Annotated in this window: 56 protein-coding genes (2 of these 56 running past the window's edge); 29 read left to right on the forward strand and 27 right to left on the reverse strand. The window is 63.7% G+C overall.

Going from position 1 to position 54927, the window contains the following annotated elements; all coding sequences use genetic code 11:
* From AC1DSF_RS22395 to AC1DSF_RS22435, 9 genes are all read right to left on the reverse strand, one after another.
* Positions 1-189, reverse strand: the 5' end (the start) of a protein-coding gene (locus AC1DSF_RS22395; RefSeq protein WP_478127815.1) for a nucleobase:cation symporter-2 family protein. It extends 1209 nt beyond the left edge of the window; the window shows 189 of its 1398 coding nt (coding positions 1-189); it begins with the start codon at positions 187-189; its stop codon lies off the left edge, out of view.
* 101 nt (positions 190-290) lie between these two features.
* On the reverse strand, positions 291-1718 hold the full coding sequence (locus AC1DSF_RS22400) for a UbiD family decarboxylase (RefSeq protein WP_478183465.1): 1428 nt from the start codon (positions 1716-1718) through the stop codon (positions 291-293).
* Positions 1715-2632 carry an amidohydrolase family protein gene (locus AC1DSF_RS22405; RefSeq protein ID WP_478127813.1) on the reverse strand — a complete coding sequence of 306 codons (918 nt, stop codon included), beginning with the start codon at positions 2630-2632 and terminating at the stop codon, positions 1715-1717. Before AC1DSF_RS22405 ends, AC1DSF_RS22400 begins: the two co-directional genes overlap by 4 nt.
* Positions 2633-2657: 25 nt before the next feature.
* The gene (locus AC1DSF_RS22410) at positions 2658-3593 is read right to left on the reverse strand and encodes an amidohydrolase family protein (protein WP_478127812.1); all 936 of its coding nucleotides are present in this window, start codon (positions 3591-3593) and stop codon (positions 2658-2660) included.
* A gap of 47 nt (positions 3594-3640) precedes the next feature.
* The gene (locus AC1DSF_RS22415) at positions 3641-4762 is read right to left on the reverse strand and encodes a CobW family GTP-binding protein (RefSeq protein ID WP_478127811.1); all 1122 of its coding nucleotides are present in this window, start codon (positions 4760-4762) and stop codon (positions 3641-3643) included.
* Positions 4759-7077, reverse strand: coding sequence for a xanthine dehydrogenase family protein molybdopterin-binding subunit (locus AC1DSF_RS22420; RefSeq protein ID WP_478183466.1), 2319 nt, complete (start codon positions 7075-7077; stop codon positions 4759-4761). The genes AC1DSF_RS22415 and AC1DSF_RS22420 overlap by 4 nt, the downstream gene beginning before the upstream one ends.
* A complete protein-coding gene (locus AC1DSF_RS22425; protein WP_478127809.1) occupies positions 7074-7547 on the reverse strand; it encodes a (2Fe-2S)-binding protein in 474 nt (157 codons plus the stop codon). The genes AC1DSF_RS22420 and AC1DSF_RS22425 overlap by 4 nt, the downstream gene beginning before the upstream one ends.
* On the reverse strand, positions 7544-8407 hold the full coding sequence (locus AC1DSF_RS22430) for an FAD binding domain-containing protein (protein WP_478127904.1): 864 nt from the start codon (positions 8405-8407) through the stop codon (positions 7544-7546). The genes AC1DSF_RS22425 and AC1DSF_RS22430 overlap by 4 nt, the downstream gene beginning before the upstream one ends.
* Positions 8408-8409: 2 nt before the next feature.
* On the reverse strand, positions 8410-9021 hold the full coding sequence (locus tag AC1DSF_RS22435) for a UbiX family flavin prenyltransferase (RefSeq protein WP_478127808.1): 612 nt from the start codon (positions 9019-9021) through the stop codon (positions 8410-8412).
* A gap of 52 nt (positions 9022-9073) precedes the next feature.
* Between AC1DSF_RS22435 and AC1DSF_RS22440 the strand changes: the two genes are divergently transcribed.
* The 8 genes from AC1DSF_RS22440 to AC1DSF_RS22475 all read left to right on the forward strand — a co-directional run bounded on the left by AC1DSF_RS22440 (position 9074) and on the right by AC1DSF_RS22475 (position 17407).
* Positions 9074-9433: a TIGR02444 family protein gene (locus AC1DSF_RS22440; protein ID WP_478127807.1), complete on the forward strand. Its 360-nt coding sequence runs from the start codon at positions 9074-9076 to the stop codon at positions 9431-9433.
* Between the two features lie 157 nt (positions 9434-9590).
* A complete protein-coding gene (locus tag AC1DSF_RS22445) occupies positions 9591-10493 on the forward strand; it encodes a LysR family transcriptional regulator (protein ID WP_478127806.1) in 903 nt (300 codons plus the stop codon).
* Between the two features lie 593 nt (positions 10494-11086).
* Positions 11087-12325 (forward strand): phophatidylserine decarboxylase associated domain-containing protein, encoded by a 1239-nt coding sequence (locus AC1DSF_RS22450; RefSeq protein WP_478127804.1) that lies wholly within the window; start codon positions 11087-11089, stop codon positions 12323-12325.
* Between the two features lie 44 nt (positions 12326-12369).
* Positions 12370-13104: a HalD/BesD family halogenase gene (locus AC1DSF_RS22455; protein ID WP_478127803.1), complete on the forward strand. Its 735-nt coding sequence runs from the start codon at positions 12370-12372 to the stop codon at positions 13102-13104.
* Entirely contained in the window at positions 13097-14035 is a 939-nt protein-coding gene (locus AC1DSF_RS22460; protein ID WP_478127802.1) for an EamA family transporter, read from the forward strand. The genes AC1DSF_RS22455 and AC1DSF_RS22460 overlap by 8 nt, the downstream gene beginning before the upstream one ends.
* Entirely contained in the window at positions 14032-15294 is a 1263-nt protein-coding gene (locus tag AC1DSF_RS22465) for an ATP-grasp domain-containing protein (protein ID WP_478127801.1), read from the forward strand. Before AC1DSF_RS22460 ends, AC1DSF_RS22465 begins: the two co-directional genes overlap by 4 nt.
* Positions 15295-15323: 29 nt before the next feature.
* On the forward strand, positions 15324-16310 hold the full coding sequence (locus AC1DSF_RS22470; protein ID WP_478127800.1) for a PLP-dependent cysteine synthase family protein: 987 nt from the start codon (positions 15324-15326) through the stop codon (positions 16308-16310).
* 191 nt (positions 16311-16501) lie between these two features.
* On the forward strand, positions 16502-17407 hold the full coding sequence (locus AC1DSF_RS22475) for an SDR family oxidoreductase (RefSeq protein ID WP_478127799.1): 906 nt from the start codon (positions 16502-16504) through the stop codon (positions 17405-17407).
* Positions 17408-17436: 29 nt separating this feature from the next.
* Here AC1DSF_RS22475 and AC1DSF_RS22480 read toward each other — a convergent pair whose 3' ends face one another.
* Positions 17437-19383, reverse strand: a complete 1947-nt coding sequence (locus tag AC1DSF_RS22480) for a sensor histidine kinase (protein ID WP_478127798.1) — start codon at positions 19381-19383, stop codon at positions 17437-17439.
* Positions 19384-19394: 11 nt separating this feature from the next.
* On the reverse strand, positions 19395-20063 hold the full coding sequence (locus AC1DSF_RS22485) for a response regulator (RefSeq protein ID WP_478127797.1): 669 nt from the start codon (positions 20061-20063) through the stop codon (positions 19395-19397).
* A gap of 174 nt (positions 20064-20237) precedes the next feature.
* On the opposite strand from AC1DSF_RS22485, the gene AC1DSF_RS22490 reads away from it, so the two are divergent.
* From AC1DSF_RS22490 to AC1DSF_RS22515, 6 genes are all read left to right on the forward strand, one after another.
* Complete coding sequence (locus AC1DSF_RS22490; protein ID WP_478127796.1) at positions 20238-22160, forward strand: hypothetical protein; 1923 nt, start codon at positions 20238-20240, stop codon at positions 22158-22160.
* A gap of 105 nt (positions 22161-22265) precedes the next feature.
* Positions 22266-24695 (forward strand): membrane-bound PQQ-dependent dehydrogenase, glucose/quinate/shikimate family, encoded by a 2430-nt coding sequence (locus AC1DSF_RS22495; RefSeq protein ID WP_478183467.1) that lies wholly within the window; start codon positions 22266-22268, stop codon positions 24693-24695.
* A 123-nt stretch (positions 24696-24818) separates the two neighbouring features.
* Positions 24819-25112, forward strand: a complete 294-nt coding sequence (locus AC1DSF_RS22500) for a hypothetical protein (protein WP_478127794.1) — start codon at positions 24819-24821, stop codon at positions 25110-25112.
* 15 nt (positions 25113-25127) lie between these two features.
* Positions 25128-25664, forward strand: coding sequence for a (2Fe-2S)-binding protein (locus tag AC1DSF_RS22505; RefSeq protein WP_478127793.1), 537 nt, complete (start codon positions 25128-25130; stop codon positions 25662-25664).
* Positions 25661-26677, forward strand: coding sequence for an FAD binding domain-containing protein (locus AC1DSF_RS22510; RefSeq protein WP_478127792.1), 1017 nt, complete (start codon positions 25661-25663; stop codon positions 26675-26677). The genes AC1DSF_RS22505 and AC1DSF_RS22510 overlap by 4 nt, the downstream gene beginning before the upstream one ends.
* Position 26678: 1 nt before the next feature.
* Complete coding sequence (locus AC1DSF_RS22515) at positions 26679-28925, forward strand: xanthine dehydrogenase family protein molybdopterin-binding subunit (protein WP_478183468.1); 2247 nt, start codon at positions 26679-26681, stop codon at positions 28923-28925.
* A 6-nt stretch (positions 28926-28931) separates the two neighbouring features.
* On the opposite strand, the gene AC1DSF_RS22520 is transcribed toward AC1DSF_RS22515, so the two are convergent.
* The 4 genes from AC1DSF_RS22520 to AC1DSF_RS22535 all read right to left on the reverse strand — a co-directional run bounded on the left by AC1DSF_RS22520 (position 28932) and on the right by AC1DSF_RS22535 (position 31394).
* On the reverse strand, positions 28932-29228 hold the full coding sequence (locus AC1DSF_RS22520) for a hypothetical protein (RefSeq protein WP_478183469.1): 297 nt from the start codon (positions 29226-29228) through the stop codon (positions 28932-28934).
* A 15-nt stretch (positions 29229-29243) separates the two neighbouring features.
* Complete coding sequence (gene ku / locus AC1DSF_RS22525; protein ID WP_478127789.1) at positions 29244-30149, reverse strand: non-homologous end joining protein Ku; 906 nt, start codon at positions 30147-30149, stop codon at positions 29244-29246.
* A gap of 205 nt (positions 30150-30354) precedes the next feature.
* Positions 30355-30975: an acyl-homoserine-lactone synthase gene (locus tag AC1DSF_RS22530; protein WP_478127788.1), complete on the reverse strand. Its 621-nt coding sequence runs from the start codon at positions 30973-30975 to the stop codon at positions 30355-30357.
* A gap of 32 nt (positions 30976-31007) precedes the next feature.
* Entirely contained in the window at positions 31008-31394 is a 387-nt protein-coding gene (locus AC1DSF_RS22535; protein WP_478127787.1) for a DUF4902 domain-containing protein, read from the reverse strand.
* Positions 31395-31608: 214 nt separating this feature from the next.
* On the opposite strand from AC1DSF_RS22535, the gene AC1DSF_RS22540 reads away from it, so the two are divergent.
* Complete coding sequence (locus tag AC1DSF_RS22540; protein ID WP_478127786.1) at positions 31609-32322, forward strand: autoinducer binding domain-containing protein; 714 nt, start codon at positions 31609-31611, stop codon at positions 32320-32322.
* Positions 32323-32564: 242 nt separating this feature from the next.
* A complete protein-coding gene (locus AC1DSF_RS22545) occupies positions 32565-33332 on the forward strand; it encodes a hypothetical protein (protein WP_478127785.1) in 768 nt (255 codons plus the stop codon).
* A gap of 15 nt (positions 33333-33347) precedes the next feature.
* Here AC1DSF_RS22545 and AC1DSF_RS22550 read toward each other — a convergent pair whose 3' ends face one another.
* Positions 33348-33911: a GAF domain-containing protein gene (locus AC1DSF_RS22550; RefSeq protein WP_478127784.1), complete on the reverse strand. Its 564-nt coding sequence runs from the start codon at positions 33909-33911 to the stop codon at positions 33348-33350.
* A 291-nt stretch (positions 33912-34202) separates the two neighbouring features.
* Between AC1DSF_RS22550 and AC1DSF_RS22555 the strand changes: the two genes are divergently transcribed.
* The gene (locus AC1DSF_RS22555) at positions 34203-34745 is read left to right on the forward strand and encodes a hypothetical protein (protein ID WP_478127783.1); all 543 of its coding nucleotides are present in this window, start codon (positions 34203-34205) and stop codon (positions 34743-34745) included.
* Between the two features lie 2 nt (positions 34746-34747).
* Here the strand turns inward: AC1DSF_RS22555 and AC1DSF_RS22560 are convergent, their stop codons facing one another.
* Entirely contained in the window at positions 34748-35908 is a 1161-nt protein-coding gene (locus AC1DSF_RS22560; RefSeq protein WP_478127782.1) for a hypothetical protein, read from the reverse strand.
* A gap of 172 nt (positions 35909-36080) precedes the next feature.
* Between AC1DSF_RS22560 and AC1DSF_RS22565 the strand changes: the two genes are divergently transcribed.
* The 4 genes from AC1DSF_RS22565 (at position 36081) to AC1DSF_RS22580 (ending at position 39572) form a co-directional block, all read left to right on the forward strand.
* A complete protein-coding gene (locus AC1DSF_RS22565) occupies positions 36081-37517 on the forward strand; it encodes a cytochrome ubiquinol oxidase subunit I (protein ID WP_478127781.1) in 1437 nt (478 codons plus the stop codon).
* Positions 37517-38524, forward strand: a complete 1008-nt coding sequence (gene cydB, locus AC1DSF_RS22570) for a cytochrome d ubiquinol oxidase subunit II (protein WP_478127780.1) — start codon at positions 37517-37519, stop codon at positions 38522-38524. The genes AC1DSF_RS22565 and cydB overlap by 1 nt, the downstream gene beginning before the upstream one ends.
* The gene (locus tag AC1DSF_RS22575; protein WP_478127779.1) at positions 38511-38660 is read left to right on the forward strand and encodes a DUF2474 family protein; all 150 of its coding nucleotides are present in this window, start codon (positions 38511-38513) and stop codon (positions 38658-38660) included. Before cydB ends, AC1DSF_RS22575 begins: the two co-directional genes overlap by 14 nt.
* Positions 38661-38804: 144 nt before the next feature.
* Entirely contained in the window at positions 38805-39572 is a 768-nt protein-coding gene (locus AC1DSF_RS22580; protein WP_478127778.1) for a hypothetical protein, read from the forward strand.
* Here AC1DSF_RS22580 and AC1DSF_RS22585 read toward each other — a convergent pair.
* Positions 39532-41097: a methyl-accepting chemotaxis protein gene (locus AC1DSF_RS22585; protein ID WP_478183470.1), complete on the reverse strand. Its 1566-nt coding sequence runs from the start codon at positions 41095-41097 to the stop codon at positions 39532-39534. The genes AC1DSF_RS22580 and AC1DSF_RS22585 overlap by 41 nt on opposite strands.
* 224 nt (positions 41098-41321) lie before the next feature.
* On the opposite strand from AC1DSF_RS22585, the gene AC1DSF_RS22590 reads away from it, so the two are divergent.
* Positions 41322-42347, forward strand: a complete 1026-nt coding sequence (locus tag AC1DSF_RS22590) for a tyrosine-type recombinase/integrase (protein WP_478146368.1) — start codon at positions 41322-41324, stop codon at positions 42345-42347.
* 45 nt (positions 42348-42392) lie between these two features.
* On the opposite strand, the gene AC1DSF_RS22595 is transcribed toward AC1DSF_RS22590, so the two are convergent.
* Positions 42393-43031, reverse strand: a complete 639-nt coding sequence (locus AC1DSF_RS22595) for a class I SAM-dependent methyltransferase (protein WP_478128803.1) — start codon at positions 43029-43031, stop codon at positions 42393-42395.
* 268 nt (positions 43032-43299) lie between these two features.
* Between AC1DSF_RS22595 and AC1DSF_RS22600 the strand changes: the two genes are divergently transcribed.
* Positions 43300-43701, forward strand: a complete 402-nt coding sequence (locus tag AC1DSF_RS22600; RefSeq protein WP_478128802.1) for a hypothetical protein — start codon at positions 43300-43302, stop codon at positions 43699-43701.
* Between the two features lie 12 nt (positions 43702-43713).
* Here the strand turns inward: AC1DSF_RS22600 and AC1DSF_RS22605 are convergent, their stop codons facing one another.
* Positions 43714-43917: a hypothetical protein gene (locus tag AC1DSF_RS22605; protein WP_478128801.1), complete on the reverse strand. Its 204-nt coding sequence runs from the start codon at positions 43915-43917 to the stop codon at positions 43714-43716.
* A 180-nt stretch (positions 43918-44097) separates the two neighbouring features.
* Between AC1DSF_RS22605 and AC1DSF_RS22610 the strand changes: the two genes are divergently transcribed.
* The gene (locus AC1DSF_RS22610; RefSeq protein WP_478128800.1) at positions 44098-45027 is read left to right on the forward strand and encodes a cation diffusion facilitator family transporter; all 930 of its coding nucleotides are present in this window, start codon (positions 44098-44100) and stop codon (positions 45025-45027) included.
* Here the strand turns inward: AC1DSF_RS22610 and AC1DSF_RS22615 are convergent.
* The 7 genes from AC1DSF_RS22615 to AC1DSF_RS22645 form a co-directional block, all read right to left on the reverse strand.
* Positions 45024-46043 carry an ABC transporter permease gene (locus AC1DSF_RS22615; RefSeq protein ID WP_478128799.1) on the reverse strand — a complete coding sequence of 340 codons (1020 nt, stop codon included), beginning with the start codon at positions 46041-46043 and terminating at the stop codon, positions 45024-45026. The two genes, AC1DSF_RS22610 and AC1DSF_RS22615, sit on opposite strands and share 4 nt — an antisense overlap.
* Positions 46043-47038, reverse strand: a complete 996-nt coding sequence (locus tag AC1DSF_RS22620; RefSeq protein WP_478146364.1) for an ABC transporter permease — start codon at positions 47036-47038, stop codon at positions 46043-46045. Before AC1DSF_RS22620 ends, AC1DSF_RS22615 begins: the two co-directional genes overlap by 1 nt.
* Positions 47031-48515 (reverse strand): sugar ABC transporter ATP-binding protein, encoded by a 1485-nt coding sequence (locus AC1DSF_RS22625; protein ID WP_478183471.1) that lies wholly within the window; start codon positions 48513-48515, stop codon positions 47031-47033. The genes AC1DSF_RS22620 and AC1DSF_RS22625 overlap by 8 nt, the downstream gene beginning before the upstream one ends.
* A gap of 3 nt (positions 48516-48518) precedes the next feature.
* Entirely contained in the window at positions 48519-49520 is a 1002-nt protein-coding gene (locus AC1DSF_RS22630; RefSeq protein ID WP_478128796.1) for a substrate-binding domain-containing protein, read from the reverse strand.
* Positions 49521-49659: 139 nt separating this feature from the next.
* Positions 49660-50691, reverse strand: coding sequence for an aldo/keto reductase (locus tag AC1DSF_RS22635; RefSeq protein WP_478128795.1), 1032 nt, complete (start codon positions 50689-50691; stop codon positions 49660-49662).
* A gap of 98 nt (positions 50692-50789) precedes the next feature.
* Entirely contained in the window at positions 50790-51155 is a 366-nt protein-coding gene (locus AC1DSF_RS22640; protein WP_478128794.1) for a hypothetical protein, read from the reverse strand.
* A 200-nt stretch (positions 51156-51355) separates the two neighbouring features.
* A complete protein-coding gene (locus AC1DSF_RS22645; RefSeq protein WP_478128793.1) occupies positions 51356-51520 on the reverse strand; it encodes a hypothetical protein in 165 nt (54 codons plus the stop codon).
* A gap of 221 nt (positions 51521-51741) precedes the next feature.
* Here AC1DSF_RS22645 and AC1DSF_RS22650 point away from each other — a divergent pair, with 221 nt between their 5' ends.
* From AC1DSF_RS22650 to AC1DSF_RS22670, 5 genes are all read left to right on the forward strand, one after another.
* Positions 51742-52104, forward strand: a complete 363-nt coding sequence (locus AC1DSF_RS22650; RefSeq protein WP_478128792.1) for an ArsR/SmtB family transcription factor — start codon at positions 51742-51744, stop codon at positions 52102-52104.
* On the forward strand, positions 52076-52570 hold the full coding sequence (locus AC1DSF_RS22655; RefSeq protein WP_478128791.1) for an SRPBCC family protein: 495 nt from the start codon (positions 52076-52078) through the stop codon (positions 52568-52570). The genes AC1DSF_RS22650 and AC1DSF_RS22655 overlap by 29 nt, the downstream gene beginning before the upstream one ends.
* The gene (locus AC1DSF_RS22660) at positions 52567-53172 is read left to right on the forward strand and encodes a glutathione S-transferase family protein (protein WP_478183472.1); all 606 of its coding nucleotides are present in this window, start codon (positions 52567-52569) and stop codon (positions 53170-53172) included. Before AC1DSF_RS22655 ends, AC1DSF_RS22660 begins: the two co-directional genes overlap by 4 nt.
* 132 nt (positions 53173-53304) lie before the next feature.
* Entirely contained in the window at positions 53305-54261 is a 957-nt protein-coding gene (locus AC1DSF_RS22665) for a TauD/TfdA dioxygenase family protein (protein WP_478128789.1), read from the forward strand.
* 29 nt (positions 54262-54290) lie between these two features.
* On the forward strand, positions 54291-54927 hold the beginning of the coding sequence (locus AC1DSF_RS22670; protein ID WP_478128788.1) for an ABC transporter substrate-binding protein. 707 nt of this gene lie beyond the right edge of the window; the window shows 637 of its 1344 coding nt (coding positions 1-637); the start codon lies at positions 54291-54293; the stop codon falls past the right edge of the window.

Below are 54927 nucleotides of genomic sequence, written 5' to 3' on the forward strand. Positions count from 1 at the left end.
TGCGATGAGAAAGGCAATGTCGTCCTTGGGCAGCTTGAGCGCGCCGCCGATGATCAGCGGCACCGCGATTGCGCCGGCATACATCACCAGCACATGCTGCAGGCCCAGCGCGGCCATCTTGTGCAGCGGGAGGATTTCGTCGACGGGATGCACCTGCGGCGCATCGATCGTATTCGTGGCGTTCGTCATGTCTTGTCTCCGTGTCTCTTTCGGTGCAATCCATCCGTGGCCGGTACGCGGGCGTCTGGCGCACCCGTCGAGCCTCACGGCCGAGCCGTTGTGCAGGCCGCTCAGGCGGCCCACGCTCCTGCGCTGTGCGCCAGCAGCGATTCGGCGCGCGCCATGGCGGCCTCGTCGATGCGGGCGCGCACGCCGTCGAAGTCGGGGCCGCGCGTCGCGTCCAGCCCCATGCGCGATGTGGTGCCGACGCCCGAGGCGGAGGGGTCCAGCGCGCTGCCGGGCAGCCCGTCGACCACCACCACGTCGAGATGCGGCTGGAGGTGGGTGGCGATGGCCCACAGCACCTCTTCGTCGCGCGTGATGTCCACGTCCTCGTCCACTGCAACCACCGTCTTCAGATACGGGTCCCAACCCAGCAGGCCCAGCATCACCTGCCGCGCCTCGCCCGGCCGGCTCTGGCGCAGCGCCACGTACGCGTGGAAGTGCGTGCCCGAGCTGGGGTAGTGCACCGCCGTCACGCCGGGAAAGCGCTCCTTGAGCTTTTCCACCATTTCCGATTCGCGCGGGATGCGCCCGAGGTTGAGGTGCTCGGCCGAGTTGCCGCCCACCACATCCAGCAGCCATGCGTTCTTGCGGCGCATGAGCGTCTGCACGCGCAGCAGGTTGTTGGTGGAGCGGTCCGACGAATAGCCCGTGAATTCGCCGAAGGGCCCCTCTTCGGCGTGCGCCTGCGGATCGATCTCGCCTTCCAGGACGAACTCCGCATGCGCAGGCACCGCGATGCCGTGGCGCGGCGTGCGTACGACTTCCAGCGGCGCGCCGAACAGGCCGCCCGCCACTTCCCGCTCGTCGACGCCGTAAGGCAGCCGCGCGGCGGCGGCGAGCATGAACAGCGGATGCGCGCCGATCACCATCGCGACCGGCAGCGGCTTGCCGCGCTCGGCGCTGGCCTGCAGCATGCGCCAGAGGTGACCGCGCGAATGCAGGCTGGTGGCGATCTCCTGCGGCGAGTGCACCATCGAGCGGTGGTAGCTCACATTGCCGATGCCGGCTTCGCGGTCTTCGGCAATCACCACCGCGTTGGTGATGTAGGGGCCCCGGTCCGTCGCGAAGTGCCGGATCGCCGGCACGCTCGCCAGGTCGAAGCCCCCGGTGTGCACCACTTCCGTCGCTGCGCCGGATTGCACCTCGCGCGGGGCCACCCTGCGGCGGCTGCGCGCCTGGTACTCGGCGTGGATGCCGGCGGCGGGCACGCCGCCCAGCATGCGGCCTACCCGCTCGCGAGACGCGAAAAGGTTCGTCACGAGCGGCCCCTGAAAGCCTCGCAGGCCCTCCACCCGCTCGAACACCAGCGCCGGATGACGACCCCGCGCGGCCAGCGCCCAGACCGCAGCGGTAACGTCCTGATCGGCGCTTGCCGGCTCCTTCACCGTGAGCACGTCCTCCGCATACAACGCGCGATAGGTATCGACGAAGCGATGCAGGTCCTGGCCGCTGCCGGCCAGATCCGCAGCGCGCGGATCGGGGCGGTGGTTCATTTCGCGGGCCGGCCGTAAGTGTCGAGCAGACGCAGCTTGGCCTCGTTGAGGCTGCGCGGCGGCGAGGTGGTCTCGATGCCCACCAGGCGTGCGATGTTGTTGCCGAGATAGTCCTCCAGCGTGTCCTCGTCGATGCCGATGCCGTGCGGCGCGGGCCTGCAGAGCATCTCGAGTTCGCGCAACCACATGCCAGGCTCGTTGGGCGGGCTGTCGGTGCCGAACACCAGCTTATGGCGCGGCAACTCCTTGGCGAACTCGGCGATGCGCGCCTGGAAGCACCAGCCCGATTCGACGTACACGTTGGGCGTGTCCATCGCCATCCAGAAGGTCTCGAACGAGTAATTGCCGCCGGTCTGGATGCCGAAGTGCGCGATGACGAAGTTCACCATCGGGAACTCGCGGATGATCGGATAGAACATCGTCGGGATGGTGAAGGGGCCGTCACCCGTGTGGATCAGCACCACGATGTTGTACTTGGCGCACACCTTCATGGCCGGGCGAAGCCACTCCAGGGCGCGATCGGGCCGGTAGCCATGCATGTTGGCGTGCAGCTTGATCATCTTGAAGCCGTATTCCTTGTGATGGAACTCGATCTCCGCCGCGCCGTTCTCGGGACCCCAGCGCGGGTTGTAAGTGAAGTTTCCGATGAAGCGGTCCGGGTACTTCTGCGTGAGCTCGGCGATGTACGCCATGTAGTCGCGGATGCCTTCGCGCCCACGCCGGTTGCCATCGCGGTAGCCGGTGTTGCCCGGCGGCGGCTGGATGAATCCCATGTCGATGCGGCGCGGCTTGCCGTTGATCATGTAGGGGCCGTCCATGAGCTTGAGCATGCGCTCGCCGTTGAAGGGCGTTCCCGTGTGGCGCCAGGCCTCGTCGACGAGGTTGGTGGGGTGCAGGTGGGTGTCGATGATCATGTTGTCGTCTCCGGCTTCTCTTCTTTCAGTACAGGGCGATCACGGGCTGCGGATCGATCTTCCGGCCCAGGTGCTTGCAGGCCTCCTCGAAGCTGCGAGGCGCGGGTGTGGCCTCGAGGCCGACCATGCGGGCGATGTTGTTGCCCAGGTAATCCTCGAGCGTTTCCTCGTCCAGGTTCAGGCCCTGCGGCGGGTTGGTGCAAAGCACTTCCAGCAGCCGCAGCCACATCCCGGGCTCGTTGGGCGGCGTGTCGGTGCCGAAGATGATCTTGTTCTTCGGCAGCACCTTGGCGAATTCGACGATGCGCGATTGAAGGCACCAGCCCGATTCGCAGAACACGTTGGGCAGCTCCATCGCCCACTGGAAGGGCTCGAAGCAGTACACGCCGCCGGTTTGCACGCCGAAGTGCGCCATGATGAAGTTCACGGTCGGGAACTCCTTGATCATCGGCACCCATTCGGTGGGGATGCTGTAGGGGCCGTCGCCCGTGTGCAGCTTCACGGGCACGCCCAGTTCCGCGCACTTTTCGAAGGCGGGCCGCACCCAGTCGAGCGCGCGGTCGGGCCGATAGGCGTGCATGTTGGCCTGCATCTGCACCATCTTGAAACCGTGCTCCTTGACGTAGCGCTCGATCGCCTCCACGCCATTCTTCACGCCACAGCGCGGGTTGTAGACGAAGCAGCCGATGAAGCGATCGGGGTGCTCCTGCACGCACTTGAGCGTGTAGGCCATGTAGTCGTCGATCGACTGTCGGCCCGATTTGTCGCCGTCAGTCCAGGTGTAGATGGTGTTGCCCTGCGGCGGCTGGATGAAAGCCTTGTCGATGCGCCGCGGCTTGCCGTTGACCCAGTAGGGGCCGTCCATCGTCGCCAGCAGGCGATCGGCGGTGTAGGCCTCGCCGTCGTGCCACCAGGCCAGGTCGACCTGGTCGGTGGGGTAGCAGCTGATGTCGATGATCATGGGTGATGTCTCCTTGTCGAACGTTGCGAAGTTGCAGTTGAAGCGCTTCAGGCGGCTTCCAGCGCCTCTTGGAATCGGGATGCGGGTGGGGCGTCGTCAGTGCTCAGGCAGGCCTCCAGGCGTGCGCGCAGCTTCTGGTCCTGCAGATGCCGGCCGATGAAGACCAGCTTGCTGGCGGGCGTCTCGTCCCACCACGGCAGCGAAGGCTTGAGTTCCAGCAGACGGTGCACGCCCTGCAGCACGTGGCGACGCTCGTCGCCTTGCACATGCAGGATCCCCTTCACGCGAAAGATGTCGTCGCCGCGGATGGCGAGCAATTCGTGCAGCGAGCGTTGCAGGCGTTCGGCGTCGAAGGGGCGATCGAAGGTGAAGGAGACGGAGCTGACCGATGGGTCGTGCGTGTGAGTGGGTGAATGCGGGAGATGATCGTGCTCGCATTGCGCGTCGCAGACATGTTCATGGTGATGTCCATGGTCGTGCCCGTGCGCCTCTTCCATGAAGTGCGGATCGGTCATCGACAGCGCGTCCGACTCGAAGGACTGCAGACCGAGGATCAGCGACAGGTCCACGTTGGCGTGGGCCGTGCGCAGGATCGGCGCGCTGCCGTTCAGAGTGCGAATGCGTGCTTCGAGGGCATCCAGCTGTGCCGCGTCGACGAGGTCGGTCTTGTTGAGCAGGATCCGGTCAGCCACCACCAACTGCGTCACGGCCTGGTTGTCGTGGTTGGCAAGCGCCGGGTCGTCCAGGTGCGGCTGCACGTGGAGCGCGTCGACGAGCGCCACCACGCCGTCGAGCACCACCTTCTTCGCGACTTCGTTGTCCATGAAGAAGGTCGCGGCCACCGGCGTCGGATCGGCGAGGCCGCTGGTCTCGACCAGGATGTGGTCGAACTGATCCTTGCGTTCCAGCAGCTTCTGAAGGATCTTGACGAGGTCGTTGCGCACGTCGACGACGCAGCAGATGCAACCGTTGGCTACCTGGAAGATCTCTTCTTCCGAAGCCAGCACGAGGTCGGAGTCCACGTCGACTTCGCCGAACTCGTTCTCGATCACCGCGATGCGATGGCCGTGGCGCTCGGTCAGGATGTGGTTGAGCAGCGTGGTCTTGCCGGCTCCCAGAAAGCCCGTGAGGATGGTGACGGGCACCGGGCGTTGGACGGGGGTGGTCATGCGGACACTCCTTCTTCGGTTTGGATCTGCTGCTTCTCGCGCAGCGCCTGCAGCACCTGTTCGGGCTTGATGGGGTAATGGCGAAAGCGCACGCCAATGGCGTCGTAGATGGCGTTCGCGATGGCTGGCCCGATGGCGACGATCGGGTCTTCGCCCACGCCCTTGGCGCCGAACGGGCCGCCCGGGTCGGGCGCGGTTTCGAGCAGCACGGTCTCGATCGGCGGCATGTCCATCGACAGCGGCATCTTGTAGTCGACGAAGTTGGCGTTCAGCGAGCGGCCTGTCTTCATGTCGATCTGGTAGTCCTCGTACAGCGCATGGCCGATGCCCTGCTGGATTCCGCCCTCGATCTGCCCGGCCGCGCCCACAGGGTGGATGACCTTGCCGATCTCGTGCACGGGCACCACGCGGCGCACGCCGATGCGTCCGGTCTCGGTGTCGACTTCGACCTCCACGAAATGCGCGGCGAAGGAATAGGACTTGGTCGGGTGGTAGGTGGCGCTGCCGACGAACTGCGCTGCAGGGATTCCCTTGCGAGGGCCCACCACGTCCTTGATGCTCATGCGACGGTCCGGGTGACTGCGCACGAACACGTGGTCGTCACGCACCTCCAGTTCGTCGGCTGCCGATTCCGCCACTTGCATCAGCGTGGCGGCACGCTCCAGAAGTTCGGTCTTCACCTTCGCAGCGGCCATCTGCGCGGCGCGTCCGCCCATGTAGGTCGTGTGGCTCGCGAAGGCGCCGATGTCCCAGGGCACGACGTCGGTGTCCCCATGCACACAACTCACACGGTCGAAGGACACGCCCAGCTCTTCTGCGACGATCTGCGACAGAGCCGTGTGCGCGCCGGTCCCCAGACCTGCCGTGCCCGTCAGCAGCACCACCGTGCCGTCCTCGTTCATCTTGACGATCGCGTTGCCCTGCTCCTTGATGCCGGGATAGGCACTGCTGCCGTGCATTTCGCAGCCGATGCCCCAGCCCGTCTTGAGCACGCCCTTGTCGCGGGCATGGCGGCGCACTGCGGGCCAGCCGACGCGCTCGCGTCCGTGTCGGATGCAGTCCTCCAGCCCGTGGCCGATCAGCGCGTGGTTGGACGGAGCGATGTCGCCCTCCCCGACTGCGTTCTTCAGCTTCAGCTCGGCCGGGTCCATGTCCAGGGCTTCGGCTGCTTCATCCATCTGGATGTCCAGCGCGTAGTAGGCCTGTACCACGCCGTAGCCGCGAAACGCGCCGGCGATCGGGCTGTTGGTGTAGACGCAGCGTCCTTCGAGATGCACATTGGCGCAGCGATACAGCGACACCAGCGATGACGTGCCGACGATGGTGACACCGGGCCCATGCGAGCCATAGGCGCCGGAGTTGTAGACCAGGCGGGCCTGGCGTGCGGTGATCGTGCCGTCCTTGCGAAAGCCCTGCTTCAGCCAGATGCGCATCGGGTGGCGCGAACGACCGCCCAGGAAGGTCTCTTCGCGCGTGAACTCCATGCGCACCGGTCGGCGCGTCGCTTTCGCGAGCAGCGCGCAGAGAAACTCGTGCTGAAACAAGTCCTGCTTGGCGCCGAAGCCGCCGCCCATGTGATCCACCAGCACGCGCACCTTGGACAGCGGCAGGCCCAGCACCTCGGCCATGATGCCGCGCACCATGAAGGCGGTCTGTGTGGAGATCCACACGGTGAGATTGCCGTTGCCGTCCCATTGGCAGGCGCAGACGTTGGGCTCCATGTAGGCTGGCGTTGGGCGGCCTCCTTCGTATTCGCCTTCGATCACGAAGTCGGCTTCGGCAAAACCTTGCGCCACGTCTCCGCGCTCGAACACCTGCGGAGCTAGCACCAGGTTGTGCCCGAAGCCGCGGTCGTGAATGGCGGGCGATTCGGGGCGCTGCGCCTCCTGCACATCGAACACCGCCGGCAAGTCCTCGTACTCCACCTCGATCAGATCGAGCGCGGCCTCGGCGATCTCCTCGGTGGTCGCAGCCACTGCCGCCACGCCCTCTCCCCAGTAGCGAACGCGATCGTCCAGGATGTACTGGTCGCAGGTGACCGAAGCCGAACGCGGGTGGGGCGAGCCCGCATGCAGCACGCGCGGCACGTTCTCATGCGTGAGCACCGCCTTCACGCCCGGCAGCGCCAGCGCACGGCTCGTGTCGATGCGCACGATGCGCGCATGCGCCACGTTGGAGCGCTTGATGCGCCCGTAAAGCATGCCGGGCCAGGAGAAGTCGCCCGCATATTTGGCCTCGCCGGTCACCTTGCCCAGCAGATCGGTGCGCTTGACGCTGCGACCGACGACGCCATGCTCGACAGTGGGCTTGTTCATGACCGCACCCCCTGCGCCGTCTCGGCAATGGCCTGGATGATCTTGGTGTAGCCGGTGCAGCGGCAGATGTTGCCGGCGATCGCGAATCGGATCTCGTCGGTGGTGGGCGCCGGGTTCTCGTCCAGCAGCGCCTTGGCCGCCATGATGATTCCCGGCGTGCAGAAGCCGCATTGCGCCGCCCCGCAGCGCATGAAGTTCTCCTGCAGCGGATGCAGTGTGTCGGCCGAGCACTGCACGCCTTCAATGGTGGTGAGCGTGGCGCCCTGCGCCTCCAGTGCCAGCACCAGGCAGGAGTTGACCGGCTTGCCGTTCATCACGACGGTGCAGGAGCCGCACTCGCCGACGTCGCAGCCCTTCTTGGTGCCGGTCAAACCCGTCTCGCAACGCAGCGCGTCCAGCAGGCTGCGGTTCGGCTCGACCGCAATCTCGCGCTCCTCGCCATTGACGGTGAATGTCACGATGCTTTTCATGCGAGCTCCTCGACGGCTTGTTCGATCGCACGGCGGCTGAGCACGCGCACCATCTCGCGCCGGTAATCGGCACTGCCGCGCACGTCCCCGATGGGGCGTGCCTCCTCGCTGGCTGCATGCGCGGCGGCGGCGATCCGTTCGGTGGTCAGCGGCTGGCCGCGCAGCAGCGCCTCGGCCCGAACCGCTCGCAGCGGCGTGGGCGCCACAGCGGCCAATACGATGGCGATGCCAGTGCAGGTGGCGTCCTGCAGGGTCAGGGTGACAGCGACACCCACGGTGGCCAGCTCCATCTGCGCGCGCCGGCCGTGCTTGATGTAGACCTTGCCGGTGCCCGGCGGTGGAGCGGGAATGAGGATGTGCGTCACGATCTCGCCTGCTCCGAGCGCGGTACGGCCGGGGCCGATGCAGAAGTCCTCGACGCGGCATTCGCGCCTGCCTGCAGGACCTTCGATGCGCAGCACGGCGCCGTCGGCAATCAGCGGCGGCAGCGTGTCGGCCGAGGGCGAGGCGCGGCACACATTGCCTACCACCGTGGCGCGGTTGCGCACCTGGATGGATGCAAAGTCGGTGCTGGCCTTTGCGAGGCTGGCGTAGTGCTGCAGCGTGACGGGCGCGGTCTCGACCTGGCGCACCGTGACCAGCGCGCCCAGCGTCAATCCCGACTTCGGATCGAATCCGAAGTCGTCCATGCCCGGGATCTTCTTGATGTTGATGACGCGCGCTGGCGAGCGCACGTGCTCCTTCATCTGCACCATCAGGTCGGTGCCACCCGCCATCAGGCTCGCCTGGCCGCCGGCAGCATGCAACAGGCCCACGGCCTCATGCAGCGTGGCGGGCTCCGCATAGTCGAAGTACTTCATGGTCAAGAGGAGGTTGAATTTGCTTCGTCGAAGGAACGCCCCGAAGCGGGCCCCGTCCAGCGCCTGACTGCGCCGACGTCGATGTCGAACAGGTCGAGCACGCGGCCCAGCGTGTGGTCCACCATCTGCTCGAGGTCGCGCGGTTGCGCGTAGAAGGCCGGCACCGGCGGCGCGACGATGGCGCCCATCTCGGTGACCGTCGTCATGTTTCGCAGGTGCACCAGCGTGAGCGGCGTCTCGCGCGCCAGCAGCACCAGGCGCCGACGCTCCTTGAGCATCACGTCGGCCGCGCGGGCGACCAGCGTGCCGCCGGTGCCCGAGGCGATCTCGGCCAGCGTTTTCATCGAGCATGGCGCCACGATCATGCCCAGCGTGCGGTAGGACCCGCTGGCCACGCAGGCGCCGATGTCTTCGTTCTTGTGAACCTTTTCCGCCAGTGCGGTGACGTCCGAGAGATGCAGTTGGGCCTCGCACGCCATCGTGAGTTGTGCTGCGCGGCTGACGATCAGGTGCACCTCGATGTCCAGCGGCTGCAGCAGTTGCAGCAAGCGGTGGCCGTAGACGAATCCCGATGCGCCCGTGATGGCGACGATGAGTCGGCGTGGCGTGGTCATGGCGGATGCCCGGCTGTTCATGCGGTCAGGCTGCCGCATACTCGCGAGCGCCATGATCCATGACGACGCCTGGGATTACATCGTCCGCGCCTACGCCCAGCCCCGTGCGGCGCGGGAGCTGCTGCGGCGCCAGGACGAGGAAGGTCTGGACGTGGTGCTGCACCTCTTCTGCTGCTGGGCCGCCGACCGGGGCCAAGCGTTGGATGAGCCCGCATTGCGCGAAGCGGAGGCCCTGGTGCGCACATGGCGTGAGCAAATCGTGCAGCCGCTGCGTGCGCTGCACCGGGCGATGAAATCCGTGAAAGCCGATGCGGATCGCCGGGACGCTGTCAGGGCGCAGTTGCAGGCGGCGGAGTTGGCGGCGGAGCGGGCACAGCTTGAGATGCTGTGCGACTGGCTGGCTGCGCAGTGACGCCTGGCGAGACTTGGACATCGTGGGCTCCTGAGAACGCGGAACACCAACCCGGCGAAGCCTTTTCCGCCACGGGCATGCGACGCATAGTGGCAGGCCCAAATCATTTGATAAATGGCCGAATCCTTATATATTCATTGAACTACTCCATGAATCCATGAACGTCACCCTGCGCCAGTTGCGCGCCTTCATCGCGGTTGCCGAGGCGCAGCATTTCACCCGCGCGGGGGACGCGCTCAATCTCACGCAATCCACGGTGAGCACGCTCGTGCGTGAACTCGAAGCCAACCTGGAGCTGCGCCTGTTCGACCGGCACACGCGGATGCTGCGCCTCACCGATGCCGGCGCCGAGATTCTTCCGCTCGCACGCAAGGCCGTGGCCGACCTCGACAGCGTGATTGGCAGCTCCGCTCAGCTCAAGACACTGGGGCGCGGCCGTGTCTCGCTGGCAGTTTCATCGGTGCAGGCGGCACTGGTCATGCCGCGCCTGATCCGGGAGTTCTGCGATCGCAATCCTGGCGTGCGGGTCGTGATGCACGACGTGGTGCAGGAAGAAGTGCTCAACATGGTCCGCGCCGGTGATGTGGATTTCGGCCTGGGCACTGCGTTCGGCGCGCGCCATGACCTGGGCATGCGCCTGCTGTGGTCGGAGACCTTCCACGCCATCCTCCCGACGGACCATCCACTGGCGCGCGCCGAGGAAATCACCTGGAAAGAGCTGCGCAGGGTGCCGCTTATCGGTCCGCGTCCCGGCAACCCGGTGCGCGAGCAGATGGACTTTGCGCTGGCACGCGACGGCGTGTCCCTGCCCTTCACCTATGAAGTCTCGCTGCCCATGACCATCCTCGGAATGGTCGAAGGCGGGCTGGGCGTGGGCGTACTCACCACCTCGATGCGGCGCGTGGTCGATGCGCTGGGTCTCACCATGCGCCCGATCGTGCGGCCTGTGGTCAAACGCGAAGTGGTGCTGGTCTTCCATGCCGACCGTTCGCTGTCCCCGGCAGCGCAGAAGTTCCGCGACCTGTTGATGGAGCGCCGCAGCGAGCTGGGGCACGGCTGAGTCGAAGCGGCCCCGAAGCTTCGCGCGGTCGGCGAGTTCATCGCAGCGGTCCCTGCCACCGCATGCATCAGTCCCGAATCATTTGGCCGGGACGATAGGCGGCAGCACGAACGAAGCGTGCTCCGCACGCGTGTGGATCGTTGTGGCCCCGCCCATCATTTCTAGCGGCCGGTCGCCTTGCTCTTCATGAACGTTGATGGCGCAGCCAGTCTGTCGTATGCCGCCGTATGGCGGCGGCGCTTTCGGCACCAGCGGTCCGGGCAGTTGATGGTCATAGTCCTGCCCGCCGACAGTGAGCGCAATGCGCTGCGTCGACGCGACGATGAATGAATCAGCGTCTCCCTAACGCTCTTCGCCATTGCAATTTCAGAGTTCTCTCATAGCCGACGAGCCTTTCGAATCTCGACACTGGCCAAGGAGGACATAGAAATGCGAGTCGGCATTGTCGGATCCGAGTACCGGTTCGACCTTGTGACCCAAAACGGCATCCGCATCAACGGCGACAGCGTCATCAATCGAAGCACATCGATGCCCGCCCATTTACGCGCAATGGTCGCGTGGACAGGACAAGAAACGAAAGGGATGAGAAACGTATGACCGAAACAGAATCTGTCTTTCCGGGGTTCGCTCCGCACGAGCGAGCACAGGTCGATGCATTCCTTCTGGACGTCGGCAAAGAGGTGCACCGTGAATACGTGGATCCGGATGAATGCTCTACGCCGATACGGGCGCTGGATCATCTGCTTCGGCGCGATGCGATCACGCGCATGTACGCCATTGAGATGCTGGAGCAAGTTCCGAGTCCGTATCGCGTGGTGAGCACCATCCCGGAGCTGCTGAGCGCGCTGCAGTTACTGTCGACCCGCGCACCGTCGTTCCACGCAGACCCTCGGCGAGCAAACTTCTTCCCCGTCTCCACGCTGTTCGTGCGCATGATGATGACACCCGCCGGGCAAGCTCTGTTTCGTATGGACGGGTTCAACACCTGCCTCAGGGTCATTCTCCAGAGTTGGTGCCTCCACCTCGATTCGCCGCAATCCAGAGACGTGCTTCACACTGAGGAAGGTGGATGGTTGTCCGCCCCCTCATGGGCACATCACCAACTAAATGAATGTCTGATCCCAGATTCGACGGCGCCCCACTGCGGATTTGGCTCCTTCAATGCCTTCTTTCATAGGCAAATCAGGCGCGAATTCCGCCCAATTGCGGAGCCTGAAAACTCTCGGATCATTGTTTCTCCGAATGACGGTACCTTGTACAAGGTGGTTCACGAGATCAAGCGCGCTGACCGTTTTTGGATCAAGAGCCAGCCCTACTCTCTTGAACACATGTTGGCCGGCGACCCGCTGTTCCGGCTGTTTGTGGGCGGGACCGTCTATCAAAGCTTCTTAGATGGACGCAACTATCACCGCTTCTGGTCCCCCGTTGCAGGATGCATCAAGAAGATCGTCCACATCGAAGGCTTGATGTTCAGCAACGCTGAATCGGTCGGCGAGGATCTGACCGCAGGCACCTACTCACAGGCGTACATGAGCTGCGTCAATACGCGGGCGCTCGTGTTTCTTGAGAGTGACAGTCTTGCCATTGGCATGGTCTGCCTTGTTGCCGTCGGCATTTCGGAAGTGTCGTCTATTCGGATGTCCGTTCAGGTTGGGCAACGGCTTGAAAAAGGCGATGAGATCGGCCACTTCAGCTATGGCGGAAGCAGCATCTGCCTGTTGTTTCAACCCGGCGTTATCCGAGATTTCACCATCCAGGTTCGCGATACCGGCGCGCAGGTGGGCACCCGCGGCGCCGTCCTGAAGGTAGGCCAAAGCATCGCGTCTTGCTAATGCCCGCCAGCCCGGCCACTACCTCACTCCTCAACGGAAAAAATATGCCGACAGCAAACGCCATTCTCGACCTCGCCGACATGGCTACCCATCTCGCTCAATACGACACGGACTCGCTCGGTCTTGCCTTGAAGGTGAACGGCGTCGTTCAACTGCATGACTTTCTGCCGTCAACGCTCCTTTCCGAGCTGAATCAGCAGGCCGATGATCTGCTGGATTCCTTCGGCAGACGGATTGACGTACAAGTTCGCTCGACCGGCAACACGCCGAGGAGGTATGTAAGCGTTGGCCGAAATGATGTCTTCAAGAATTCCAGCCTGATCAAGAAGCTTTACTTCGATCGGGATGTCATCTTGTTCTTCGAAAAATTGGCGCAAAGCGCGGTCATTGTGGCGCCCTATGAGCCTGAGCAAGCAGTTGTCAATCGCATGAACCAGGAAGGTGACACCCATGGATGGCATTGGGACGACTACAGCTATTCGGTCGTACTAGTGCTAACTGCGCCGCAACGGGAAAATGGGGCTCAGGTCGAGTGCGTCGACCGAACATGCTGGGATAAAGATGCCGCCCGGGTGGAGGACTATCTGCGCAAGAAGCCCGTGCGGTCCTTAGCTCTAGATTCGGGTTCCGCGTACGTACTTCTTGGGAAAAGAGTGATGCATCGAGTCTCACCCATGCTGCGAGCCGATACCCGAAAGGTTATCTGCTTCACTTACGCGGCCGAGTCGGAGCGGTTCAACTCCGTTGACCACGGAAGTATGCAGGACATCTATGGATAGCGCGCGCTATCGCCTCTTGACGGGCGTGCTTTGCGTACTGGGCTTCGTCTTGATCTCCGATATACGAGACATTTATCTTGAGCAGCATATCAAGGTCGAGAATCCGTTTGATTATCTGCTCATTGTTTTCAGTCTCACCGCTCTGTTCTACGCTGTCACCAACCTCGTGAAAGGCCCCAACGTTCCGTCTGCAGAGACGTCGGGATTCAAGGCCAACATCGTTTGGTTGAACTTGGCCACTGCGAGCAATTGGCTGGGGTGGTATCTCTCTTTGAAATACCTTACGGCGCCCACGGTGGTCGCACTGTATGCGGGCATCATTCCCCTGGCGACCTGGATCGTCAATCGGTTGCTGCGCTCAGCCAGTGCGACATCAAGCGCCGATTGGCTGTCCGCCGTCCTGCTGTTCTCTTGCGCAGTGGCCTGGGCGTTCTCTAACGTTCTCTCGCTACAAGGCACCCAAGCGGCAACAGGCCTTGCTCTAGTAGCGATGTGCTCCTTTTCCATTGCCGCCACAACAGTTGTGTCAAAGCGACTGGCGGACTTGGAAGTCCCTGCACGCAGGATCATGGCACATCGCTTCTACATCTTGCTCGTCGTCGCGTTCTGCATGTCGTCGCCAGCCGCGGAACTGCTGGATGTGGCTAGTCGCAACTACCAGGTACTACTGCTTGCGACCAGCGCGGGAACGATCCTGACCCTTTGGCTGCTGCAAAAGGGCATAGAAAGGTGCGAGCCTGTACTGACCGCGCTGCTGATCGCCACCTCACCGGCTTTCAGTCTGGGGTTATATGCCCTCCTGATTGGAGACGCATCCATCGAGCTCGACACGGTTCTCATGTCGGTGACTGTCGCAGGCATAGCGGTGAGTCACATTCTGATTCAGCATCGACAACACGCACTTCGGTTACTTCGGAACAACTCACTATGAACCAAGATCCTCGAAACAAGTCCGGCTCATGGCTGATCGTGGACGGCTACGGCAGCGGCAAGCAATACGTAACGCTTCTGAGCGAAAGGGGTCTCAACGTCTATCACGTGCAGAGCACGGAAAACCAGACCGAATACCTGCGAAAGAGCTTCTGCGCGCAACACTACAAGGCAAACTTCGTCTACGCGGGTGACTACGCGAAACTGCTATATGAACTGAAATCGATCGATAACCTGTCATTCGTGGTGCCGGGCTGTGAGACAGGAGTCGCACTGGCGGATCAGTTGTCTGAGGACCTTGGAACGCCAACTAACGGACGCTCCAAGAGTTCCTCACGAAGAGACAAGTTCGACATGGTCGAGTCACTTCGCGCCTGTGGCGTCAAGGCAGCAAGAACGTTTCGCGTAGGGAGTCTGGAAGAGCTGGAAGGCATCAGTGAAGAGTTGGGTCTTCCCGCGGTTGTCAAGCCTTGTGAGAGCGCGGGATCGGACGGTGTCTACATCTGCAAGACGAACGCAGAACTGGTGTCGGCGTTTCATCGCATCCATCGAGCACGCAATATCTTCGGATCGATCAATGAAAGCGTCTTGATCCAACAACTGTTGGTTGGCCAGCAGTACATCGTCAATACGGTCAGCTATGACGGTCAGCACGCCGTCGCCGAGATATGGGAGGACAATCGAGAAGACGCGGGCTCGACCTACCTCTACGACTATGAGTTACTTCTGCAGGAGCGCGGCCTACTCGAAGAGACATTGATCGAGTACACAAGGTCGGTACTGGATGCTTTGGGAATTCGGTTTGGGCCTTGTCACGTAGAGCTTATGGTCAACGATGGTGTTCCAACGCTCATCGAAGTAGGTGCGAGGCCAGCCGGTGGCATTCAGCACGAAGTGATGAACGATGCACAAGGCTATTCTCATGTGAGCGCTTCGGTCGATTCCTATCTAAACCGCGGCTTGGCGGAGTCTTACTTTGACCGCCACAGTTGCAAGCATGTGGTATCGGTTTCGCTTATCAGCAGACGCTCGGGCATCCTCAAGAATTACAGGAACATGGAACGCATCAGCGCTTTGCCTTCGTTCAAGTGCCTAGTTGGGCTTCCCCAAATAGGTTCGGCGGTTCATGTGTCAAGAAGCCTTGATACCCAGCCCGGGATTCTTATGCTTTCCCATGAGCGCAAGCAGCAAGTGTTGAATGACGTCGATGCATTTCGGCTCATCGAACTTGACGGCATATTCGAGTTTGGGAATCACTGAAATCGCTATCGGGCGACGGAGAAACAACGATGTGGAAAAAGAACATTCTCGAGACTATCGGAAACACCCCGATGGTTCGAATAAACAGGCTAACCGAACACATCCCTGCCACCGTGCTGGCAAAAGTGGAGACCTTTAATCCTGGTCATTCGACCAAGGACCGAATGGCTCTCAGGATGGTAGAGGACGCGGAGCGGTCTGGCTGCTTGAGACCAGGAGGAACGATTATCGAGGGCACAAGTGGCAATACTGGGATGGGGTTAGCGATCGCGGCAATCATCAAGGGTTACAAGTGCGTCTTCACCACCACCGACAAACAGTCGAAGGAGAAGGTGAACGCCCTTGAGGCCCTGGGCGCAACAGTTATCGTATGCCCGACCGACGTCGCGCCGGAAGACCCCAGGTCTTATTACTCGGTTTCCGCTCAGTTGGAGAAGGACATTCCCAACGCATGGAAGCCGAACCAATACGACAATCCCAGTAACTCTCTCGCGCACTACGAAACGACGGGCCCCGAGATCTGGGAGCAGACTGAGGGGCAAGTAACTCACTTGGTAGTGGGCGTCGGGACTGGAGGAACCATATCGGGAACGGGAAGGTACCTGAAAGAGAGGAACCCCCGCATAAAAGTATGGGGTATTGACACCTACGGTTCCGTGCTTAAAAAGTACAAGGACACTGGCTGTATTGACAAGAATGAGATCTACCCGTACGTGACCGAAGGCATTGGCGAGGACTTCGTACCGGCAAATGTGGACTTCTCTGTCATCGACCACTTCGAGAAGGTCACAGACAGGGATGCGGCGCTCATGACTCGTGAGGTGGCACTGAAGGAAGGCATCTTCGCGGGCAATTCATCGGGCGCCGCCATGGCGGGTCTGTTGCAGTGTTCGCACAAGCTCACGAAGGACGATGTGGTCGTCGTGATTTTTCATGATCACGGCACTCGGTACCTTGGAAAGATGTTTAACAGCGAGTGGATGCGTTCGAAGGGCTACCTGGACATGGCGGAATGATTTGACGTCGCTGCGCTGGCTCTCGCACACTGCGTCCACGCGGATCACAGAACAAGCGACTTCGGATTCTGCTGCTGAAACGACCGTGCTCATCAATGACGTCCTACGCAGACCCGCGGTGTCCGTGACGGCACGCGCATCGCAAACGGCAGAAAACATTGGCTCTCCACAGCTTTCAATCAGGAGAACCGATGTCAGTTCATCTCAAGCCTCTCGACCGGCAGGTCGTCGTGTTGACCGGAGCTTCCAGCGGGATCGGCCTATGCACCGCCCGTCAGGCAGCAGAACGCGGCGCGTGCCTGGTGCTCGTCGCCCGAAGTACCGAAGTGCTGGATCGACTCGCGGCGGAGCTCAACGGGAACGCGATCGACGGCAAGCGGCGGGCGGTGGTGGTCGCTGCTGACGTTTCCGATCGCCGGCAGCTCGAAGAAGTGCCGCGCGTGGCGATCGACACCTTCGGCCGCATCGACACCTGGATCAACAATGCCGGCGTCTCGATCTTCGGACGCCTCGACCAGGTCGACGAAAAGGACAGCCGCCGAATGTTCGACATCAATTTCTGGGGCGTCGTGAACGGCTCTTTGATTGCCTTGCCGCATCTGAAGCGCGAAGGCGGCGCGCTCATCAATCTCGGCAGCGAGGCATCGGACGCCGTCATTCCGCTGCAGGGCATGTATTCCGCGTCCAAGCACGCGGTGAAGGGGTTCACCGATGCGCTGAGGGCCGAGATCGAAGACGTCGACAAAAGCCCCGTGAGCATCACGCTCATCCAGCCCACCGCGGTGAACACGCCCTACCCGGAGCACGCCAGGAACTACATGGACCAGGAGCCGAAGCTGCCGGATCCGATGATCGATCCGGAGGATGTCGCACGCGCGATTCTCAAGGCGGCGACGGAGGGCGGGCGCGATATCAAGGTCGGCTCCATGTCCGTTCTGAACACGACCATGTCGAAGATCATGCCCTCGGTAGCCGACAAGATGTCGGCCAGGCAGGTCGATCGGCAGCAGAAATGGGAAGACCCGAAGCATCCGCAAGGCACGCTGTACGAGCCTGGCCATTCGGGTCGGACACACGGGCGTGCTGAAATCGGCTAGGGCCTCAAGACGCTGATCGGCTTTCGGCGCTACGTCAGTTCCATCGGCCTCGAAAGCCCCGAAAAGACCGAGTCGCCGCGCTCGACCTTGAGATTCAGCGTGATGCAAACGCCCCCTGAAGGAGGCTGCTCCACACGCAGCCGAGCGCCGATGGCCGCGGCGCGCGAGCGCATGTTGTCGAGCCCGCGTCCGCCTCGACGTCTTGCCGGTTCTGCCGCACCGGCAGAGGGGTGGCGAAGCCCGACGCCGTTGTCCTCGATCTGGAGGGTGACGGCAGGCTCGTCTTCGCGCAGTCGCGCACGCACGACGATGCGCGATGCCCGCGCATGTTTGAGCACATTGGTGAAGGCTTCGAGCAGGATGCGTTGCACGTGCATGACGACGTTGGGCGAGAGCTCACGCAGCTCCGGCAGCTCGGCGACTTCCCACACCACCGCGATGCCCGCGGCCTCCAGGCGCGGCTGCAGGCGATAGCGCAGCGTTGCGAGCACGGTGGCGAGATCGTCGTTCGCAGGCTGCAGCGAGTCGACGGCCATGCGCATTTCATCGAGAGCCACCTGGACGTGTTCGCGCAACGCGCCGGCATCGGCGCCGGGGCGGGCGACCATGTTGAGCAGAGCCACCAACTGCGATCCGACGCCGTCGTGAATCTCGCGCATGATGCGCTGCCGCTCGTTCGATACGGACTGATGGTGCTGTTGCTCGCGCAGCGCGTCGAACGCAGCCTTGAGCTGATGCTCTCGCTCGTCGACGCGGCGCGAGAGATTGGCGTTGAGCGCGTGGAAGTTCGTCACCGTGCGGCTGTAGCGCTCGGCAATGATCCAGCCCATGATTGGCACGAACGCGAACATCGCGTGCTGCACGTAGGTGGTCCGCAAGCCGTTCGCGCTCGCGATGCGGATTGCAATGAGGTCGTGCAGGCCCGCGGCAATCGAAGCCGTGAGCGCAGCAGCAATCAGCCAAGCCCGGAGCCTTGGGTCGCCGCCAAGCCATGCGCGGCGGATGACGGTCCACAGCGACAACAGGGACATCGGAACGATCGAGCACAGTGCCAATGTCAGCAGCAACGGCTGCCGCATGCCGAAAGACAGGCAGGCGAGCACCGAGCTGAGCACGATTGCGATGTCGACGCTCCGGCTGGCCCAGCGTGCGGCAGGCTCGACGGCCAGCAGGGCAAAGCGGCACATCAGCGCCATGTGCGACATGAAGCAGATCGCCACCATTGCGCCCAGCAGCGGCCAGGGCACGGGCACGTCGGGCCACGCACGGTCGAGGATGCGAATGAAGCCGAGCGCCGCGCCGAGGCTGAACCAGCCATACATCGGCTCCCGCTGCCGAAGCCACAGCACGCCCGTGAACACGCCCATGCCGAGAAGGCCCGCAGCGAAGACGAGCATCGCGACGTCACGGCGCAGCCGGTGCGCGTCGTAGATCGGCTCGATTGCCGCCTGGGGTCCGTAGCGGAACACCGAGAGGCCCCCCAGGCGCTGCGGCTGGATGGTGGCTTCGACGCGCAATTCGTTTTCGCGATCGCTGTGCAGCAACGATGCCGGGACCGTCACCATCACTGGTGTCTTGGCCGCGTCGAACAGCGGATCACCGAGGGTGCCCCAGTGTCGGATCACGCTGCCATTGACAAGCACGTCGACCTGATTGCCGACGCGCGAGAACAGCAGCGCCATCGGCTCGGGGCTGCGCCTCGGCGGCAGCATGATGCGGTAGCTGGCGCGACCGCCGCGTCCCGGAAAGTCCGCGTCCCAGCGGCGACCGAGATCGACGGGCCCCTCTCTCGGCGGCAAGCCCTCCGGTTCGAGGACGGCCTCGGCGCTCTCGAAGGTGCGGATATCGCCCAGTTCGTCAGGTCCAGCCCAGGTGGCTCCCGGCGCAAGGCAAAGGACGATCACTGTCAGCGCCGAGAGGCAGCGGGCGACAAGCCGCCAAGCGTGCGCCACCGGGTTCGAGGGCCAAAAGAGCATGCGCGCGGCCGCTAGTTCAGCAGCCCGAGTTGCCGCGCCTCGAACAGGGCTTCGGCCTTGTTGTGCACGTCGAGCTTGCCGTAGATGTTGCGCACGTGGCTCTGCACGGTGGACAGCAGGATGCCAAGGCGTTCCGCCACCTCGGTGTAGGTGAAGCCGCGAGCGATGAGCGCGAGCACTTCGGATTCGCGCGGCGACAGCGACTCATTCGATGACGGTGCCGTCGCCGGCTGCGCGGCGGCCTGACGGCCTTGCCAGCGCACGAGCAGTTGCCTCGCGATGGTCGGCGACATCGGCGAACCACCCCCATGAAGACTCAGGATGTGCATGGCCAGGTCGGCTTCGGTGCCGTCCTTGAGCAGGTAGCCGCTGGCGCCGGCTTCGAAGGCGCTGAGCATGTTGGCCTCGTCGCCGAAGATCGTGAGAACCATCATCGCGCAGGCGGGCTGAACGTCACGGCAGCGGCGGATGACCTCCAGTCCCGAGCAGTCCGGCAGGCCCAGGTCGACGAGCAGCACGTCGACCGGGTTGTGCGCAAACCACGACAGCAGTTCGCCCGCAGTCGAGGCGCCAAAGGCAAAGCGCAGGCTGGGCTCCGCCCGGATCACGCGTTCGAAGGCTTCGCGCATGGCGGGGTCGTCTTCGACCAGTGCGACACGGACAGGGGCTTGGTGGGTCATCTCAGGGCGAGCGATGTTGCTTTTGCGGCTTTCCGTGGATGTTCGCACGATCGCCCCGCCGAATGTGGGGGGGCCCACCCCATGAACTGAGGATGTCGGCAGTGAGCCACGCCGATAGCCTCCTCTCCGCAACAAACAACAACTTTGGCGAATGGAGCAGGAATGGAGCAGGTATTGAAATCGATCAAATCAGCAAGGCGTTGGGGCGTTCATGGCGCCGTCATGGCGCTGGTGGCCAGCTTGGCCGCGTGTGGGGGCGGCGGCAGTGGCGGCGGCTTTGGCGCGGTGGCGGTCGGCACCAACGGCACGGCAGCAACGGGCGGCACGAACACCGGCACCAGCAACGGAACGAACGGCAACGGCGTTGCACAGACCGGCGCGCAGATCTCGGGCGTTGCCGCCGTCGGCGCACCGCTGGTGGGCACCGTGACGGTCAAGGACGCCAAAGGCGTGACGCGCACCGCACCGATCGGCACCAACGGCAGCTATTCGGTCGACGTCAGCGGCATGACGGCGCCGTTCGTGTTTCGTGCCGAGGGTTCGGTGAACGGCACCACCGCCATCGTCCACTCGATCGCCACCGCGGCCGATCTCGACGGGCGCATCAATATCACGCAACTGACGGACTTGATCGTCTCGAACGTCGCCGGGCAGCTTGCGCAAGCCTACTTCGACAACTTCGAGCAGAGCGGCAAAGCCGAGCTGGCGAGCAAGGGGCAGATCGATGCCGAAGTCGCGAAGCTCAAGGAGAAGCTGTTGCCGGTGCTGAGCGCGCTGGGCGTCGATACTGCGATCGACCTGCTTCACACCGCATTCACGCCGCTTTCCGACCCGCTTGACAAGGCGCTGGACGTGATCCGCGTCAGCTATGACACGGCCGCCAATACAGCCACCATTTCGAATGTCGTCAACACCATCGCGGTCGTCGACAAGCTGGACGTCAAGGCTGCAGCCGAAACTTCGCCGGCGGCCTTGAGCAGCACCAACGTCGCCACGGGCGCGAGTGACCAGGAACTGGTCAAGCAGGTGCTGAAGGATTTCACGGCCAAGTACGCCAACGGCCTGCCCTCTTCGGGTGCCTTGTCGCCCCTCATGACGAGCGGCTTCCGGTGGAACGACATGAATCTCGCGGACTCGCTGGCCGAGCTGACGAACAACTCCGATTTCGTCGGCGTGTCATTCACCGACGTCGAGATTCGCCAGATCGATTACAGCGATCCGAGCAAGGTCACCGCACACCTTTCGTTCTCGGTGAAGACGCCGCAGGGCGTGGAACTCGGCCGGCTCGACAACTGGAAGGTGCGCAAGGGCACGGATGGCATATGGCGCCTGCATGGCGACCAGCGCGTGCTCAACCTGGACTGGTTCAACACTACGGCCGTGCATCATGGACTTCCGGGCTCGACCCCGTGCGTGAACACCGGCCTCGAATTCAACATCGAGGATACGGACGCGAGCAACGATGGCGGCGCCATTGCCTACATCGTGGTCAAGGGCCCGGGGCTGCCGCCCGCGGGACTCAGATACATGCCGCCCGCGCTGGGAGGCCGCTGGATGATCGACGGCGCCAACATGGAAACCTACATGGTGGCCTCCACCTGTGCAGGCGCGCAAGCTTCGGCGCTGACCGATGCGCAGATTGCCGCCATCCCCGACAAGGCGCAATACACGCTCACCGCCTATGGCGCCGGCGGCGCGCAGGTGTCGTTCCCCACCGGCACATCGGACGGCATCTACCGCGTCACGATGGAGCGCCGCCCGCTGACGCTGGCAGAGGCCGCTGGTGGCTCGGTGTTCCCGGCGATCGAGCAGGCGACCATCGACGCCTTCAATGCCTTCGACTCGTCTGTGGGCGGGACCATCGCCTTCAATGCGCGCAACCTCAATCCGCTCACGCAAGCCTATGTGCAGATGCGGCGCAGGGACGGCGCTCAGACGCAAGTCGACAGCCTCGAAAAGGCGGCGTCGCCGAACGCATCGGGCCAGCTCAGCACGAGCCTGAGCTTCGCGGGCAATCCGACGATCGCGGCCTCCGTCATGTGGGTCGAGTCACCGGACAAATACCGCCGCAACCTGCAGAGCTACTACCAAAGGTAAGGCGCCGGGACCGGCGTGCGCGCCGCCGGTCTCCTACACCCTAGCGGGGCCGCACCTGACAGCGAGCGCATCGTGCCATTCGAAGACTCCCGCGAGGAGATCTTGATGAACGATAAGAAGCGCACGCACCGCTGGTGGAGCGGTACGAATATCCTCGGCAGCTTGCTGCTCCTGATCGGTCTGGTGGTTGGCGCGGCCGGCGTATGGCTGGCCACGCTTGGCGGCAGCCTCTACTACGTGCTCGCAGGCATCGGCCTCGTGCTTTCAGGCGTACTGCTGGTGCGCAGGGCGCAAGAGGCCCTGTGGCTCTATGCGTTGATCGTGGCCGCCACCTTGATCTGGTCGCTGTGGGAGACAGGTCTGGACTGGTGGCCGCTCGCAGCACGGATGGACATGCTGTTCGTCCTCGGGCTCCTGCTGTTGACGCCATGGGTCACGCGCGGGCTGGGCTGGCGAACGCCATCATCCCGGGTGTCGCCCTGGCGAGGCACGGGGCTGGCCCTCACCGCCGTTCTGGCTGTCTTTGCGGTGGTCGCCGTTGCATCGTGGTTTCATGACCCGCACGACATCACTGGCCGCATCGCATCGCGGCCTGCGTCCTCGGCTGCTGCGCAAGCGGATGCCAATCTGCCTTCGGGAGAGTGGCATGCCTATGGCCGCACCGCATTCGGGCAGCGCTACTCGCCGCTTGATCAACTCACGCCTGCCAATGTGGACAAGCTCCAGATCGCGTGGCAGATGCACACCGGCGACGTGCGTGGCCGGCCCGGCGACCCCGAGGAGACGACCTTCGAAGTCACGCCGCTGAAGATCGGCAATCGCCTCATCCTGTGTACGCCACATCAACGCGTCCTGGCGCTCGACGCCACCACGGGTGCGGAGGTCTGGCGCTTCGACCCGAAGGTCGCCATCGAGGGCCACCTCGCGCTTCAGCATCTGACTTGCCGAGGCCTGTCGTACCAGCCACCCGAAGCGGCGGCCGCCAATGCTGCGGCCGGCAATGCGGCGGCAGGCGCCTGTCCTGGCAAGCTCTTCATGCCGACCGCGGATGGCAGGCTGCTGGCGCTCAATCCGGATACCGGTACGCCCTGCGCGAGTTTCGGTGGCGGAACGGGCCAGATCGACCTGTGGGCTCACATGCCCAACCGGCAGCCCGGTGCCTACTACTCGACGTCGCCCGTCGTGGTGACGCGCAAGCTCGTCATCGTCGGCGGAACGGTGCTGGACAACGTCTCGACGAACGAACAGTCGGGCGTGATCCGCGCTTTCGACATCAACACCGGCGCCCTCGTCTGGAACTGGGATTCGGCCAAGCCCGAAGCGACGGCGCCGATTGCGGCTGGCGAAAGCTACACCGCGAATTCGCCGAACAGTTGGTCCATCTCCAGCGTGGACGAAGGCTTGGGACTGGTCTACGTGCCGATGGGCAATCAGCCGCCGGACCAGTGGGGAGGCCAGCGCAGCGAAGCGGTGGAGCGCTTCTCGTCGGCCGTGGTCGCGTTGGAGCTTGCGACCGGGCGTGTGCGGTGGAGCTTTCAGACGGTGCACCACGACCTCTGGGACTACGACGTACCCGCGCAACCCACTCTGGTGGACCTTCAGGTGGGCGGCAGCGTCGTGCCCGCGCTGGTACAGCCCACGAAGCAAGGCGAATTGTTCGTTCTCGACCGCCGCACGGGCACGCCGGTTTTTCCGGTGACCGAGACCCCTGCCCCGCAAGGTGCCGCGACCGGCGACAAGGCGGCGGCTTCCCAGCCCCGCTCCACCCTCTCCTTCGACCCGAAGCCGCTGACGGGCAAGGACATGTGGGGCACGACGATGTTCGACCAGCTCTACTGCCGCATCGCGTTTCATCGCCTGCGCTACGAAGGCCGCTTCACGCCGCCCTCCACGCGCGGCACGCTGGTCTATCCAGGCAACTTCGGCGTGTTCAATTGGGGCGGCATTGCGGTGGATCCCGTGCGCCGCATGGGCTTCACGACGCCGACCTACCTGGCCTTCGTCTCGCGCCTCGTGCCGCGCACAGACGAAACGTCCCTGCTGGTGCAGGGCAAGGAGCGTCCGAAGGGCAGTCTTCCCGCACTTGGCGAGAACTTCGGTGCGCCGTTCGCGGTGAAGCTCTCCGCGTTCGTGAGTCCGCTGGGCATTCCGTGCCAAGCGCCGCCGTGGGGCTATGTTGCTGGCGTCGATTTCGATCAGGCGAAGGTCCTCTGGAAGCACCGCAACGGCACCGTGCGGGATCTGGCGCCTGTGCCCTTGCCTTTCAGGATGGGCGTGCCCAACCTTGGCGGTCCTGTTGTGACGGCAGGCGGGGTCGCCTTCCTCTCCGGCACGCTGGACAACTACGTCCGGGCCTACGACATGACGGACGGTCGGGAACTCTGGCGCAGCCGGTTGCCCGCTGGGGGTCAGGCAACGCCCATGACCTATTCGGGCGCGGACGGCCGCCAATACCTGCTGGTGGTCGCAGGCGGGCATGGTTCGCTCGGCACGAAGGCCGGAGACAGCGTCATCGCGTACGCATTGCCTCGTTAGCCGCAGAGCCGCTGTCGACCACTCCTACAAGCGCCAGGCGGGCTCGCCCACAGTGCGGGCGGCTGTGGGCGAGAACATGGGTCCTTGCGCGCATTGCTGCGGCAAATCAACCCAGGAGTACACATGGCTACATCGCCCAAGCATATGATCGAGGACGACGGTCTGCCGGACGCGATCGGTCCCCATGGCCCGCAACCACCCTCCCGGGGGCGGGTCGATCGCGGGCCCGATCAAGGCGCGCCCGAGCCGCTGGACTTCGATGATGACGAAATCATGTCCGGTCGCGGCAAGGCGCAAAGAGCTGGAGGCACTTCTGCAGCCGAAGGCGCCGACAGCGGCCGGCTCGGGCCGCCTTCCGAACAGCTGTCGGACTCGAATCTCCCGAGCGACGAGCCGGCGCCCAAAAGCAGGCGATGAAAGCAAGGGTCCGCCATGGACACCCAAACCACACCTGCAAGCGGGATCGCCAGCAACGAGGCCATCCCCATCAACCTGCACGTCAACAACGTCGACCACCAGACACGAGTGCCGCCCCGGGTGACCTTGCTCGATCTGTTGCGCGAAGAGATGCAACTGACGGGAACGAAGAAGGGTTGTGACCACGGCCAGTGCGGCGCGTGCACGGTCCTCCTCGATGGCCGCCGGGTGAACAGCTGCCTGGTGCTGGCTGTGAGCGTGGACGGTTCGTCCGTTCGCACGATCGAAGGCATGGCGTCAAGCGATGGCGCCGAAGGGCTGGACCCGCTCCAGCAGGCCTTCATGGAGCACGATGCATTCCAGTGCGGCTATTGCACGCCGGGGCAGATCTGCTCGGCGCGGGGTCTGCTCGAGGAAGGCAAAGCCCGCACGCGAGACGAAGTGCGGGAGCTGATGAGCGGCAACCTGTGCCGCTGCGGTGCCTACACAAACATCGTGGATGCCATCATGTCCGTGATGTCCGTCATGGAGCGCGAAGAGGCGCAGCGATGAACCGCTTCGAATACAGCCGCGCGCATGACACAGCCCAGGCGATCCAGTTCGCCGGCGTGCAGGGCGCGCGCTTTCTCGCGGGCGGGACCAACCTCGTCGACCTGATGAAGGAGAACGTGGAACGGCCGGCCACCGTGGTCGATATCCGCCGCTTGCCACTGCGAGAGATCTCCGACATCGATGGCGGCGGCCTGCGCCTGGGCGCGTTGGCGACGAACGCCGACACCGCCTACGACGCGCGGGTGGCCGCCCGCTACCCGCTCCTGTCATCGGCGATCCTGGCCGGCGCAAGCCCCCAACTGCGCAATGCGGCGACTAACGGTGGCAACCTCAACCAGCGCACGCGTTGCTACTACTTCTATGACACCGCGACGGCCTGCAACAAGCGCACGCCCGGCTCCGGTTGCGGAGCCATCGGTGGTGTGACGCGCATCCACGCGATTCTCGGCGCGAGCGAACATTGCATCGCAACGCATCCGTCGGACATGTGCGTTGCGTTGGCCGCACTGGACGCCCAAGTGCGCGTGCAGGGCCCGGCGGGAGAACGCACGATCGCCTTTGCCCAATACCATCGCTTGCCGGAAGACGATCCATCGCGCGACAACACGCTCCAACCCGGCGAACTCGTGACCGCGATCGACCTGCCCGCGGAAGACTTCAGCGAGCACTACACGTACCTGAAACTGCGTGACAGGCTTTCCTATGCGTTCGCACTGGTCTCGGTCGCTGCGGCTCTGCGCTTCGATGGCGATGGTCGCATCGAGGTAGCGCGCGTGGCACTCGGCGGCGTCGCGCACAAGCCCTGGCGCGTGCCCGAGGCGGAGGCGTTGCTGACCGGCGCGACCCCCTCCGACGCAATCTTCGCCAAAGCGGCCGATCGGCTCCTGGCGGGCGCTTCGGGCCAAGGCGGAAACGACTTCAAGATCGAGCTCGGACGACGCGCCATCGTGCGAGCGTTGCGGCAGGCGGCCGCAAAGACCCCTCAATCTCAAAACGACAAACGCGTGGCATGACATGAACGCATCCAATACGAGTGCCCGCATCGGTGACGCCATCAACCGGGTGGACGGGTTCGAGAAGGTGACGGGCCGGGCTCGCTATGCGGCCGAGCACAGCGCAGCCGACCTGCTGTACGGCTGGGTGGTCTCGGGCGACATCGCCAAGGGCAAAGTGCTGTCGATCGACGACTCGGCGGCCCGGGCCATCGAGGGCGTGGTGGAAGTGATCAGCCATTTCAACCGCCCGCACGTTGCATGGTTGGACCGCAGCTACCAGGACGAGGTCGCGGTGCCTGGCTCGCCGTTTCGCCCGCTCTACGACGGCGCCGTCGTCTTCAGCGGGCAACCGCTGGCGCTGGTGGTGGCGCAAACGCTGGAAGCGGCGCGCGATGCGGCAGCGCTGGTGCGGGTGACCTACGCGCCAGAGCCCCACAACACGGACTTCATGGTCGCTCTCAAGGAAAAGTTCGAGCCCGTCAGAAAGCGCGGCACCTTCCAGTCGCCCAAGGCACGTGGCGATGCCAAGGCGGGGTTCGACGCAGCGCCGCTGAAGCATGCCGCTGACTACCACCTGCCCTTGCATTTCCACAACCCGATGGAAATGCACGCATCGACCGTGATCTGGGAAGGCGGAGGCAAGATCACCGTCTACGACAAGACGCAGGGTTCGCAGAATGTCCAGTCCTACCTTGCTTCGGTCTTCGGGTTCTCCCCCGATGACGTGCGCGTGCTGAACCCCTACGTCGGCGGCGCGTTCGGCTCCGGCCTTCGGCCGCAATATCAGGTCTATCTCGCGACCCTGGCGGCCAAGATGCTCGAACGCTCGGTGCGCGTGGTGCTCACGCGCCAACAGATGTTCACCCACGTGCACCGGCCGGAGGCGCTCCAGTCGGTGCGCCTGGCGACGGATGCGCAGGGCCGGCTGCAGTCCATCGTCAACGATGCGACCACGTCCACATCGCGCTTCGAGAACTACATGGAGGTGGTCTGCAACTGGGGCTTGATGAACTATGCGTGCGAGAACGCATCGGGTGAGTACACCCTCGCGCCCGTGGACACGTACACCCCCGGGGACATGCGCGCGCCCGGCGCAGCCACCGGCATGACGCTGTTCGAGATCGCCATCGACGAGATGGCCTGCCTCGCCAAGGTGGATCCGCTGGCGTTCCGTCTGCTCAATTACTCCGAGGTCGACGCGATGGGCGACAAGCCCTTTACGTCGAAAGCGCTGCGCCAGGCCTACGAACAAGGGGCAGCCCGGTTCGGATGGAATCGGCGCTCGCCTGCGCCGCGATCGATGCGAGAGGGCTCCGAGCTTGTCGGCTTCGGCGTGGCGACCGGCATGTGGGATGCGATGTTCATGAAAACCACGGCCAGTGCACGCCTGAGCGCCGAAGGGGATCTGGTCGTCGCCTGCGCGGCCTCGGACATCGGCACCGGCACCTACACCGTGATGGCCCAGGTCGCCTCCGACACCCTGGGCTTGCCGCTGGCGCGCATCACGCCGCAACTCGGCGACAGCGCGCTGCCTGCATCGCCCGTCGAAGGCGGTTCATGGATGGCGGCATCGGCCGGTGCTGCGGTGCAGCTCGCCTGCCAGTCGATCGGTAGACAACTGATCGACGCAGCCCACGGGATGGACGGCAAGCCCCTCGGCAAGCCGAAGCTCGAGGAGGTGGAGTTTCGGGGCGGAATGATCGTGCTGAAATCCGACCCGTCACGCTCCGTGAGCATCGCCGACGTGATGCGTGCGTCCGGCAAGGATGCGTTGAGCGCCGAGGAAACCGCCAAGCCCGGCATCGGCGACAAGATCGGCCAGATGCTCAAGGCAAGCAATACGCACAGCGCGATCTTTGCCGAGGTGAAGGTCGATGAAGAAGTCGGCGTCGTGCGGGTCACACGCATCGTGTCCGCGGTGGCGGCGGGAAGAATCATCAACCCGAAGACTGCACGCAGCCAGATTCTTGGCGGTGTGGTCATGGGCATCGGAATGGCCTTGCACGAGGACGCATTCACCGATCACCGGCTCGGCCGGGTAATGAATCACAACTTTGCCGAATACCACGTGGCAGCAAACGCGGACATCTACGACATCGAAGTCATCTTCGTTGAAGAGCCCGATCCGGAAGTGACGCCGCTCGGCGTCAAGGGCCTGGGCGAAATCGGGATCGTGGGGACCGCGGCCGCGGTGGTCAACGCCATCTTTCACGCCACGGGCAAGCGCGTGCGCGACCTGCCCGCGACCATCGACAAGCTGCTGTGAGCGGCCCTACTCCCGCAGGTTGCCAAAGCCGAAGCGCTTGCCGCCGTGCTGCTCCGCAGCTTCGTCCGGAGGCTTCTCCGCAGTCCCTTCGCGCGGTCCCGTGTCCAGATCGCCCACCATGCCCTGCAGCGCCATCAACCCCGCGGCCATGGCTTCGTGATAGGTGGCTGCCGATGAGTCGGCCCGGCGGATCGGCTTCCACTCATGGGACTCGGTGTCCTTTTCCATCAGGACCCAATCGAAGCGCCCTTCACGGATTTCGTCGACCGTGACGGCAATGCGGCGCAGGCTGGCCATGGTCATCAGGGCGGCCGATGGTCAAGCCACCTTGCGCGATTTAGTGGGCGCCGCCTTCCTTGCCTTGGAGGGGCTCGCCGCCTTTCGTGGAGCGGCCTTTTTTGCGGTGGCTTTGCGCGGGGCTTTGTCCCCTTTCAGGCTGCGCGCCAGCAGTTCGGTCAGGTCGATGATTTCAGCGCCTTCGGAGGGCGCTTCCTCCTGCGGTTCGATCACGGTTTCGGTGTCGCCTGCCTTGACCTTCTTGTCGACCAGCTTCATCACGGCATGCTTGAACTCGTCCTGGAAGTCTTCGGGTTTCCACTCGCCCGACAAGTCCTTGACGAGTTGTTCGGCCATCTTCATTTCGGCAGCGCTGATGTTCGATGACTTCGCACCCGCGGCTGGAAGGTCGAGCCCTTCGAGCGACTTCACCTCGTCGCCCCACCGCATCAGGTTCAGCACGAGTGCCTTGTCGCTGGGCACCAAGGCTGCCAGGTGCTGCTTGGTGGCAATGACCACCTTGGCCAGCCCAATCTTCCCTGTCTTCAGGAGCACCTCGCGGAGCAGTGCGTAGACCTTCTGGCCCCTGTTCACCGGCGCGACGTAATAGGGGCGCTCCAGGTAGACGAACGGGATCGCATTGGCATCCACGAAGCGCTGGATCTCGATGGTCTGGGTCGTTCGCGGATAGGCGGCCTCGATCTCTTCAGGCGAGATGACGACGTACTTGCCGTCTTCGTATTCGACGCCCTTGACGATGTCGTCCTTGTCGATCTCCTTGCCCGTTCTCTTGTTGATTCGCTTGTAGCCCACCGGGTCCATGCTGCGCTTGTCCAGCCAGTCGAAGTCCACGCCTTGTTCCGTCGTTGCGGTGTGAAGCCCGACGGGGATGTTGACCAGTCCGAAGGTGATGGCGCCTTTCCAGAGCGTTCTGCCGCCGGTGGCCATTTCAGCGATTCCCTGCCGCACGCGGATGCTTCGCGGCCTTGACGAGGTCTGCCATGGGGTCTCCTTGATCTGCAGCAAATCTAGCCGCACGCCGCGCGCAACCTGCCGGACAAGGCTCTGACTGCATGAAGGACAGCATCGACTGCCCGCCGGCGCGCGTCGTCCTTGGCGGGTGCGTCAATGACGCCAGGGAGCCCGCTCCCTTTCAGCTTTCGACAGCGCGCTCCGTCACCTCGATCCAGCACGCGAAGATCGGGTGGCCGCCGACGATCATCGGCGGGCCTGCGCGATGCGCACGAAAGCCTTCGCGGCGCAGCAGTCGTTCGACGCCGAGCGGGGAGACCGTGATGATGCGCTCGACGCCGCTTCGGCGGGCGATCGCCAGTGATTCTTCGAGAAGCGCGACGGCTACCGGCGACGAAAACTGGTGCAGCGCATTGCCTTGCGTCGCCGCGAAGTCGACGGCGGCGAATCGCGAAAGCTCCCAGATCCGCGGATCGCAAGGAACAGGCTCGCCGCCGAGCAATTGGGGGAAGACGTCGCCCAGCAGATAAGGCCGGTCCGTGGGCAGCAGCCTCGCGGTTCCGACAATGTTCTGCCCGACGTCTCGCGCGGCGAGGTAGAGCGTGTCGTCGCGGTCGAACTGGTCTCTTTCCTTCCCTTCTTCGGTGAGGAGATCCCAGCCCAGCGTCTCCACGAACACCTTGTGGCGGTAGCGTGCGACTTCGTCGAGGATGTGCGGCGCCATCTCGGTCGGCCGTCCTGCCAATATTTCCATTGCCATTGCTTGTTCCCGGTTGTAGGTCGGGAAGATTTCAGCCGCCATGAGTCGGCGGCGAAACTATCATTTCTGACAGGTCAGGCGGCGTAGCGCTCGCAYACCGCCCGGAAAGCCAGCGCATTCCAGGCAAAGCCGTCGATGAAATTGGCGAGCATTTGCAGGCTTTCATTCCATGGCAAGGCCGCTCCATCGCCGTCGAGCAGCAGGATGTTGGTGCGCGGCAGTCCGATTCTGCAGATTTGCGGAGGCGACGCGGCTTCGTCGAACTGCCAGTCCCACCCGAGGCTGAGGCGGGGCTGTGCGGGACAGACCCACTCCGTGTAGCCCGACAGCGCGATGACCGCCCCACAGGCGCGGGCCTGTCCCGCGTCATCGTCGAGACCGGAGACCAGATGGGCCAGCTGCAGCTGGTCGAGATCGCGTCGTGCGATCCGAAGCAGTCCAGTGGACAAGGGAATGATCATGTCGTGGCTCCTGTGCAAGTGCGTCGAACCGTGCAAACGGTCCTGATTTGGAGGCCGCGCGATGCAGGCGTCGCAGCGGCGGTGATGCGTTTCCGCTAGATTGGTGGCTTGTTTCACGCAGGCGCGAGAATTCGCACTGCTGCCGCATATCCCGAGAGTCCCTCTTCCACCCAGCCGCCGACGCGACGCCAAAGCTGCCAACGAGCCCACCTTCATGCGTGCGTTCAACGAAAACCTGCTCACGGCGCTCGATCGAGCGTCCGGCGAGGACGTCGTCTTCGAGGCCTTGCTGGCGGCGGCCCGCGAACTGGGCTTCGAGCACTGCGCGTACGGCCTTCGACTCGCCGTGCCCGTGTCGAACCCGAAGGTCATCACGCTGAACAACTACCCGAAAGCGTGGCAGGAGAGATATCAGAAGGCCGGCTATCTGGCCATTGACCCCAGCGTTCGACATGGCAGTCTCAGTCAGCGCCCGCTGCTGTGGACTGACGATGTATTCGCATCTTCGAAGGAGTTCTGGGCCGAAGCGAGGGAGCAAGGCCTGCGGGTCGGCTGGGCGCAGTCGAGCCTGGACGGCTTCGGTATCGGCGGGATGCTGACGCTGTCGCGCTCGGGCGATCCGCTGACTGCGAACGAGCTCGCGTCGAAGGAAAGCGAAATGCGTTGGCTGGTGCAGGCGGCGCACCTTGCGATGTCGCGATTGCTCAAGCCGAAGTATGTGGTGCAGCCGGATGCCGCCCTGACGGCGCGTGAAATCGAGGTGCTCAAGTGGAGCGCCGATGGCAAGACCGCCGCGGAAATCGGCGACATCCTTTCCATTTCGATCCCGACGGTCAACTTTCATATCAAGAACGCGGTTCAAAAAATGAAGGCGGCGAACAAGACAGCCGCCGTGGTCCAGGCCCTGATGGCCGGGCTGCTGAACTGATTCGCTCCTGCCCGCGCTTGATCCAACGCGCCGCCGCGCTGCGAGGGCTGGGGCTCGCAGGTACTTTGTCACAGAGCGGTCGCACGCGAGGGGGTTTTCGCGGGCTACCTACCAGAATTGCTAGTTATCGGGTTGCGGCTGCTCGCCTCAAATCGAGGCATGAAACTGCCTGTGACTCGCTGCGTGAGCCCGCGACAAGCGAAGCTCGCCGCATCGCCTGGTCGCCGCATGGGGCGCCGGCCATGACGTCGCTTCTGAGCCGTGCGGAAATACGCGTGCATCTCGCGCCGCGTACCCTGATCGCTTGCGAGGTGGCGCGCCTCTGGCTCAGGCCGCTGATCACGCGCAAAGCTCACTTCGATTTCGCCGATGGCGACCGGGGCGCCGCCATGGAGGCCCTGGCTTCCTGGATCGGGCAGGGCCCGGCGGGCCGGGCACTGACTTGGATCATCGGAGCGGGCGAGACGCAGTACTTCGTGCTGCCCTGGTCCCCCGCATTGATCGATCGGGGCCTGCGCGATGCCTATGCCCGCGCACGCTTCGAGCAATTGTTCGATCAGGACGCGAGCTCTTCAGCCTTCTATTTTTCAGCGCCTTCGGACGACAACGGGCAGCTCGTCTCCTGCGTGCCGCTCGAATTGCCGAAAGAACTCGCGGCCTTCGCACGTCGCACGGGATGCGAGCTCGCCGGCATCAAGCCGTCCGTTCCGATGGTCTGGGATCAGTTTCGCGACGTGCTGGAGACCGAGCGGGGCACGCTTTGTGTCGTCGACGGCGACCGGCAGGCCATCGTCCGCCACGACAGAAAGCGCATCAAGGACATCACCGTGAGGCCTTCCTCGAAGCCCGCGGTTGCGACGTCGAAGCGCGAAGGCGTTTTCAGGCGCTTCTCGAACAATCCATCCATTGCGCCGCCGCCATCGACCGCCGATCTCCGGCTTCCCGGCCAACCGGGGTTCGTGGCGGCCCAAGACGCCGCTTATGCATTTGCCCTTTGTGGGGCGATCTGAGGCGCCGGCAGCCTCTCAGTTCACTGAATCGCGCTCGAATGTGCGATCGACATCGTGGCCTTCGGCTTGCGCCAGCAGGCGCGCTGCCGCACCCGCTGCCATTTCAAGCCGTCGCACATCGCGCTCGTCCAGGTGATCGCAGGCGGTAAAGCTGAAGCCGCAGAGAACGCCGTAGAGGCTGCCGTCTGAAAACCTGACCGGCACGCCGATATGTCCGCCCAATACGTCGTAGTGCTCCGGCAATCCGTAACGCGCGCGCTCCTGCCGCGCGCTCTTCAATAGCCGGGGCATTCGCCCATCGACGATGCGCTGGCAAATGGTCTTGTCCAGCGCGTGCGACTGCCCGATCTGGATGACCGGGGCCGGCGCTTTCGCCGAAACGTGACGGAACACGCGCTCGCCGCCAACGAATTCGCCGACGAAAACCACTTCCAGGTTGAGCTGCTCGCGCACCACGCGAAGCAGCGCGCTCATCGAGCGTTCCAGGTGCTCGAGACCACGTAAATCGGCCTCGGCCGTCAGCACGGCGAGTTGGCCACCCCAGCGCCCCAGGTCGCCGTCTTGTAAATTCGTTTCCATCAATAACTACTCTCCGTGCGGTCATCCTAAGTCAGCTGCGCAGAGCCAATGTGTGGAAAAGGACTTGAATCAGATGGAAATTGACATTGGGCGAAAGCCTGCAATGGGCAAACTAGTTCTATTGAATTCACTTTCCATTCGCCGTCCCTTCAATTCGACCGGAAGGAGCGCGGGCAGATCCGGCTAAGCTCAGCGCATGGTCATCACCATGAACTCGCTGGAAACCGCGATCCGCGGATCAATCAGGACCCATGCCAACGGCAAGGGACGCAGACTCGGACTGCGCGTCGAATGACGGCGGTGGGACTGCGCCTCACCGGCCCGGGCGGCTGCCAATACGATCTTGGCGACCCCATCCATGTTTTCGACGGGCAGACGCTGATCGGACGTGTTCAGTCCGTGAGGCTCAGTCCGGACGGAGCGGAGGTGTTGATCGAGAACTTCATCACCGTCGATTTCCAGGGCTTTCGGATCGGTGCCCTCCCCAAGCTGGTGTTGGCCGAGGTGGTCAGCTTCATCGCTGATCTGCGCCCGTCGATTCATACGATCGGCATCGAGCTCAGTCGCGAGATCGCCGACTTCGATGGCCGCGAGGCTTTGCTGGCCAAGGCGCGGTCCGAGATTCTGCAGAGCATTGGCGCCCAGGACATCCGGGTAACGCCCAAGGCGGCGCATTTCGTGGTCACCGGCATCTGGCGCTACGACAGTGCAAGCGTCGCCGCTCTGGCAGCCGCCTTGCAGGTGCAGCGCGATGCCTACCGTGCGGGCAAGAGTGCGATGCCCGCCCCGCTGAGGACGCGCTTGGGCAAACTGCTGCGCAAGAAGACTTCCTGACTTCAGAAGGGCATCAGTTTCTTGATTTCGTCGGCGACCTGGACAACCGGCACCTGCGTCAGCGCGACGCAAATCAGCGGTATGAGCGCAGCCATGACGATCGGGATCACGCTTTCCAGATTGACCGGCACAGGCAGCATTCGCCTGATGAGGTCGTAGCCCGCCGCGAAATCCGCCAGCGAGGATGGGTCCGGAGACCCAAGCAACTCCTCGGCCGGCTCCTCGCCGGAGATCCATTTCGCATCGAACGAGAGGTTGTGCTTGCTCGCCAATGAGCCGTAGTGCGCAAGTCCCTGGTGCTTGAGCGCAACCAGTTGCGGCATGAACACCGCCAGTGGAACGATAAAGGCAAGCGCGAAGAGCACGATCATCCCAAGGAGCGCGAACTTGAATCCCATCAAGCTGGCGCCGCCATACACCACCGCCTTGAGCACGGTCGCCGACACGACGGTGCTTTCCGCGAACACGAACAGCACATAGGTTCTTGGGTACTGTCCCACGAAGGCGAGGCCGCCGCAGCGATCCGGGTGGGTGGCGACGAGGCGCAGTCCGCAACGGGAGATATCGAAGAGCATGATCCCCCAGGTGACGAAGCGCCATAGCCAGCGGCCGAAGAGAAACCAGTACAGAGGCAGCGAGACAAGGGCCACCCACCAGCCGGCAAGGGTGAGTTGGAGGGAGCCGTCGACCATGCGTCCATGCCAGGCGCCCTGATCGGTCGTCATGGGCGCGTTCAGGAGCCAGAGGTATGCCAAGGCGTACGCCAACACCAGGATGGCTGCTTCGGCAAGGGACGAGCCGGTGCGTCGGCCCATGTTCGCCTTGGCCCTCGCCATGCAGATGCGGGACGCTTCAGTCACGATCCCGCGCGCCTCGAACTCGTTGACGAGGCGGGCCATGCGCGTGTCCGATGACTGCTCCATCACGACGAAGCAAACGATCGCGATCGCCAAGGCGTAGGTGCTGTAGTCGAGCAGGATCGCCCGCTCGTGGTGGGGACCGATCGCGAGCCCCTGGGTTGCTGCAAGGACCACGGCCGGTATCCAGGCCACCGCTACGAACAGCATCGCGCGGCGACGCACACTGAGGTCGGTTTCGCTGAGAAGGCCAAGCCTGCGCTGCAGTCGATAGAAGGGTCCGTGCCTGTTGAACGAGATCGGCATGGGCTGCGAATCCTATGAGGTGTTTTGCTGTCCTCCCGTGGCGCGTCACATCCTAGCGGGAACGGCAAACGGTGTCGCGGACAACTTGTCCTATTCCCAATGGGCTCGCCCTCATGTTCAATAGCACTTCTCGCAGAACCGCTGCAGCAGCCTTCCATGGAGATGCCAAGAGATGGATTCACTCACGCTCGCCCGCATCCAATTCGGCTTCACGATCTCGTTTCACATCATCTTTCCGGCGCTCACCATCGGCCTGGCAAGCTATCTGGCCGTGCTGGAGGCGCTGTGGCTTCGCACTCACCGCAAGGTCTACATCGATCTCTATCAGTTCTGGATCAAGGTGTTCTCGGTGGCCTTCGGCATGGGGGTGGTGTCGGGCCTGGTGATGGCCTACCAGTTCGGCACCAACTGGAGCAACTTCTCCCGCTTCGCGGGTGGCGTGACCGGGCCTCTCCTCACTTACGAGGTACTCACCGCTTTCTTCCTCGAGGCAGGCTTTCTCGGCGTGATGCTGTTCGGGCGCGACCGGGTCGGGCCCGGCCTGCACTTCATCGCGACGCTCGCCGTGGCCGTCGGCACGCTGGTGTCGGCGACCTGGATCCTCGCATCCAACAGTTGGATGCAGACGCCGCAGGGCCACGAGATCATCGACGGCCGGGTGGTGCCGGTCGATTGGGTTAAGGTGATCCTCAACCCGTCTTTTCCTTATCGCCTCGCGCACACCGTGGTCGCCTCCTACATCGCCACCGCGCTGATGGTGGGCGGCGCGGCCGCATGGCACTTGCTGCGGGGGCGCGACAACAGCGGTGTTCGCACGATGTTTTCAATGGCGCTCTGGATGCTGCTCGTGGCTGCACCGATCCAGGCGCTCATCGGCGATCAGCACGGCCTCAACACGATGGAGCACCAGCCGGCCAAGCTGGCCGCGATCGAAGGCCACTGGGAGCGCACGCCGGAGGGCGAAGGCGTTCCGCTGCTGCTGTTCGGCTGGCCCGACATGGAAGCCGAAGTGACTCGCTTCGCGATCGAGATTCCGCGCGCGGGCAGCCTGCTTCTTGCCCATAGCTGGGACGGGCAGATTCCCGCGCTGAAAGACTTCGCCAGGGAAGACCGGCCGAACTCGACGATTGTGTTCTGGACCTTTCGCGCGATGGTCGGAATGGGCTTGCTGATGATCGCGCTGGCGCTCTGGGGACTTTGGTTGCGCCGCGGACAGCGGTTGTTCAGTCATCGCTGGTTCCTGCGTTTCGCCCTCGCCCTTTCGCCCGCGGGCCTGGCGGCGATCCTGGCGGGCTGGTACACGACCGAAATCGGACGGCAACCCTGGATCGTCTACGGACTCATGCGCACTGCCGAGGCGGCTTCGCCACAGCATTCGGCTTCGCAGGTGGGTTTCACGCTCGCACTGTTCGTGCTGGTGTATTTCGTCGTGTTCGGCGCGGGCACTGCCTACGGACTGCGCCTGATTGCAAAGGGGCCATCGACCAACGAAGGCGACCTGCCGGCACACGGCGGGCCCGGAGAGTCGCGCCAACCGATGCGCCCGCTCTCGGCCGCGTCCGATGGCATCGATGAACAAGGCGATCTCGCCGCACCGGAGGCCGTGTAATGGGTATTGACCTTCCCCTCATCTGGGCCGTGATCATCCTGTTCGGCATCATGATGTATGTCGTGATGGATGGGTTCGATCTCGGCATCGGCATCCTCTTTCCGTTCTTTCCCGCCAAGGCGGACCGCGACGTCATGATGAACACCGTCGCACCTGTGTGGGACGGCAACGAGACCTGGCTGGTGCTGGGCGGTGCCGGTTTGCTGGCTGCATTTCCGCTGGCGTATGCGGTCATCCTCAGCGCCTTCTACCTGCCGCTCATCCTGATGCTGGTGGGGCTCGTGTTCCGCGGCGTGGCCTTCGAGTTTCGCTTCAAGGCACGTGCCGGCAAGCGTCGCTGGTGGGATGCGGCCTTTATCGGCGGCTCGATCACTGCCACCTTCTTTCAAGGCGTGACCCTGGGCGCCTTCCTCAATGGCTTGAAGGTCGTGGACGGCAACTTCGCCGGCGGGCCTTTCGATTGGGTGACCCCGTTCGCGATCTTCACGGGGCTGGCGCTGGTGGCGGCCTATGCATTGCTGGGCGCGACCTGGCTGCTGATGAAGACCGAGGGCGAGCTGCACGACCGCATGCGCAAGCTCTCACGGCCGCTGGTGTGGGTGATGCTCGGCGTCATCGGCGCGCTGAGCGTGTGGACGCCCTTGGCGCATGCCGCAATCGCAGCGCGCTGGTTCACGCTGCCCAACCTGCTCTACTTCGCGCCGGTGCCCCTGCTGGTTTGCTTGGTCGTGTGGCGGCTGCTGCAGGACCTGCGGGGTGACGCGCATGCGTCGCCCTTCGTGCTCACGCTGGCATTGCTCTTCCTCGGATACAGCGGACTGGGCATCAGCCTTTGGCCCAACGTGATCCCGCCGGACATCTCGATCTGGCAAGCCTCCGGTCCGCCTCAAAGTCTGGGCTTCGCCCTGGTCGGGGCGCTGATGATCATCCCGATCATCCTGATGTACACGGCGTGGAGCTACTGGGTGTTCCGCGGCAAGGTGCGGCATGGCGATGGCTACCACTGAGGCCCGGCGCGGCTGGCAGCTTTGGCTGCGGAGGCTCGGATGGTTGGCAGCCCTGTGGGCGGTGAGCGTCGGCACGCTCTTCCTGCTGGCATTGCTCGTGCGTTTCCTCCTGGGCTCGGTCGGCCTCACGCGCTGAGATCGCAGCCAGCATTTGCTTCTTCGTTTCGTGAAGTAGTCTCCATTGCTGAGTGGCGCTTTCTAGACGGTTCGCCGCCAGGGCTTCGCTCATGAGATTATTTTTCCTTCACGTCACCCTGATCCTTTGAAGCGAGGTTGCTCAATGACGACCACCGCAACGCGAACACTCCACCCCATCATCCGCGACCGAGCGGGCGAGGTCGAACCCATCCCGGCGGCACTGGCGGCGATCACCGGTCAGGCGTTGACGGTGGTGGACCGCATGCTGAGGCAGTGCATGGCCGACCTGAAGGGACTCTCAGGCGTCAACGGCGGGGTTTCTCCCGAAGACGCATGCCACGCGGCGTTCTTTCGGTTCGGCTATGACCCGCATCGGCTGTATGCCGACGTGCGCCGCCGGCCAGCCATGGGCGAGCTGCTCCGCGCCTATGCCCGAACGCCGGGCCCGACGGAACGGCTTTTCGCGATCTGCGATGGCGGTGCGTTCGCATTCCTGGGCAGCCAGGCCGCGGCGTGGACAAGAAGCGCACCGGCCGACCTCGGCACGCTGGTTCGCGACGGAATGCTGGACATGCAAGCGTCGGTTCGGTTTGCCTTCACCGTGACTCGCCAGCGAGTGGTCGCCCTTGCCCCGCCGGACCACAAGTTCCTTGAATCCGTGGCGGTGCCGGCGTTCGCGTTGGCCGATGCCTACAACATCGAAGTGAGGCCGATGGGTTGGCCCTACTGGAACCTCTCCTTCCCGGGAGAGATGACGGACGGTGCGCCGGAGTCCGGTGCGACCCTGGTGTGCGGCGAACACGAACTGCTCAGCGTGATCAACGATCGTGTGCGCCAGCTCGAACGGGCTGACGAGACCGCCGAGGCGCTCATCGCCCAGCTGCGGCGGCGCTGCCAGCGCCGAGCTTGAACACGCTCACAGCTTGCGACAAGCTGGCCGCCTGATCCTGCAGCGAGCCTGCCGCAGCGGCGGCCTCTTCGACCAGCGCCGCGTTCTGCTGCGTGACCTGGTCCATCTGCGTGATCGCCTGGTTGATCTGCTCGATGCCTGACGTCTGCTCCTGGCTCGCGGCAGTGATCTCGCCCATGATGTCCGTCACGCGCTTGACGCTGTCGACGATCTCTTCCATGGTCTTTCCGGCTTCGGCCACCTGCTTGCTGCCTTCCTCGACTTTTTCTACCGAGTCGCCGATGAGCGTCTTGATTTCCTTGGCTGCTGCGGCTGAGCGTTGGGCCAGGCTGCGCACTTCGGAGGCCACGACGGCGAAGCCGCGGCCCTGCTCGCCAGCGCGGGCGGCTTCGACTGCTGCGTTCAATGCAAGGATGTTCGTCTGGAATGCAATGCCGTCGATCACGCCGATGATGTCCACGATCTTGCGCGACGATGCATTGATGGAGCCCATCGTGTCGACCACCTGCGAGACGACACTGCCGCCCTTGACCGCTACTTCGGAAGCGGACACCGCAAGCTGATTGGCTTGGCGCGCGTTGTCGGCGTTCTGCTTGACGGTCGAGGTGAGCTCTTCCATCGAAGCGGCGGTCTGCTCCAGCGAGCTCGCCTGCTCTTCGGTGCGCGAGGACAAGTCCTGATTGCCCGTGGCGATCTGGCTCGATGCCGTCGCGATGGTGTCCGTGCCCGTACGCACTTCGGCCACGATCTTTGCGAGATTGCTGCGCATGTGCTCGACTGCATGCATGAGGCTCGATTCGTCGCCTGCGTTGACGCGGATGTCCGCCGCAAGATCACCGTCTGCAATGCGGCGCGCCACTTCGACAGCGGTTGCCGGTTCGCCGCCCAGCTGCCTGAGCATCGCGCGCCGGATGATCCAACCGAGAGCCAGCAGGAGCACCGCCAGCAGGAGTGTGACGAGAGAGAAGTTCACCAGCCGTCCGAGGATGGTGGTGTTCACGGTGTCCACGTAGACGCCCGACCCGACGATCCAGCCCCAGGGCTTGAAGCCCTTGACATACGACACCTTGGGCACCGGCTTCTCGCTGCCAGGCTTGGGCCAGTCGTAGGCCACGAACCCCGCGTCCTTCGCCTTGACCGTGTTCACGAACTCGGTGAAGAGCTTCAACACGGACAAGTCCTTGCGTTGCGAGAGGTCCGAGTTTTCGAGCGCCGGGGTGATCGGATGCATCAGAACCAGCGGCCCCATGTCGTTCACCCAGAAATACTCCTTGTCGTTGTAGCGCAGGCCGCGAAGGGACTGCAACGCCTGCTCCTTGGCCTGTGCTTCGCTCAGCTGGCCTTTCTCCGAGAGGCCGTGGTAGTAGGCAACGAGGCCGTAGGCAGTCTCGACGGTCTGGCGGACGCTGGCCTGCCGCTCTTCCATGATGAGCTTCTGCTCGGAATGAAGAAACAACCCTGTCAGGGCGATGACGCCGACGATGGCGCCGCAGACGAGCATGCCAAGCATTCGCGCAATGCTCATGGATGGGGAGTTCGGCGACTCTGGCATGAAATGCTCTTTGGGTGAATTGATCGGGTTGTCTCGTCCGTTGTTATCGGCAGTCGCCAGTGGGTGTTGAAGGGCTGAGTGGTGCCGAACGCCGTACTTTCTGTAATACGCTAACGGACTTCCGATCAAGTCCAAACCGCAAAATCCCAAATACGCCATCTAGAATCAACCCAACATCAAAGGCCGTTAGCGTATTCATGACGCCGATTTCTCTCTTCGACGAAGCACCCGCTGAAACCCATCGCCTCGCATTCGAGCGATGGCTCGATGCGCACCGGGCCTCAGGCTCGATGCGTCGGCCCGCTTCGATTCAGGTCTATCGAGACATGTGGGGCGCGTTCACCGCCTGGTGTCTGGGCCAGTCCCCTGCCGTCACACTGGCCTCGCTCGATCTGCAAGATCTGCAGGCCTTTCAGTCCGCGCGTTTCGGGCGCAAGAGTTCGGACCTTTCGCTCTCGCCCCGCCATGCACTGAAACTGGTGCGGCTGATCGATCGCGTGCTGCGGCACCATGCCGCCGAGACCGACACGCCGCCGAACACGGCAGCGCACGACTGGCTCGCCGCGCATCCCGAGGTGCGCTATGCCGAGTCGGCACACGCCGATCCATTGCCCGAGTTTCTGTCCGTGGCCGAAGCCCGTCTCCTGATCGCCTTTCTGTCCAACGCCCGGCCGCGGCCGGGCCTTTCGGCAGCGCGGAGGGACAGCCATGCGGCTCTCACCTGGCAAGAACTTCGCAATCGCACCTCGGTGGCGTTGCAGTTGGGCGGCGGACTGACGCCCGGCGACGTGCGCGTGCTGACGCTGGCCTCGCCCATATCGCGCGGAGGGCAGGTCCGGGACCGTCCCTGGAAAGTGGCAGTGCCGGGCGACGGCAATTCGCTGGCGCGGGAGACACCGATCGCGGCCTGGGCGGGTGAACTGCTTCAGCACTGGCTGCACGTTCGTGCGAGTTCGCGCATCGAGGGAGGCTTTCTGTTTCCGTCGACGCGCAGCGGAAAGCCATGGGGCAAGGAGTCCCAGTACAAGTGCGCCAAGGCCGTGCTGGAAGATGCCGGCATCGACAGCCGCGAGGGTGGCTCGTTCCGCCTGCGGCATACCTTTGCGCTGCGGCAACTGCGCCGTGGCTTCGAGCCCGAGGCCGTCGCGCGTTGGCTCGGTGTTGAGCCTGCGGTCATGGACCGCTACCGACGCGTGGTGGCCACTCCCATCGACATCGCCTGAAACGGGCGGCGCCAATGTGGACATGCCCGGGATTCACGCCGGTGGCTATGAGGCACGATTGCGAAGCACGACAAGCCGCGAAAGATCCAGCAGGTTGACCGATTCGACATCCACCAATTCCCAATCGTAGGAGAGCACCTGCTCCTCGAAGCGAAAGTCGGAACGAAACCCCACATGTGCCGCAGCGGAGCGGATGGAGCGTTCGAGCAACCACCAGAACTTGCTTCCGCTGAAGTGATTGAGGATGAAGATGGTGCCGTCGGGCTTGCAGACTCTGCGGATCTCTCGCACCAGTTCGGCCGGATGGGGCGTGACGGACAGCACATAGGGCACCGTGACACAGTCGAAGCTCGCATCGGCAAAACTCATCCGCTCCGCATTCATCTGCGCAATGTGAATGTCGTGATGCTCAAGATGGGCGGCACGCTCGCGTGCACGCGCCAGCATTTGAGGCGACAGATCGATGCCCACGATGCGAGTCTTTGCAGGGTAGCTCGCGAGAGCGAGCCCTGTGCCCACGCCGACTTCCAGCAGCGAAGCCGGCCCGAGTTGACTCACCCGCTCGCCCATGCGCTTGCGCCCTGGTTCCAGCACCTGGCCGAAGAGCAGGTCGTACAGGGGCGCCGCCTGGTTGTAGACGCGCTTGACGCCAGATTCGCAGATCTGCACTTGAGTACGCTTCATCGGCCAACTTGCCGGCGGCGCCGGCTCCTGGCGCGCGTTGCTTGCCGCACGGGCGCGTTGCTGTTGCTCTGCGCGGCCCCTGTCTGTCATAGCGTCCTTTCAGTGGTTCGCAAGAAGCTGTGCCGACACAAAGCCGGGCAGTGTCAGACGCCTCGGATTTCCGATGAGGACGTTGCTCCTCTCTCCGACATGGCGTGTGCTCCGCTTCTCACACCGGGCAGACTCAGCATTGCCAGATTGGGTGGGGTCATCCATAGAAAGGAAAGCCATGGCCACCAGCAGCCTCCTCGGCGGCGAGCATGCTTCGCCCAAGCCCTCAGGCACGGAAATCGATGCGCTCGGCCCCAGCGACAGCAGCGACAGCGGCAGCGACGTCCAGACAGATCGAAACCATTCAGCACTGCCTGACCAGAGTTCCGAAGGCGCCTTGCCGATCGCGCACGAAAGCGATACCGCTGCCTCCGGCACCGGCGAACTGGCATCGGCGGACACGAGCGCGCCGGAAGAAAACGCGGACATCCTGCCTGATCGCGTCGGCTACGTGCCCGGCGATGGCGGGAGCGCAGACGGCATTGCCGACGAAGATGCCGCGCAGCCCGACCAACTCGCGGTGCCCGAAGGCGATCGCTCCGATGAAGACGAAGACGAAGACGACGATGACACCGCGTGACCTCGAGATGACTCAGCGGGTCTCTTCGGCCTCGGGCTTGTCTCCGCTCTCCGGCGCGCGCGATGGGTCGTCCTTGGCGCGCTCCGGGCGGGGTTTGCCTTGGGATTTGTCTGTCAATTTGCCGGTCGTGGACGTCTCCGAGTCCTGCCTCGCGCCGCCCGTGTCTCTCGCTTGATCTGCTTGGCCGCCTTGCGGCTTGCCGCCGGGGACTGTCATCCTTGCTGCTCCTTTAAGACTTTGGAGTGTCAAGGCACAGTCCGGCGCGCCGGACGCGGTGGGCGTAGGAAATCCGCGCATCGCATTACCGGACTGTTCGACGTCGAGCGGTTCCGCCTGCCAAACCGGCAGGCGCCTACATCCCCGGCTTGCGATTCCGGATAGCTTTGCAGCACTCCCATGGCCGAATCCAAACTCGCCGTCTACGGTGCCATTGCGGCGAACGTCGCGATCGCGACCACCAAGTTCATCGTCGCCGGCATCACGGGCAGCTCGGCCATGTTGTCCGAAGGCGTCCACAGTGCCGTCGACACCTTCAACGGCATCCTGCTGCTGGTGGGCCTGCGGCTGAGCAAGCGTCCGGCGACGGACGAGCATCCATTCGGCCACGGAAAGGAGCTGTACTTCTGGAGCCTGATCGTCGCGGTGCTCATCTTCGGACTGGGCGGCGGAGCGTCCTTCTACGAAGGTTTCCAGCACATCGCCCAGCCCGAGCCCATGCGGGATCCCACCTGGAACTACGTCGTACTGGCCGCCGCTGCCCTGTTCGAGGGGTCGAGCTTCGCGATTGCACTCCGGCAATTCAGGAAAGAGGCCGGCGCCCGGCCTTTCTGGCGCGCACTGCATGCGAGCAAGGATCCGACCACCTACACAGTGCTGGCCGAAGATTCCGCGGCGCTTCTGGGTCTCGCGATCGCGGCGGCGGGCGTGTATCTGAGTCATCGACTCGGCATGCCGGAGCTCGACGGTGTGGCATCGCTCCTCATCGGGCTCCTGCTGGCGGGCGTCGCGGTGCTGCTGGTCCGCGAATCGCGCGGGCTCTTGATCGGCGAAGGTGTGCGCCCGGAGACCGCACGAGCCATTCGCGCCATGGCACGCGAGCAGCCCGGCGTGCATGCGGTCGGGCGCGTCCTGTCGATGTATCTGGGGCCGAGCGAGGTGCTGGCGGTGATCGATCTCGACTTCGATGACGGCACCTCGACCGAGGAGGCCGGCGATGCCATTGCCGCGATCGAAGCTCGCGTGCGGTCGCGCTATCCGATGATCAAGCGCCTCTTCATCGAGGCAGGCGCTGCCGCTTCAAGCGAATCGGCGCCTGCCGTTCACTAGGGCGTGGTGCGCATGACGGCCGTGGATTCGCGCGGGCTGGAGGCCTGGAGCCGCTCCAGCAGCACCCCGAGCGCCGTCACCCCGATGATCAGCGTTCCCCAAATGGCCAGGGTCAGGAAGGGGCTGAAGTCGAGCAGGTTGAAGGCAGACGAAATCACCTGCAGGATGATCAGGGCCATGATCAGCCCGCCCACCTTGCCGAAGCCGCCGAACGGGTCGACGCCCCCCAGAACGGCCGCCAGGATGGTCACCAGCAGATAGCTCTCGCCGTAGCTCGCGTTGGCCGAGTTGAAGCGAGCCATCATGACCAGCGCCGCCACCATCGCGAGAAGGCTCGACAGTACGTACACGCCCAGCAGAACACGCCGCGTATCCACGCCCGAATAGCGTGTGGCCTTCTCACTCGATCCGATCATGTAGAGCTTGAGGCCGAACGGGCTCTTGCCGAGCATGACCGCCATCGGCACGCACAGCGCCAGAAAAATGAGGAGCGCCACCGGCACACCCAGCAGCGTTCCGTTGCCGAGGAACACGATCGACTCCGGGAAGCCCGAGATCACGTTGCCGCGAGTGAGGCCGATCGACAGGCCCTTGCACATCGTCATCGTGCCGAGCGTGGCGAGGATGGGCGACACCCCCAGCCACGCAATGATGAAGCCGTTGATGAGGCCAACCAGAAGCGCCACGCCAAGGCCGGCAAGGACGGCGATGACCTGCCATGCGACCACCATGGAGCCTTGCGCGCCGGGCACGTGCGTGGTCAGCACCCAAGCCATCGCGAGTGCGCACAGGTTGGCGCAGGCGATGATCGACAGATTGAGTCCGCCCGAGAGCAGGGTGACCATCATCGCCAGCGACAGGATGCCCAGCTCGGGCAGCTGGAAGGCCATCGACTGCAGCGCGCCCACACTGAAGAAGCGGTCGCCCAGCAGCAGGCCGAACAGCGCGAGCAGCGCCACCAGCACCAGCGAAAGCATCGGCACGGTGCCCCCGTGCAGGAAGCGTCGGAAGCTCATCAATTGATCGCCTTTGCCGCGCGGCGCCGGCGCTCCGACCAGGCGGTCATCGAGACCGCCACCAGGATCGTCAATCCCACGAACCATTGGTTCCAGTAAGACGACACACCGATGAGCACCAGCCCGTTTTGCAGAATCGCCAGCAGCGCCACGCCCAGCATCGCACCCCAGACAGTGCCCACGCCACCCGTGAGGCTGGCCCCGCCCAGCACCACCGCCGCCAGCACGTCCAGTTCCTTGCCGACCAGCACCGTTGGCGTGACCGACTGCGCGAGTTGCGCCTGCACGAGCGACGCAACGCCGGCGACGAAGCCAAGATAGCCATACACCAGCAGGTTGAGCCGGAACATGTGAAAACCGAGCCGTTGCGCCGCTTCCTTGTTGCCGCCCATGGCGTAGATCTGTCGACCGATGTTGGTCCGGTTGAGCAGCAGCCATGCGGCCGCGAAAGACAGCACCAGCACGATGATCTGCAGGTTCAGCGCATAGGGCACGCCGCCTGCGTCTTCCTGCTCGAACCACCAGATGCCGTCGCGGAAGAACTTGGGGAGCGAAGTGATGTACTTCCCGCCGGTGGTGAAGATCAAGAGGCCATAGAAGATGTTGAGCGTCGCGATCGACACGATGATCGACGAGATGCGCAGCTTCGTGATGAACACTGCATTGATGAGCCCGCACATCAGCCCGACCGCCGCTGCAATGGCGAACAGTGGCACCCAGCCGAGCCCATGCTTGATGCCGAGTGTCAGCGCTACGTATTGCGCCACCGATGCTGTCGCGGTGAACGAGATGTCGATGCCGCCCGACACCAGCACGACGAGCAGTCCCGAAGCCAGGATGCCGACGAAGGCATTGGAGGTGAGCAGGTCGTACGCGTTCTGCATCGTGAGAAAGCTGCTTGTCGCCAACGAGAGCACGAGCGACAGGACCAGGATCACCGCCAGCAGCCAGAACTCGTGGCTGCGAACAAAGCGCCTCGCGAAGCCGCTATGCATCGACCACCGCCTGCAACTGTGCCTCGGACGCCTCACCCGGCACGCATTCGCCCGCCATGCGTCCGCGGCGCATCACGAGCACGCGATGTGCGTGATAGAACACTTCCGGTATTTCGTCTGATATCAGCAGGATCGCTATGCCCTTCGCGGCCAGTGCGCGCATCACCTCATAGATCCCGTCCTTGGCTGCGATGTCGACGCCGACCGTCGGGCTGTCGAGGATCAGCAGCCTGGGCTGCGTCGCCATCCATTTTGCAAGCACCACACGCTGCTGGTTTCCGCCGGACAGCGTGCGCACCGCGTTGGCCGGATCCGGCGCCTTGATCGAGAGTTCGCGTATCCAGTGCTGCGCCGTGCGCTCGCGCGCAGGCTCCGGCACGAGGCCGATGCCATTGGCCAGCTTGTCGAGCACCGTCAGCAGGATGTTCGAGGCGATGGGCTGCTCCAGCACCAGGCCCAGGTTCAGCCGGTCTTCGGACACATAGGCGATGCCCTCCTCGATGGCTTGCGCGTTGCTCTTGAGCGCAAGCAGCTTGCCTTCCAGCCGGATCTCCCCGGAGGTGGGGCGGTTCATGCCGAAGAGCGAAAGCGCGAACTCGGTACGGCCAGAGCCGAGCAAGCCCGTGAGCCCGACGATCTCGCCAGCGCGAATGTCCAGGCTGATGTCGTCGTACTGCCCGCGGCGCGTGAGATGACGCACCGACAGCACCGTCTTTGCCTGAGGCATCGCCGACACGGAGGTCTGATAGGCAAACGCCTTTCCGGTCATGAGGTGCGCGAGCTTCCTGTCGTCCATCTCGGAGGCCGGGTAGTCGCCGACCTTCGCTCCATCGCGCAGTACCGTCACGCGCTCGGCAATCTTCATCACCTCATCGAGTCGGTGCGAGACAAAGACGATGCAGATCCCATGGCGCTTGAGATCGGCAACGAGGCGCACCAATGCGTCGACCTCGTGCCGCGACAGGGACGCAGTCGGCTCGTCCATGATCACCAGCTTCGCGTCAGCGGCCATCGCACGGCAGATCGCAACCAGCTGCCGGTTGGCAATGGACAAGTCTTCCACGCGAGCATCGGGGTCGAGCGAAGCGCCGATGCGCGCCATCGCCTCCGCGGCAGTGGCACGCAGGCGCTTCCAGTTGACCGTCTGCAACGGCCCCAGGTGAGTGGCGACGGAGATGTTCTCCGCGACGGTCAGGTTCGGAAACAGCGACAGGTCCTGGTAGATCACCTGAATGCCTGACGCCGTCGATTGCACCGGATCGAGATGCAGGTACTCCCGCCCGTCGATGGCGATGCGCCCGCCCGGTTCCGGAGCCAGCACGCCCGCGATGATCTTGATCAGCGTCGACTTGCCCGAACCGTTTTCACCGACCAGGCAGTGCACTTCGCCCGCCGGCAACGTCAGATCGACATTGCGCAGCGCGACGACGCCGCCGAAGTGCTTCGAGATGCCCCGCAGTTCGAGGAAGTTGGCCAAGCCCTAGAGCCCACCGGCGATCAGGCCCGCGATCGTGTCATTGTTGATCCGCATGATCTTGTCGACCTTGATCAGCTTGCCGGGCACGTCGACCGAAGCCTTGCCCAGGCCGGGGATCTCCACGCCGTCGGTGATCGGCTTGCCGTCCACCACCAGGCGGGCGACCGCGACCATTGCATAGCCTGCATCCGTCGGGTTCCAGAGAAAGCCCTCGCGGATGATGCCGTCGGCGATGAGGTCCTTGGCCTGCGAAGGCAGCACCGTGCCGACGATGGCGATCTTCTTTCCAAGCCGCTTCTCGCGCACCGCATTGCCCGCACCGATCGGGCCGTTGGAGCCAAAGCCCAGGATGCCCTTGAGGTTCGGATAGGCCTTGATGACGTCGAGCGTCGTCTTGTAGGAAGAGTCGATCTCGTCCGCGCCCGGAAAGCGATCGGCCGCGAGCTTCATCTTCGGGTAGTTCGCCTTCTGGTAGGCGATCGCCGCGTCGGCCCACTTGTTGTGCAGCGGCGTGGTCAGCGTGCCCACGTACACGACGTACTCACCCGATTCGCCCATGTCCTTGGCGATGCGCTGCATCTGCACTTCGCCGAACTTGACCGAGTCGATGAGCTCCACATTCCAGTCGCGCCCGGCCTGCTCCGGACCTTCGTGCGTGATGACCTTGATGCCGGCCGCCTGCGCGCGCTTGAGCACTGGCTCGCACACCTTCACGTCGAGCGGCACCAGCCCGATCACGGTCACCTTTCGGGCGATCTGGTCTTCGAGCAGCTTGACCTGCTGTGCCGGATCGACATTGGCAGGCCCGACCATGGTGGCGTCGATGTTGAACTCCTTGCCACCCTTCTGGATGCCCTTCTCGACGGCGTTGAACCACGGGATGCCCGCGATCTTGACCACCGTGACCATGGTCGGGTTCGCCGCAAAGGCCATCCTCGCCGTGAGTCCGCTGGTTCCGGCCACGGCCGCGCTTCCCAATACCTTGAGAGTCTTGCGTCTGTTCACTGGATGTCTCCATGTAGTCCCGCTCATGGCAGGTTCTGTTTTCCTCCCAGGTCAAAACAGCAAGCTGAGCGATGCTAGTCCCGCCGCTGCCGGTTGACAACGGGGTCTGTACCGCGAAGACGCAAGCTCGAAGAGGCGCTCAGCCGACGGGCGCAGCCAGATTGAGCAGGCCGGCGGCCTGAAGGTCGCGCCACAGCGCAGGCGGCACCGCCTGGTCGGCATCGGCGGAGTTCGCCAGCGCCTCCTGCGGCGTCACACCGCCGAGCAGCACCGTGACAACGGCGGGATGCGCCATGGCAAAGTGCAGCGCGGCACGGCGCAGCGGCGTGGCGTGCGTGGCGCAGATGGATTCGATCTTGCGCACGCGCGCCATGATCGCGTCCGGCGCGGCCCCATAGTCGAATTTGGCGCCAGGGATGGCACCCGTCGCGAGGATGCCGGAATTGAACACACCCGCCAACATGACGCCGAGGTTCTTCTCGAGCGCGAGCGGCAGGAATTCGTTCAGTGCGTCTTGAACCAGCAGCGAATAGCGCCCTGCCAATATCGCCACGTCGAAGTCCCCGGCCTTCGCGAACTTCACCGACACGTCCGACTCGTTGATGCCGAAGCCGATGGCTGCGACAGTCTTCTCGCTGCGCAGCTTGTCCAGGGCCTTGTAGGCGCCGTCCATCGCCTCCTTGAAGCGCACTGGCGCATCGACTGGACCGTGTGTCCACACGTCGCAATCGTGGATCAACAGGATGTCGAGTCGATCGAGCCCGGTGCGCAGCAAGGATTGTTCGACCGAGCGCATCGTGCCGTCGTAGGAATAGTCGAAGCGCGCGGCATGGGGGTGGCCTCCCGCGAAGCCGGGAGAAAAGACATCGGGGTTCTTCGGTGGCGGCCTGGAGAAGGGATCCATCACGCGGCCGACCTTGGTCGACACGATCACGTCCTCGCGCAGCACGTGGCGCAGACCCGCACCGATGCGCGCTTCGGCGAGCCCGTTGCCATAGTGCGGAGAGGTATCGAACACGCGCACCCCGCTGGCGTAGGCCTGCTCAATGGTGACGATGCAGGTTTTCTCGTCGAGCAGCTCGTACAGGTCGCCCATCGGCGCCGTCCCGAGCCCAAGGGCCGAGAAGGCGAGCTCCGTTCCGTTGCGAGTCGTGAATCGACGTGACTGCATGGCATGTCTCCTCTTTGGGTGCCGGGTAAACAACCTCGGCCCAGAGAATAGCGCCAGACGGTCGGTTTCGACACCCTTCCGTCATGCCATGCGGCGCGTCAGGGGTTCCTTGAAGATGTCGATTTCGCGGGGTCTCGCTTGCCGCGCACATCTTCTTCGTCGCCGACACGGTGCCCCTCGGTGACCGGGCCGTTGTAGACGGAATCGAGGACAGGGCCGCGGTCGGTATCGACACTCGTCACCGCGTCGTGATAGGCGGCTTTGCCGACGTGCTCCATTGACGCATTGCCCGGCTCCTGACTGCTGGCGGATTCGTCGATCTCGTTCGGTTGCTGTGGCACCGGCTTCTGAAGCCCCTGTCCGCTGGCTTGCGACCAGCGGGTTTCGCCAGGGGCAGCGGTTTGCTCGGCCCTGGTCTTCGCACCGTGGGTTTCGGCTTTCGCGGCTGGATCTTTGCTGTTCATGTGTGGTCCTGTTGGGGCGCACGGGCTGAGACAAAGTCGCTCTAAGCCCGGCGAAACCTTCAGGCTGCGCCAACCGCGGCCGGATCCGGTAGGCGCGTATTTACAGCGTCCGTAGGAAATGTCGCGCGACCGCCAAGCAGGAGCGCGCGTCAACCCGAGATGGAGATGGGGAGATGTGCCCTGCAAAGCAGGTCGGCCATTCAGAGCACGGTTTCGCCCCGGATCACATCCGATGACCTGCGCAGCTGCGCGGCCAGAAGGCGTTCGAGGCGTGTGGGTGGCGTACGGTGCACGAGGAGATCGATGCCCCAGCCGACAGCCACCAAAGCGCCAAGTGCTGCAAGAGTGAAGATTGCTGATTCCATAAAGCCGGCTCCGTCGGTGTGCTCGCTGTCGCAGCGCGCACTTTGCCTGCGTCGGATCGCCCGCCGAAGGCATCAATGACACCTTCGGAAGTGACAAATTCACTTTTCGGACCCGGAGGGATTTGATAAGTCCCGATCGTCGAAAGGTATTGACGAAACGCTGCCTCTCGCATAATCTGCAGGTTATATAACATTTTGGTTATTCACAAGACCATCCGGCTATGCAAGAACAGGCACTGAACGCGGCGTTTGCCGCACTGGCGGACCCCACCCGAAGGGCCATCCTTTCGCGGCTCGCCCTGGGCGAAGCGAATGTCACGGAACTTGTCCAACCCTTCGAGCTGAGCCAGCCCGCGATGTCGAGGCATCTCAAGGTCCTGGAGGAGGCGGGACTGATCACGCGAGGCCGGGTGGCGCAGTCGCGTCCGTGCCGCCTCGCTCCCCAAGCGCTCAAGGAGATGGCCGATTGGCTCGACGGATACAGGGAGTTTTGGGCCGAGAGCTTTGACCGGCTCGATGGCTATTTGGACGAACTTCAGCAACTGGAGAATCAGCATGCAACTCACAAGACAAAACACCGTTGACGCGCGGGCCGACAACGAGCTTTCGATCACCCGCACGTTCAAGGCGCCGCGCAGCCTCGTGTTCAAAGCCTGGACCGAGCCCGAGCACTTGGCGCACTGGTCGGGGCCACTGGGTTTCACGACTCCGCACCACGAGATGGACCTGCGCGTCGGAGGGGTGTATCGCGCATGCCTGCGGGCGCCGGACGGCGTGGACCACTGGGTCAAGGGCAGCTATCGCGAAATCACGCCGCCCGAGCGGCTTGTGATGACGCATTGCTGGACCGATGCCGAAGGGCGCCCGACGGGTCCGGAGACCGTCATCACCGTCACCCTGACCGAAAACAACGGCGAGACACTGATGCGCTTTCATCAAGCGCTCTTCGAGACTTCCGCATCTCGCGACGGGCATTCGCAAGGTTGGTCGCAAAGCTTCGATCGACTCGTCGACTACCTCGGCAACGTTGCACCACGAGCGCAGTCATGAAGCTGTACTACAGCGAAACCATGAACCCGCGAAAGGCATGCGCCGCGGCTCGATACCTTGGCTCGCCTGTTGAGTTCGTCCGAGTGGATCTCCAGGCCGGCGAGCACAAGACGCCCGAATTCCTGAGTCTCAATCCAAATGGACGAGTCCCCGTCCTGCAGGATGGGCCAACGACGCTGTGGGAGGCCAACGCCATCATGTGCCGCCTGTCGGACAAGGCGGGCCGGGATTTCTGGCCCCATGACGAGCGGCAAGTCGAAGTGCTTCGATGGTTCAGCTGGGACTCCCAGCATTTCACGCGCCATGCCGGGACTCTTTATTTCGAGAACCTCATCAAACCGGCCATAGGCTTGGGTCCTGCCGATGTTGCCGCAGTCGAAGCAGCCACATCCAACTTTCGTACGGCTGCGGCGGTGCTGGAGTCTCACCTGGCTCGAAACAGCTATCTGGTAGGCGAGACGTTGACGGTCGCGGACTTCGCTGCCGCCGTGACCTTGCCTTATGCCGAGCAGATTCAATTGCCGCTCGGTGAGTTTCCGGCAATCCGAAGGTGGCATGAGCGGTTGAACGAGTTGCCCGCCTGGCGAGAACCCTTTCCCTGAAGCCATCCACTCGCAGCGGGGTGCTTCAGATGGTTTGCTCATTTCGAATCAACGATTCGGTCGTTTGGGAAACCGGGCCGCGACCACAGAATCGCGCGCTCCGATTCATCACCTTCTTCCGAGCACCATCCGATGAGCACCCATGCACCCTCCTCCATCGACACGAGCTTCGGCGATCTGCGAATTCGCCGTGTGGCCGGCCACATCGGCGGCGAAGTCGAGCATTTTCAGCTCCGGCCTGACCTCGCGCCGCAACTGATCGAGCAGCTGAACGCGGCCCTGGTCAGGCACAAGGTTCTCTTCTTCCGGGGACAGGGCCACCTCGACGACGCATCGCACCAGGCTTTGGGCGCACGCTTCGGCCGCACGGTGTCGCACCCGACAGTGCCCTCGCCCGAGGGCACGCGGCTCTTCGAGCTCGATGCGTCCAAGGGCGGCGGCCGCGCCGACTCGTGGCACACCGACGTCACCTTCGTGGAGGCATTCCCGAAGATCTCGATCCTGCGCGCCGTGAAGATCCCGGCCTTTGGCGGCGATACCGTCTGGGCCAACACCGCGCTGGCGTATGAGCGGCTGCCCGAACAGCTCAAGCAGCTCGCGGATCGGCTGTGGGCCGTGCACAGCAACGACTACGACTATGGCGCCGACCGCGTCCAGGTCGAGTCGGCGCGGCTCGACCATCACCGCAAGGTGTTCGTCTCTGCCGTGTTCGAGGCCGAGCATCCTCTCGTGCATGTTCATCCGGTGTCTGGCGAACGCGCGCTGCTCCTCGGGCACTTCGTGAAGAAGCTCGTGGGCCTGTCGAGCAGCGAATCGGCACGCATCTTCGAGCTGCTGCAGAACCGCGTGACACGCCTCGAGAACACAGTGCGTTGGAGTTGGCAGCAGGACGATGTGGCGATCTGGGACAACCGGGCCACGCAGCACTTCGCGATCAATGATTACGGAGACCAGCCGCGCCTCGTGCGGCGTGTGACGGTGCACGGCGAGCCGGCAGTGTCCATCGATGGCCATCGCAGCCGCACGCGAAGCCGCCCCGAAGCCATCAATGACGCACGCATCGATGAAGTCATCGTTGCCACCGCCTGAATTTCCCGTGACTCCGCAAGCCCTGACCCATGACCCATCCTGATTTTCAGCGCCGCCGTCTACTCCAGACCTCGGCCGCACTCGGCGCCAGCGCACTCCTGCCGCACATCGCCGGTGCCCAGGGCAGTGCCAAGAAGTTCGCAGGCGTCACGCTGAACGTCTCTACGTTCAGCGCGGCCTATCCCAAGCTGCTGCAGCAGTGGCTACCGGAATTCGAGGCGCTCACCGGTGCGAAGGTCAACTTCGATGCGCCATCGTTTCCGGTCTACAACCAGCGCGCGGACCTGGAACTCTCCACCAAGGGCTCTGCCTACGACGTCGTCAATGTCACGTTCATCTACTCGAGCCGCTGGATCAATTCGGGCTGGCTCACGCCGCTGGACGACTACATCCGAAACCCGAACCTCACGCCTGCGGATTGGGACATCAACGACTTCCTGCCCGGCGCGCGCGCGCCGGAGACCGGCAGGGACGGGAGGCTCTATGGCGTGCCATGGACGGCCGAAGCGCTGCTGACGGCATCGTCGCGCTTCGATCTCGTGGAGAAGGCCGGCCTGGCCTTTCCGGACACCACCGACGATCTGGTGAAGGTGCTGCGCGCCGTCAACAAAAAGGAGCGCGTGGCCGGCTTCGTCGCGGACAACCACTATGGCTGGACCTTCGTGC

Source organism: Variovorax sp. 01N429 (assembly GCF_056399425.1).

Excerpts from the sequence above, each read along its gene's own strand:
- AC1DSF_RS22500 (WP_478127794.1), top strand. The coding sequence starts at position 24,819 with ATGGCTACATCGCCCAAGCATATGATCGAGGACGACGGTCTGCCGGAC.
- AC1DSF_RS22565 (WP_478127781.1), top strand. The coding sequence starts at position 36,081 with ATGGATTCACTCACGCTCGCCCGCATCCAATTCGGCTTCACGATCTCG.
- AC1DSF_RS22465 (WP_478127801.1), top strand. The coding sequence starts at position 14,032 with ATGAACCAAGATCCTCGAAACAAGTCCGGCTCATGGCTGATCGTGGAC.
- AC1DSF_RS22400 (WP_478183465.1), bottom strand. The coding sequence starts at position 1,718 with ATGAACCACCGCCCCGATCCGCGCGCTGCGGATCTGGCCGGCAGCGGC.
- cydB (WP_478127780.1), top strand. The coding sequence starts at position 37,517 with ATGGGTATTGACCTTCCCCTCATCTGGGCCGTGATCATCCTGTTCGGC.
- AC1DSF_RS22515 (WP_478183468.1), top strand. The coding sequence starts at position 26,679 with ATGAACGCATCCAATACGAGTGCCCGCATCGGTGACGCCATCAACCGG.
- AC1DSF_RS22445 (WP_478127806.1), top strand. The coding sequence starts at position 9,591 with ATGAACGTCACCCTGCGCCAGTTGCGCGCCTTCATCGCGGTTGCCGAG.
- AC1DSF_RS22615 (WP_478128799.1), bottom strand. The coding sequence starts at position 46,043 with ATGAGCTTCCGACGCTTCCTGCACGGGGGCACCGTGCCGATGCTTTCG.
- AC1DSF_RS22480 (WP_478127798.1), bottom strand. The coding sequence starts at position 19,383 with ATGCTCTTTTGGCCCTCGAACCCGGTGGCGCACGCTTGGCGGCTTGTC.
- AC1DSF_RS22430 (WP_478127904.1), bottom strand. The coding sequence starts at position 8,407 with ATGAAGTACTTCGACTATGCGGAGCCCGCCACGCTGCATGAGGCCGTG.
- AC1DSF_RS22485 (WP_478127797.1), bottom strand. The coding sequence starts at position 20,063 with ATGACCCACCAAGCCCCTGTCCGTGTCGCACTGGTCGAAGACGACCCC.
- AC1DSF_RS22605 (WP_478128801.1), bottom strand. The coding sequence starts at position 43,917 with ATGACAGTCCCCGGCGGCAAGCCGCAAGGCGGCCAAGCAGATCAAGCG.
- AC1DSF_RS22410 (WP_478127812.1), bottom strand. The coding sequence starts at position 3,593 with ATGATCATCGACATCAGCTGCTACCCCACCGACCAGGTCGACCTGGCC.
- AC1DSF_RS22475 (WP_478127799.1), top strand. The coding sequence starts at position 16,502 with ATGTCAGTTCATCTCAAGCCTCTCGACCGGCAGGTCGTCGTGTTGACC.
- AC1DSF_RS22560 (WP_478127782.1), bottom strand. The coding sequence starts at position 35,908 with ATGCCGATCTCGTTCAACAGGCACGGACCCTTCTATCGACTGCAGCGC.
- AC1DSF_RS22585 (WP_478183470.1), bottom strand. The coding sequence starts at position 41,097 with ATGAGCATTGCGCGAATGCTTGGCATGCTCGTCTGCGGCGCCATCGTC.
- AC1DSF_RS22600 (WP_478128802.1), top strand. The coding sequence starts at position 43,300 with ATGGCCACCAGCAGCCTCCTCGGCGGCGAGCATGCTTCGCCCAAGCCC.
- AC1DSF_RS22655 (WP_478128791.1), top strand. The coding sequence starts at position 52,076 with ATGCAACTCACAAGACAAAACACCGTTGACGCGCGGGCCGACAACGAG.
- AC1DSF_RS22620 (WP_478146364.1), bottom strand. The coding sequence starts at position 47,038 with ATGCATAGCGGCTTCGCGAGGCGCTTTGTTCGCAGCCACGAGTTCTGG.
- AC1DSF_RS22455 (WP_478127803.1), top strand. The coding sequence starts at position 12,370 with ATGCCGACAGCAAACGCCATTCTCGACCTCGCCGACATGGCTACCCAT.
- AC1DSF_RS22645 (WP_478128793.1), bottom strand. The coding sequence starts at position 51,520 with ATGGAATCAGCAATCTTCACTCTTGCAGCACTTGGCGCTTTGGTGGCT.
- AC1DSF_RS22555 (WP_478127783.1), top strand. The coding sequence starts at position 34,203 with ATGACGGCGGTGGGACTGCGCCTCACCGGCCCGGGCGGCTGCCAATAC.
- AC1DSF_RS22425 (WP_478127809.1), bottom strand. The coding sequence starts at position 7,547 with ATGAAAAGCATCGTGACATTCACCGTCAATGGCGAGGAGCGCGAGATT.
- AC1DSF_RS22495 (WP_478183467.1), top strand. The coding sequence starts at position 22,266 with ATGAACGATAAGAAGCGCACGCACCGCTGGTGGAGCGGTACGAATATC.
- AC1DSF_RS22530 (WP_478127788.1), bottom strand. The coding sequence starts at position 30,975 with ATGGCGGCTGAAATCTTCCCGACCTACAACCGGGAACAAGCAATGGCA.
- AC1DSF_RS22520 (WP_478183469.1), bottom strand. The coding sequence starts at position 29,228 with ATGACCATGGCCAGCCTGCGCCGCATTGCCGTCACGGTCGACGAAATC.
- AC1DSF_RS22580 (WP_478127778.1), top strand. The coding sequence starts at position 38,805 with ATGACGACCACCGCAACGCGAACACTCCACCCCATCATCCGCGACCGA.
- AC1DSF_RS22450 (WP_478127804.1), top strand. The coding sequence starts at position 11,087 with ATGACCGAAACAGAATCTGTCTTTCCGGGGTTCGCTCCGCACGAGCGA.
- AC1DSF_RS22435 (WP_478127808.1), bottom strand. The coding sequence starts at position 9,021 with ATGACCACGCCACGCCGACTCATCGTCGCCATCACGGGCGCATCGGGA.
- ku (WP_478127789.1), bottom strand. The coding sequence starts at position 30,149 with ATGGCCACCGGCGGCAGAACGCTCTGGAAAGGCGCCATCACCTTCGGA.
- AC1DSF_RS22440 (WP_478127807.1), top strand. The coding sequence starts at position 9,074 with ATGATCCATGACGACGCCTGGGATTACATCGTCCGCGCCTACGCCCAG.
- AC1DSF_RS22665 (WP_478128789.1), top strand. The coding sequence starts at position 53,305 with ATGAGCACCCATGCACCCTCCTCCATCGACACGAGCTTCGGCGATCTG.
- AC1DSF_RS22405 (WP_478127813.1), bottom strand. The coding sequence starts at position 2,632 with ATGATCATCGACACCCACCTGCACCCCACCAACCTCGTCGACGAGGCC.
- AC1DSF_RS22545 (WP_478127785.1), top strand. The coding sequence starts at position 32,565 with ATGACGTCGCTTCTGAGCCGTGCGGAAATACGCGTGCATCTCGCGCCG.
- AC1DSF_RS22595 (WP_478128803.1), bottom strand. The coding sequence starts at position 43,031 with ATGAAGCGTACTCAAGTGCAGATCTGCGAATCTGGCGTCAAGCGCGTC.
- AC1DSF_RS22460 (WP_478127802.1), top strand. The coding sequence starts at position 13,097 with ATGGATAGCGCGCGCTATCGCCTCTTGACGGGCGTGCTTTGCGTACTG.
- AC1DSF_RS22510 (WP_478127792.1), top strand. The coding sequence starts at position 25,661 with ATGAACCGCTTCGAATACAGCCGCGCGCATGACACAGCCCAGGCGATC.
- AC1DSF_RS22540 (WP_478127786.1), top strand. The coding sequence starts at position 31,609 with ATGCGTGCGTTCAACGAAAACCTGCTCACGGCGCTCGATCGAGCGTCC.
- AC1DSF_RS22420 (WP_478183466.1), bottom strand. The coding sequence starts at position 7,077 with ATGAACAAGCCCACTGTCGAGCATGGCGTCGTCGGTCGCAGCGTCAAG.
- AC1DSF_RS22470 (WP_478127800.1), top strand. The coding sequence starts at position 15,324 with ATGTGGAAAAAGAACATTCTCGAGACTATCGGAAACACCCCGATGGTT.
- AC1DSF_RS22505 (WP_478127793.1), top strand. The coding sequence starts at position 25,128 with ATGGACACCCAAACCACACCTGCAAGCGGGATCGCCAGCAACGAGGCC.
- AC1DSF_RS22635 (WP_478128795.1), bottom strand. The coding sequence starts at position 50,691 with ATGCAGTCACGTCGATTCACGACTCGCAACGGAACGGAGCTCGCCTTC.
- AC1DSF_RS22640 (WP_478128794.1), bottom strand. The coding sequence starts at position 51,155 with ATGAACAGCAAAGATCCAGCCGCGAAAGCCGAAACCCACGGTGCGAAG.
- AC1DSF_RS22590 (WP_478146368.1), top strand. The coding sequence starts at position 41,322 with ATGACGCCGATTTCTCTCTTCGACGAAGCACCCGCTGAAACCCATCGC.
- AC1DSF_RS22610 (WP_478128800.1), top strand. The coding sequence starts at position 44,098 with ATGGCCGAATCCAAACTCGCCGTCTACGGTGCCATTGCGGCGAACGTC.
- AC1DSF_RS22550 (WP_478127784.1), bottom strand. The coding sequence starts at position 33,911 with ATGGAAACGAATTTACAAGACGGCGACCTGGGGCGCTGGGGTGGCCAA.
- AC1DSF_RS22650 (WP_478128792.1), top strand. The coding sequence starts at position 51,742 with ATGCAAGAACAGGCACTGAACGCGGCGTTTGCCGCACTGGCGGACCCC.
- AC1DSF_RS22575 (WP_478127779.1), top strand. The coding sequence starts at position 38,511 with ATGGCTACCACTGAGGCCCGGCGCGGCTGGCAGCTTTGGCTGCGGAGG.
- AC1DSF_RS22660 (WP_478183472.1), top strand. The coding sequence starts at position 52,567 with ATGAAGCTGTACTACAGCGAAACCATGAACCCGCGAAAGGCATGCGCC.
- AC1DSF_RS22415 (WP_478127811.1), bottom strand. The coding sequence starts at position 4,762 with ATGACCACCCCCGTCCAACGCCCGGTGCCCGTCACCATCCTCACGGGC.